Genomic DNA, 49,631 nt, shown 5'->3' with positions numbered 1-49,631 from the left:
GTCGCCAGTCGATGCCTTCGAGCAGCATCGACAGTTGTGCCGCCGACAGATGGATGCATCCCACGTCGGCCTGCGGCCAGATGAAACGGCCTCGCCCCAGGCGCTTGACGTACAGGTTCATTCCATCGCCACTCCACCACAGCAGTTTCACCAGATCGCCCCGGCGACCACGGAAGGCGAGCACGTGGCCCGAGAACGGGTCTTGCTCAAGCGCCACCTGCGCCAGGGCAGCCAGACCATCCATGCCACGGCGCATGTCGGTGACGCCTGCGGCGAGCCAGATGCGGGTGCCGGTCGGCAGCGCGATCATGCCGGCCTCAGGCAATGCAGCACCAGTCGCAGCTGGGCTGGGTCTACCTTCCCGCTCACTCGCACGCGTGCGCCATTGAGCTCGATCTCGATCCCTGAAGTCGCGGCTTCCTGTACGCGCAATGGCAATTGCGCTGTCGGCACCGGTAGCGACGAAACCGCCATCGAATCATCCGGCGACATCGCCACCGGAACGAACATTGCCGTCTCGCTCACCGTCCTGTTGTCCAGCAGACCAGCACGGTACTGCCTGCGCCACTTGAACACCATGTTCGGATTCAGACCGTGCGACTGCGCGAGCTTCGCCACCGAGATGCCCGGCTCGCACGCTGCCATCGCAACTTCACGCCTGAATTCAGGCGCGTAATTCGGCCGCCCCTTGCGACTCCCGGCACAGTCGATCTCTGTCATCAAGGTGGTCCCCACTACTCGAAGTGATGGGCATCACTTTGGACACTCTCAACGTCGATGTCGATACGGCCTTCAAATGACGCTTACCTCAAGATGCTGCAGACGTCCTGATCGCTGACTTCATCGAAGCCCTTCTGAAAGGCACCGTGCAACCCGACGGATCGGATTCAAAAGGGTTGTACTGGTTACCGGTCAGCGCCGGCCAGACAAAAACGATGCTTGACGCGATCCGCACATTCGGCAGTTTTCTGGAGGAGGAGGGATCAGTTGTTACGCTGAGACACGCCACGAAACGCCGAATCAATTGGTTGGGGAAACATTTTTCGCCCGCTATCCGACGCAATCACTCTCTGTTGGCACACCTCTCGCGTGAGGACGAGCAGGAGTCAGACCTATCTGAATCCATACCTCTTGAACGCCAAATCGCGCAGGGGTGCGGAAGAGGCAGACCGATTGCCTTCCCAAAAGCTCTGGAAGTCGAATTCTTCTCAAAAGGACTTCTCTCGCGTCGACAGCGCGATCATGTCAACGGCATCTGCCCTCATACGGTGCGCGACACACTTTACTTTCTTTTGCTGATGTACGGAGGACTTCGAAAGTCGGAGCCGTTGCACGTTTTTCTGTCGGACGTCGCGCCGGACCCCGAACAACCCGGTGCCGCAAGCAGGAAGCATCGGACGAGGAGACCGCGCCGCTCAAGCATCCGAATCCACCGCTGCCCTCCGAACCAGGACGCTTTCGCCAGGTGACCGACGTCGCGTGGGACAAGGTGGGCAACACCTATATCAGCGACGGATACATCAACTCGCGCGTCGCGAAGGTCGATCGCGACGGCAACTGGCTGAAGTCATGGAGCGATCGCGGCACGGGACCGGGGCAGTTCCATACGCCGCATAGCATCGCGGTGGATGCGCACGACCACGTTTATGTGGCCGATCGCAGCAACCGGCGCATCCAGGTGTTCGATACCGAGGGCACGTTCCTGCGCCAGTTCACGATCGACGTACCGGTGCCGCCGGACGCGCGCCCCGCGATCGGCAACATGCCGAGCGAAGCGGACCTCGCCGCGGGCACGTTCGTGCCGGGCTCGCCCTGGGCGATCTGCATCTCGCCGGGACCGAATCAGGTGCTCTATAGCGCCGACGCGTTTCCGGGCCGCATCTACAAGGTGACGCTCGATGGCAAAGTGCTCGGCGTACTAGGCAAAGCGGGCAAACAGCCGAAACAGTTCGGCTGGATTCACGAGATGGCGTGTCCTTCGGAAAACGTATTATTCGTTACCAAGTTGCTGAACTGGCGTATTCAGAAACTGGTTCTGCATGCGTGATGGACGAGGGCCGCCGCATTCGTCTGTGATGCGGACGCGGACCGGCCCTGTCGATGTCAAGCCGTCTCAGTCGTAACGACGATGCTTGTGATGGTGCTTGCCCGATTGGTAGCCGCGGGAGTAGTCGTTGGCATACGAGTTCGAGCGCGAGATGTTGCCGCCGAGCGCCGAACCCGCGCCGCCGCCGAGCGCGGCGCCGACCAGGCCGCCGGTGCGGCCGCCCATCGCGTTGCCGGCCGCGGTGCCCGCCCCGCCACCGAGCGCGCCGCCAATGATCGCGCCGGTACGTTCGCGACGATTCGACGTGACCGCGCCGCCCGCCCCGCCGCCCACCGCGCCGCCGATCACCGCGCCGGTGCTGCCGCCCACCGCGCCGCCGACTGCCGCGCCAGCGACGCCACCGAGCGCGCCACCGAGCATGTTGTTCATATCACCGGCGAGTGCCGGCAACGACGCCGCGGCGCTCAATGCAGCCACGGCAACCATCTGGATGATTTTCTTCGACATATCGGGTCTTTGTTTTAGTGAGACGGCGCCGAGTATAGCGGGGCTTCGGAAAGGGCTTTGTAACCTCGACAGTCCGTGGCGGTAAGACGTGTAACAAAATGAATGGGGCGTTGTTTTTTGCGGTGACCGTGAAAAAACAAGGGCCGCTCGTGACGAGCGGCCCCTGAAAATTGAATACCGATCAGTGAATCAAATCTATCCTTCTACCCGCCCCGCTTCTTCTTCAATTCGATCGTCTCGAACAGATCATATTCCGGTGTCGGCGTCTGATCCGCGCCCGGCGCATGGTAGTAGTTCATCGTGATCGTGGTGTCGCCGCCGGGCTGCCCCGGATCGTAGTCGAACACCGCGATGCCGTAGCCGGTGCCGGTGTCGCGTTGGGCGGACCAGATCGCGTCTTCGACCGCGTCGGCGCTCGCGCGCACGAACGTGCCCGCGGTCGTCGACGGCACCGGGCGATTCGGCTTCGTGAAGATGCGCGCCTGCGGCAGGCCTGTGCCAGCATCGACGCCATACACGTCGAGCGGCGCGCTCGTGCCGCCGCCGCCGAGAATCAGGTGGATCGTGCCGTGGCTCGTATCGAACGTCGATGCACCCGCCGATACCGCCGACATGATCGGCTTGGGCTGCAACGTATCGACCGGGTGCCCCGTCGCGATGTCGGTGCCCTTGTTGTGATTGCAACCGCGCACCGGATAGCTGCGCTCGTAGTCGTGATCGTGACCGCACAGCACGAGGTCCACACCATAGCGATCGAACAGCGGCAGCCACGCTTCGCGAATGCCCTTGTCGGAACCGTTGCCGGTCTTCGACGAGCTGAGTGCGTCCTGATGCATCTGCACGATGATCCAGTCCACGTCGTTATCGTGCGATGCATGCTGCAGCACTTTTTCGAGCCAGCGTGTCTGCTCGCCATCGCTATAGCCGCGCACGTACAGCGACGTGCCCGCCGGAATCGGCGGATTGCCGGTACTCGCGACCGGCGTCAGCGGCGCGGGCCCGGCGACGAAAGCGGCGGCATCCTGATAGACGACGTCGTCCGCATCGAGCGAAATGAACAGCACCGAGCAGACGCGGAAGCTGTACCAGCGGCCCGGGAAACGCGTGTGATTATCGGGCAGCGCGTAGCGCGACAGATACGACGCAAGGCCTTGCTCGCCGTTGTTGAATTCGAGCTCGTGATTGCCTGGACACGGCATCCACGGCCGGTTCGACGCCGACGTCTGCGCGTTGTTGCCGAAGTCGCGCCACACCTCGGGCTGCTGCGTCGGATTCAGATTCGCATAGCAGAGGTCACCGTTCAGCAGGTGGAAGAGCGGCTGAAAGCGCTCGACGGCCGCCACCGCGAAGCGGCTTTGCGGCGACGACAGCACCCAGTTCGTATTCGGCGTCGCGAGATCGCCGTAGCTCGTCCAGCGAAACGGCGCGCGGCCGCGCGGCGCAGTACGAAAACTCGCGGTGAAGGGTTGCGCTGCATTGCCGTCGTTATCGGCCGTCACTTCGTACTGATAGCTCGTGTCGGCCTTCAACTCGCGCACGCGCGCGTGATAGTTGAATACGACCTCGCCGTTGATGCCGTCGGTGTAAGTGCTTTGCACCGCGTGCACCGTATGTTTCGCGTGGTCCCCGTTATTGGCGCCGCTTATGCGCACCTGCGGATTGACCGCGGGCGCGAGCGACGACCACGACACGGTAATTTCGCTCGTCGGGTCGCTGCCCCAGGTCAGATGGATCTGTTCGGGCGTGCCATCGGGTGTGCCGCTATTGGCGCCGCGCGCGGTCGATGCGAGCGCGCCCGCCGCCGTCGCGAGACTCGATGCGCCGGCGAACTTCAGAAAGCCGCGACGCGAGACGATCGATGCGCCGTGCTCATCGGCAGGCGTCGTCTTGACGATTTTTCTGTTCGACATGTCCGGTATGGTTGTTCAGGTGGAAGAATGCCAGCGCAAAACAACGCCCCGCGGGGCGAGCGCGGACGGAAAGTGACGGACGATCGTAGCCGGACGGCGATGACAGCCCGATGAAACATCGGGCGAATAGCGGAAGAAGCGTTCGATATCGAAAGGGTTTATAAAAACAGATTGCCGGTGCAGCGCGTGGTTCGATCGCGCGCATGCAACCGGCAATCCGCTTGACGCCCATTCAGGTCTGGGAGCTTGTATCGTCCGCGGCTTGAGCGTTGTCGGCGTCGTCCTGTTTCTCTTCTTCTTTCTTTTCCACCAGCGCTTCCAGCTTTCCAGCGCCTTCGAAACCGGCGATAGCGGCCACGCCTTTGGTCAGCAGACCCGCTTGTGGATCGACTTTCTCCGCGGCTTCAACGGCGGCAACCGCACCGGCAATCTTGCCCAATTCGTCCAGAAGTCCCATGTCGCACTCCCACAAAAATAAGTGAAATTGCATCGTCTCACGAACTTCGCGGCATGTCCTCAAATGTTAAACCGCTTGACCATGAAGCTTTCGGACTGAAATTTAAGCGGCTGCCTCACGCGCGCGCGGGCGGCTGCGGATTGTTCCCGGGATTCGTGTCGTACCGTGACACGCGAACAATACCGTTCGCGTCGATCAGCTTCGACAAGCCGGCCTCGAGAGCATCGGCGACGTCCTTGTCATACACTTCGTCGCCATTCACATGGAGCGTGAACGACTGCAGGTACTTCGCTTTCTTCTCCGGGTTCTCGATGGTTTGCCGTGTCCATTGATAAAGCGGGTAGTTCTCGATGCCCATTCTCTGCGCTTCGCTCACGTAGTCGGCGAATGCATCGAACTGGCATTTGAGCGTTGCGTGATGCGTTTGCAAAATGGCACGTAGCGCTGGATGCGCGGCGCACGAAGGGTCCGCGCGCAGCGAGTTGGCGAGTTCCGTCGACGCGGTGATTCGCAGTTGAAATTGCAAGGGAGACGACATCACGACCTCGATCGCATCGGTAACGGATATCAAAAGTCCGCAGGCGCAGCCTTGTCGGCGACACGCGCGTCGAGCACCGCTTCGCACTGCTCGATTTCTTCGTTGCACATCGGCTTGCCGAGCAGATAACCCTGCGCATGCGTGCAACCGCATACACGCACGAAATTGAGCTGCTCCTGGGTTTCGATGCCCTCGGCCGTGGTCGGCATGCCGATCTCGCGCGCCAGCGCGACGATGCCGCGCACCACGGCCGCCGATTCGCGCCCATGCACGGACTCGCGGACGAACGAACTGTCGATCTTCAGCTTGTCGAACGAGAAGCGCACGAGCGTGGACATCGTCGAAAAGCCGGTGCCGAAGTCGTCGAGCGCCAGCCCGATACCCAATGCGCGCAATCTGGTGATATTGCGGCGAGTCACTTCGTCGTCGTTCAGCAGTGCCGTTTCCGTAACCTCGAGATTGAGCCGCGTCGGCGGCAGTCTCGTTTTCCGAAGTATTGCCGTCACCGTCGATGCGAACGATTCCTCGCGCAATTGCACCGGCGATACATTGACCGCGACGATCACCTTGTCGCGCCACGCCGACGCCGCCATGCACGATTGCAGCAGCACCCATTCACCCAATGCGAGGATCAGGCCGGTGCGCTCGGCGGTCGGAATGAACGCGGACGGCGACAACTCGCCGCGCGTCGGATGGGCCCAGCGAATCAGCGCCTCGCGGCCCGCTACCGCGCCGGTATGCAGATCGATGATCGGCTGATACTCCATGCGCAAACCATTGAACGACTTCAGCGCGCCTTCGAGGTCGCTGCGCAGCAGGCTCAGGCTTTCGTCGGATACGTGCTTCTCCGCATCGAAAATCGCGAACGCGCTTTTGCCGCTGCGCTTGACGCCGTACAACGCGCGGTCCGCGCAGATCAGCAATTGCGGACCCGTTTTCGCATGTTCGGGATAGAGCGCGATGCCGACGCTCGCGCCGATATGCACGAGCGCTTCGCTCAACACGAACGGCCGCGCCAGCGTTCTGACGATGCGATCGGCCAGCACGCGCACGTCGCGAAGCTGCCCGGCGTCGTCCGAAATCGCGACGAACTCGTCGCCCGCCAGGCGGCCAACGTGGTCGCCGCTCGGCAGCAGATCGCGCAAACGGGAGGCCGCTTCCTGCAGAATCTGGTCGCCGGCGGCATGACCGAGACTGTCGTTGATCGCCTTGAAGCCGTCGAGGTCGATCAGCAGCACCGCGAACGCCTCGCCCTGCCGGGTCGAACTCTCACCGGTGCGTTCGATCAGCAACTCGTTGATACGCGCGCGATTCGGCAAACCGGTCAGGCTATCCTGGCGCGCGAGGCGATGACTGTTTTCCCGCGCGAGCAGCAACGCAACGGTGTCGCGATTACTGCGCAGCGCGACCGTGAAGAAGCCGGCCGCGCAAAACGGAGCCTGAAATAGCAGCACGAGCTTGCCATTGCCCGGCGACATCGCCGCGCCGACACTCAGAAAGCTGAGAATAAAAACGATCTGCAATAACGCAAGCCGCGGCGTGCCCGCATTGCGTCCGGCCAATCCGCCGATCACACCGACCGCACAAACGTTTCCAAGCAGAAAAAGCGTGGGACTTCCGCTGATATTGCACAGGAATGTGCCAAACCCGAATAACGCGCTCCACAACAGACTCGCGAAAACAAACGCGGAAGTCGGCGTGGGCAGCCCAAGGGCTGCCCGCGTGCGGCATAACCAGATCAGCGTGAGCCGCGCGATCAGCAATGCGACGACCGCAATACCCCACGCGGCATATAGAGGAATCGGATAAAGATAATACGCGGTTGCGCAAACGCTGATTTCGCAAATCGACGCGAAGACGATCGATGCGGTTCGCGTAAACAGGTTGGCAAGCAGAATCTGCCGGTTGTCCGGACTCAGGTTCTGGGCCGAGGACACGACCCACTTGAAAAATGGAGACCTTGGTTCGGTAAAAGCCATGACCTGCGCATTCGACGGTGGGTGGGTCCGAATCGGCATGCGAATGGACGGCTCGTGCAGCGATTATATAAACATAAAGTATCAGATTAATGCATGCAATGGCGTGAAATGACCGGCAGCCGTGGATCAAAAGCCCTGCATGAGCGCGAATCCCGACTTGCTCGATGGAGTACGAGCGTTCGGATTACATGTTGTTGCGGTGCAACGGACCGCTCGGTATAGCGCGATTCCGAAGTTGCGGAACGGCAATAAAAGAGAGGAAGAGCGGGGCTCTCCCTCTTTGATGATTGTCGCAGCCTCGGCTTCCCGAGTCGCGATCGCCGGCCTCGCTTAGTCGTACAGCACGGCTGCGATCTTCGGATCGTTCATGTTGGTCTTGTCGTACCAGTAAAAACCGGTGTCGATCTTCTTCGGCAGCTTCTCGCCGTGAAGCGCCTTGACCGCCGAGTCGACCGTGCATTTGCCGATACCGACCGGATTCTGCGTAATCGCGCCGGCCATCAAGCCCGACATGATGTTCTCCTTCTGCTCCTTGCCGGAGTCGAAGCCGATCAGCACGAGTTTCTTGCCCGATTCCTTGACGCCGATCGCCGCGCCTTCCGCGGAACCTTCGTTTGCACCGAAGATACCCTTCAGGTTCGGATTCGCCTGGATCATGGTCTTGGCGATTTCCGCGGACTTCAGGTGATCGCCGGCGCCGTATTGCACGGACACGATCTTGATGTTCGGATGCTTCGACTTGATCTGATTGACGAAACCGTCACGGCGATCGACACCGGTGCGGCTGGTCTGGTCGTGCACGATCACGCCGACTTCGCCGGAATTGCCGATCAGCGCGGCCATCTTGTCGGCGGCGAGCGCGGCGGCGGCGACGTTGTCCGTCGAGCAGGTCGTCAACGGAATATCGCTGTCGACGCCCGAGTCGAATGCAATCACCGGAATCTTTTCGTTCTGGGCGCGCTTGAGCAAGGGGATGGCCGCCTTACTGTCGAGCGCCGCGATGCCGAGCGCCTGCGGCTTCTTCGCGAGCGCGGCCGATAGCATGTCGATCTGCTTATCGACCATCGCTTCCGTTTCCGGTCCCTCGAACGTGATCCTGACGTTGTTCGCTTTCGCGGACTGCTCGGCGCCCGATTTGACGGCTTGCCAGAACTGATGCTGGAAGCCTTTCGAAATAAGCGGAATATACGGCTCGTCCGCATACGCGAGACTACTTCCGCCGACGAGCGCACCGACACCGACCACGATACCGATTAGTCTTCTCTTCAACATGGGGCCTCCTCCAATGGTTGGGCTATCAAGCCGCTATCGAGCTTTCGAGGGAGCCTTCACGTGCCCTCTCTCTCCTGCTCCTGCGTTCCCTGCTTATTTGCTGCTTCTGCTCCTGCCTCAACTTCTCCGGCTGCGCCGCAGGATGTCCGCATACACCGCCAGAATGATGATCAAACCGGTCACGACGATCTGCCACTCCTGCGCGACCGACATGATGCGCAGTCCGTTGGTCAGCACGCTCATGATGAAAGCGCCGATGATGGTGCCGAGTATCGTTCCCGAACCGCCGCTCAACGACGTGCCGCCGATCACGACCGCCGCGATCGCATCGAGCTCGTAGCCTTGACCGAGCGCCGGCTGCGCCGAATTGAGCCGCGACGCGATCAGCAGACCCGCGATGCCGCAGATCGCGCCGCCCACGCCGTAAATCGCGATCTTCCAGCGATCGACATTGACGCCCGAGAGCCGCACCGCTTCTTCATTGCTGCCGAGTGCGAACGTATAGCGGCCGAGCGCGGTGCGATTGAGCGTAATAGAGCTGACGATCGCGAGAAAGAACAGGATCAGTACCGCATTCGGAATCGGCACGCTCGGCAGGAAATAGCCGATCAGCGAATCCTGAGAAATACGGTAGAAGTTCTCGGTATCGGTGAAATAGATCGGCTTGTCCGCCGACACGACGAGTGAAAGACCTTTGAGCAGCATCATCATGCCGAGCGTCGCGATGAATGGCGGGATCTTCATTTTGGCGGTCAGCGTGCCCGATACCGTGCCGCATACCGCGCCCGTCGCGAGTGCCGCGAGCACGCCCATCCACATCGGCAGATGCCAATACGTGAGAAACACTCCGCAAATCACGGCGGTAAATGTCATCAACGTACCGACCGACAGATCGATGCCGCCCGTAATGATCACGAACGTGGCGGCGATCGCCAGCACGCCGTTCACAGCTGTCGCCTGAAAAATGCCGAGGATGTTGTCCATCTGCATGAAGGACGGCGACGCGAAGCTGAAGAACACCAGCAGCAGGATGAGGCTCGCGAACGCGAGCATCTTTTGCACGGCGGTCGGCGCGAAAATTCGGGCTTTCAGCCCGGAAGTGCGCCTTTCGTTGTCGAGCGCCGCCGTATCCGTTCGCAATGTCATGTCGTAGACCTCTTCAGGCTTGTACCGTTTTCAGGGTTTCGCGCAGCGTCGCGAGATGCATGATGCGCTCCTGCGTCGCTTCGCTGGCGGACAGCTCGCCGGTAATGCGGCCTTCGCACATCACGACGATGCGGTCGCTCATGCGCAGAACTTCCGGCAGCTCGGAGGAGATCATCACGATCGCCTTGCCTTGCGCCGCCAGCGAGCGCAGCAGCTTGTAGATTTCGCTTTTCGCGCCGACGTCGATGCCGCGCGTCGGTTCATCGAAGAACAGTACGTCGCAATCGCGCTCGAGCCATTTCGCGATCACGATCTTCTGTTGATTGCCGCCCGACAGGAGCCGCACCTGCTGCGTCGCCGAAGGCGTGCGAATCGCAAGCAGCTTGATGAAGTGCTGCGCTCTTTTGCGAATCTGCCCGCGGCGCAGAAACATATTGATTGACAGGAACTTGCCGAGATCGGCCATCACGATGTTCGATTCGACATCCATTCCCGTAGCGAGACCGAAGCGCTTGCGATCTTCGGACAGGTAGCCGATGCCGCGCTTGACCGCATCACTGGGCCTCTTGATCGACGCCTTCACGCCTTTCACGAGTATCTCGCCCGATTCGACCGGATCGGCGCCGAACACCGCGCGCGCGACCTCCGTGCGGCCCGCGCCCATCAAGCCTGCGAAACCGAGTATTTCGCCCTTGCGCAATTCGAAACTGACGTCGCGCACGAGCGGACCTGCGACGAGATTTCTCACTTCGAGCGCGAGTTCGCCTTTCACCGGCGCGCTCTCGACCGGCGTCACGTCGCCCAGCGTGCGCCCGACCATCATGCCGATGATCGTCTCGACGCCGGTGCCCTCGGTCGGCACGGTGGCCACATACTCACCGTCGCGCATCACGGTCACGCGATCGGTGATCTGCTTCAACTCGTCCATCTTGTGCGAGATATAGACGACGCCGACGCCGCGCTCTCTCAATTGACGGATGATCCGGAACAGCTCGGCGATCTCGGCATCGTTGAGTGCGGACGTGGGTTCGTCCATGATCAGCACGCGCGAATCGAAAGACAGTGCTTTCGCGATCTCGACCATCTGCTGACTCGCGACGGTCAGCGTGCCGACCATCGTGCGCGGATCGAGTTTCACGTGCATGCGGGCGAGGATCTCGCTTGCCTGTGCATTCAGTTTGTCTTCATCGAGAAAGAGACCCAGACCCTTGCACGGCTCACGGCCGATAAAGATGTTCTGCGCGATGCTCAGATGATTCATCAGTTGCAGTTCCTGATGAATGATGCCGATGCCGACAGCTTGCGCGTCGCGCGGACCTTGAAAATCGACGGGTTTGCCGTCGAAGAGAATTTCGCCGGAATCGCGCGTATAGACGCCGGCGAGAATTTTCATCAGCGTCGACTTGCCCGCGCCGTTCTCGCCCATCAGCGCATGGACCTCGCCGGCCATGAGTTCGAACCGGACGTCATGAAGCGCTCTTACGCCCGGAAAGCTCTTGCAAAGATTGCTGACGGAAATGAGTGGGTTCATGTGCTGATCTGTTGACGGCTGCCTATATCACCAACGTTTTTACGGTGGAGCTTTTTACGGCTTGAACAACGGCTTTCATTCCAGCTTTCATTCAAGGCGCGAACAGGTCGGGCCGCTCTTTTGCGGACCGGTGCAATTCGGCGACGACCTGGTCGAGATGATCGTGCATCGCTTTCGCGGCCGCATCGCCGTCGCCGGCGCAAAGGGCCTTGAAGATGCTCTCGTGCTCTTCCAGCGTATACGTGAGCCGTTCTGGACTCGCGAGCAATTGTCTCGCGCGGTCCAGCGCATTGCGCGACACCGCGACGATCTCCTTCACGCGCGGCAGCTTCACCGCGTCGAGCAGGATTTCATGGAAAGCCAGATCGAGCGCGTGAAACGCCAGACGTTCGCCACTTCCAGCCAGACTGCGCTGCTGATCGAGATTGCTTGCCAATGCGTCGAGCGTCGCCGTGTCGTGCATCAGCGCGACCCCACGCACCGTCTCGACTTCCAGTGCGCTGCGGATGAACAGATGCTGGCGGATGTCGTCGAGCGCGATCGGTTTGACGCGCGTGCCGCGTTGCGGCAAAACCTCGACGAGACCCGCATGCGCAAGCCTCGCCAACGCGGATGACACCGGAAAGCGCGACACCCCCATGCGTTCGCACACGGCCATCTTGTCGATCATCATGCCGGGTTCCAACGCCAACGTAACAATCGCTTCTCGCAACGCCGCCTCGACCGCGTCGGTCAAGCTGCCGCGCTCGCCGCCGCCGACTTTTTGCAGTGCGACATACGGGTCCCCGGCGGCATTCTCAAGTTCGGTCGAGGAATTCACGAAGGCCTTGATTTCGAGAAGACATGCTAGCATGCTAGAAAGTGAATGCCGTGTTGTCAACGCGTACAAATGCCTGGAATACTTGGGGATGCCTGGTATCTGGCAACTCCGGGCTTACCCGTATGCGCAGCAGGAACGCGCACACAGAGAACGTGCGCGCGAAACCGATCCGTCTGCGTTCGCAGGCGACAAGCCGATAGCCACAGCCCCGGAGGGTGCGCAGATGACAACGATCACAAGGCTGTCCGTTCGGGACATCCGGTTCCCCACCTCACGTTCGCTGGACGGCTCCGACGCGATGAATGCCGCGCCGGACTACTCCGCCACTTATGTCACGCTCGAAACCGACACGCCGAATCTCACCGGCCACGGCCTCACGTTCACGATTGGCCGCGGCAATGAAATCTGCGTGACCGCCGTGAATGCACTCACGCCGTTGATCGTCGGCAAGAAGCTCGAAGATATCGCCGCGAATATGGGCGCTTTCTGGCGCGCATTTACTTCGGATAGCCAACTGCGCTGGATCGGCCCGGACAAAGGTGCGATTCATCTTGCCACCGCGGCGGTCGTCAACGCGGTGTGGGACCTGTGGGCGAAATCCGTCGGCAAGCCGGTCTGGAGGCTGCTGGTCGACATGAGCCCGGAACAACTCGTGCGCTGCCTCGACTTTCGCTACGTGACTGATGCAATCACGCCGCACGAAGCACTCGCGATGCTGCATCGTCATGCGCAGACCAAGGGCGAGCGTGAAAAGGAAATGCTCGCGCACGGCTATCCGGCCTATACGACATCGGCGGGCTGGCTCGGTTACGACGACGACAAGATTCGCCGTCTCGCGCGCGAAGGCGTCGCGCAGGGATGGACGCATTTCAAGCAGAAGGTCGGCGGCGATCTGCAGGAAGACGTACGGCGCGCGCGCATTCTGCGCGAAGAGATCGGCGAGAACCGGAAGCTGATGATGGACGCGAACCAGGTGTGGGACGTCGATGAGGCGATCGCGAACATGCGCCGTCTCGCCGAGTTCGACCCGTGGTGGATCGAGGAGCCCACGAGTCCCGACGACATCCTCGGTCATGCGGCGATTCGCCGGCGGCTCGGTTCGATTGGCGTCGCAACCGGCGAGCATTGCCACAATCGCGTGATGTTCAAGCAACTGCTGCAGGCGCAAGCCATCGACTTCTGCCAGATCGACAGTTGCCGGCTCGGCGGACTCAACGAAGTGATCGTCGTACTGCTGATGGCCGCGAAGTTCGGTGTGCCGGTGTGCCCGCATGCGGGTGGTGTCGGCTTGTGCGAGTACGTGCAGCATATTTCGCTGTTCGACTATATCTGCGTGTCGGCGTCGCTCGAGAATCGCGTACTCGAATACGTCGATCATTTGCACGAGCATTTCGTGGATCCCGTGGTGATCCGCAACGGGCACTATATGCCGCCGCAAAGGGCCGGGTATAGCATCGAGATGCTGGAAGGGACGCTGGACAGGTACTGGTATCCGGAAGGAGAAGCGTGGCAGGAATGATGCTGGAGGGTAAGGGTCGGTGTCGTCGCGCAGATCGTCGCGGCGACGGGCGACCGGCTCGAGCGCGTGGCACGCATCGTGCGCCTGAACGTGTTCATCGCGAGCACGCCGGCATTCAGTGCTCAAAGCACGGTTGCCAATAGCGCGTCGGACGTGATCGTGCAGATCTTCGGTGACGCCGGCCGTCACGCGCGCAGCGCGGTGGGTGTTGCGTCGCTGCCGGCAGGGGTCGCCGTCGAAGTCGAAGCGGTTGTCGCCTTGAAGAACGTCTGAATTCAACTCATACACTCGGAGCCGCCAATGTCTTCTCCGCTGTCGCCCGCTGTCATCGACGCAATACGTGCCCGCACACCCGGTGTTCGCAGTACCACGCACTTCAATCATGCGGGCGCGTCGCTGCCGTCGGCCGCCACGCTCGAAGCGATTCACGCGCATCTGTTGCGCGAAGCCTCGATGGGACCCATGGAAGCGGGCGCGGCTGCCCGCGAACAGACCGAACGGGCGCGCACGCTCGCCGCGCGACTGCTGAACGCTCAGTCCGCCGAGATCGCGTTGACGACGGGCAACTCGCCGGGCTGGGGCGCTGCTTTCGCGGCATTGGGTCCGTGGCGCGAGGGGCAACGCATCCTCGTTGCGCGGCACGAATGGGGCGGCAATCTCGCGACGATGCGTCTTCTGGCGCAGCGCGCGGGCGCATCGATAGAGACGATTCCTTCCGATGAGAGCGGCAGGGTCGATCCTCGCGCGCTCGAAGCGATGCTCGACGACCGGGTCCGACTGATTGCGCTGACGTGGTTGCCGGCCAATGGCGGACTGATCAATCCGGCCGCCGCGATTGGGCAGATAGCACGCCGTCACGGCATTCCGTATTTCATCGATGCGGCGCAGGCCGTCGGACAGCTTCCGATCGACGTCGACGAAGTCGGCTGCGATGTGCTGGCCGGCGCGGGCCGCAAGGCACTGCGTGGGCCGCGCGGCACCGGGCTGCTATACGTCCGACGGGATTTTCTGCCCCGCTTGACGCCGGCCTTCGTCGACACGTATTCCGCGCCGCTCGACGCCAACGGCGACCCTGTACTGCGCGACGATGCCGTGCGTTTCGAATCGTCGGAAGCGTCGCTTGCACTGCATTGCGGATTGGCGAATGCATTGGACGAAGCGCTGGAAATCGGCATCGACAACATCCGCGTGCAGATCGATCGGACCGCGCAGACATTGCGCGAGCGGTTGGCCGCGATGAAGGGCGTGCGGGTGCTCGACCAGGGTGTCGAACGATCCGGTCTGGTGTCGTTCAACGTCGCCGGACTCGATGCCATGTCGGTGCGAGGCGCGTTGGCGGCACAGGGCATCACGATCGGCTCGAATGGCGTCGCGTACACGCCGTTCGATATGACTAGCAGAGGGCTGACACAGATCGCGCGCGCATCGGTCAGCTATCTGACCACCGACGCCGAAGTTGATAAATTACTGGCTGGGATACGGACGTTGACGCATTGAGCACTCGAGTCAAAGAGAACTTTGCGTCAGTCAAATGAATGGAAACGTGTCTTTCAACTCAATCGCCCGCACACGACCATGAACTCCGCCTCATCGCACCGCCTCGATTTATCAAAGTTTCCGCGCCATGCGCTTCTCGAAGGCCCGACGCCAATTCAGCACCTTGCGCGTCTGAGCGCTCGCCTCGGCGGGGCGGACATCTACGTCAAAAGAGAAGATCTGACGGGACTAGGTGGCGGCGGCAACAAGTTGCGCAAGCTCGAATTCCTGATTGGCGAAGCGCTCGCGCGCGGCGCGGACACCATCGTTACCGTCGGCGCGCGGCAATCGAATCATGCGCGCCTCACGGCGGCCGCGGCGGCTCGCGTCGGACTTCGATGCGAGCTGGTGCTGACGAGAACCGTGCCACGTTTCGACCACGACTACATGGAGAACGGCAACGTGCTGCTCGATGCGCTATTCGATGCGCGCGTGCATGATCTTCCCGGCACGGCCAACGCATTGCAATTCGCGGAGGAACGCGCGAACGAGTTGCGAGCGCAGGGCCGTAACGTCTATGTGTGTCCGTTGGGCGGTTCGAGCCCGGTCGGTTGTCTCGGCTACGCGGACTGCGCAGCTGAAATCGTCGTGCAATCGCAAGCGCAAAACGTGGCCTTCGATCGCGTCGTGGTGCCGAATGGAAGCGGCGGCATGCATGCGGGGCTGGTCGCGGGTTTTGTTGCACTGGGCCTGGATCCGTCGCGTGTTGCCGCATTCACAGTGTATGGGGATGCTGGCCACGCGCGCACGGTTACTTTGGATAAGGCGAATCAGACGGTCCGGCTGATCGATCCAGGCCTAAGCGTGAGTGATGACGCCATCTCGATCGACGAAGCGCAGCTCGGACCCGGCTATGGCATTCCAACCGATAACATGCGCGCGGCTGTTCGGCTGATGGCATCGACGGAAGGTCTGTTGCTCGATCCCGTGTATAGCGGCAAAGCATTTGCGGGTCTTGTGGAAAACGTGAGCAACGGGAAGTACAGTGCCGGACAGAAAATTCTATTCGTGATGAGCGGCGGTCTTCCGGGGCTATTTGCCTATCGGAACGAGTTCTGAGCACAGAAGCGGAGACAACGCGATGGTCTGATACAGCCGCCGTTGTCTGAAGAAAGCGCGAAGCGCTTGAAGATTCGAATCGACGATTCGAAATGGTGCCCAGGGCGGGATTTGAACCCACACGCCTTTCGGCGCTACCCCCTCAAGATAGTGCGTCTACCAATTTCGCCACCTGGGCAGAGGGGCGCCATTGTATCAGCCTGATTATTTTTTTGAAGCCCCTCGCGTGATTTTGTTCTGCAGTTGCAATACCGGTCGAAAAACCGACGAGGCATTCTCCCCGTATCGCTGCCCGGCGACCGATTCGAGCGCGGCCCGGCGCCTCGCAAGAGCTCGTAAGGTCTGACGCTTGTCGCCCGCTACTCGGGTGAATGCGACAAATGGTGGGCCGCTATGCTCGTACGCTGATGCGCCGAAAGAGCGCCCTTCACGCCGAACATATCATGTCACCACGACGCACATCTTCTTCGCGACTTCGGTATCGTCTTTTTCTCGCGTCGCTGCTGACGTCGATAACGCTGCTGCAGGGTTGCGCAACGACGGCGGAGAACCTTGCCGTAGGATTTGGTCTCGGCGCGGTCGGCACCGTGTCGGCGTTAGGCTGCCTGCTCGCCTGCGAGATGGCCAATCCGCACTGATGAAAGGCTGCACGGCGCGCGACGAGCAGCTAGTATTCGAAGCTCGACATCGATGACTAACGAAAACGGAGCCCCTGTGGCACACCCGCCCTTCCACCTCTACACCGACGCCCAATTCACAAGCCCCTACGCGATGTCCGTCTTCGTGACGCTTCGCGAGAAGCGCTTGCCGTTCGACCTTTCGACCGTCGATCTCGCGAACAAGGCGAATCACGCCACCGACTATGCGGCCCGCTCATTGACGCGGCGCGTGCCGAACCTGATACACGAAGACTTTGCGTTATCCGAGTCGTCGGCGATCACCGAGTACCTCGAAGAGACTTTCCCGGACACCCCGGTCTATCCTCAAGATCGGCGTCTGCGCGCGCGAGCGCGCCAGCTGCAGGCCTGGCTGCGCAGCGATCTGCTGCCGGTTCGCCAGGAGCGCTCCACCGAAGTCATTTTCTACGGATCGCGCGGCGGCCCGCTTTCGGCCAGCGCACAAGAAGCGGCACAAAAACTCTTCGCCGCCGCCGATGCATTGCTCCCGGCCAATTCGCCAAATCTGTTCGGCGAGTGGTGCATCGCCGATACGGACCTCGCATTGATGCTCAATCGCCTCGTGCTGAATGGCGATCCCGTTCCGCACAAGCTCAAGGAGTACGCCACGCAACAATGGCAGCGCGCCAGCGTGCAGCAGTGGGTCCAACTGGAGCGTCCACCGCTATAAAGTCGACCGGCGTGGCTGCCGCCACGCCGAAAAGCCATCGATAGAAGTGACAAAGACCAGAAAAATAGCTGAATACGGAAGTATTAAAAGATGCAGAAAACGCGAATATTACATTCGCGTTTTATCAGAGCTTCGCTGCTCCGCCATGGCCCGATTCCGCGCCCGCTCCCTTTGCTGCCTCGCGCGTACGATGCTGACAACGATCAGCACGATCGCAAGCAATGTCAATTCGATCATTGCGGGAATTCGGATGGGATCATGAAACATGGCGGCCTCCGTCACATGATTTCATCATAGTACGCCGGGCAGGTCAGCCTGAAGTATTGCACCGCACCATTGCAATCTTACCGTCGCCATTACACCGGCTTTTATTCCGCCGGCAAACGCCTCGAGTGACAAATTGAAAACATTCTGTCACGCAAAAACTTACAGGATTCAGATAGCTGTCCCTAAACAGTTTATTTGCGCTAGAGTACGTGAGCGATCAGTTGGATCGTGAGCCGTCCCGACAATTCGAAGGCGTTATCTGTCACGCGTTTTCTTGCGTGTACTAAAGAAGCATTTGGACTCGTTGAAGACATCGCCCATGCCATATTTTCCTGTCGCCTACTGTGGTCCCGCGGCTGTCCCTGAAAGCTTGTGGCTGCGCTGGAATACGGATCCGCCATTGCTCGTCGCGCTCGCGGCGCTCGCATGGTTCGTGGCCAGCAACCGCTCGGCGAATGCACGGGCGGGATGGGGCGCCGTCGCATTGATGGCCCTCGTGTTCGTGTCGCCGCTCTGCGCGTTATCCTCGGCATTGTTCTCCGCACGCGTCACCCATCACATCATTCTGATCGCCGCCGTCGCGCCGCTGCTCGCACTCGCGTTTCCGCTGCCGCGCCTCGCGCATCCGCCCCTCGTGCCGGTGGTCGCCGCTCATGCGGTGATCATCTGGCTGTGGCATGCGCCGGGGCCGTATGCATGGGGACTGTCGACCGTACCCGGCTACTGGCTGATGCAGATTACTTTGCTTGGCAGTGCATGGCTCATGTGGCGCAGCATCTTCTCGCCGTCGCTGCCGACCGGCCCCGCGCTGATGGCGCTCGTCGCGACGATCGGCCATATGGGTTTGCTCGGCGCGTTGATCGTGTTCGCGCCGGTGCCGCTCTACGTCGCGCACTTCGCGACCACCGCCGCGTGGGGGCTCACCCCGCTCGCCGACCAGCAACTCGCCGGACTGTTGATGTGGGTACTGGCGATGATCCCTTATCTCGCGGCAGGACTTTCGCTCGTCTGGTCAAGCCTGCGCGTCAGAGAGCCCGCGCTGTGACGACCCTGCTGAAGTTCATTCATCTGGCCGCGATCGCCGTCTGGTCGGGCGGTTTGATCGTGCTGCCGTATCTGTTCTGGCAGCGCCGCGGGCTCGCGGCGGGCACCGAACTCGACCGGCTGCACCGCATCACGCGTCTCGTGTTCGTGGAGTTGACCTCGCCCGCCGCTTTCGTCGCGATTGCGAGCGGCACCGCGCTGATTTTTCTGCAGGCCACCTTCGTCGAATGGTTCACCGCGAAGATGGTGTTCGTCGGCATCATGGCGATGCTGCATGTGCTGGCCGGCCTCGTGCTGCACGATCTGTATCTGCCCGACGGCAGGTTCAGCCGTGCCTCGGCGATCGCGCTGACCATCGCTTATCTGATCGTGATCGTCGCGATCATCTGGATCGTGCTGGCCAAGCCTCACATCGACTCGAACCTGCTGGCCCCGCATCTGTTCGAGCCCGGCGGACTTGGCCGCTGGCTGCATCACTCCTTCGGCGAAACGAGAATTCCGACGCCATGATCGAACACGAGCTTGCCCCCATGCCAGCCGGCGAAGCCCGTCATCACCGAGCTGAGCACCGACAGCACGAGCCCATGCGGCAGGATCTCGTCGGGGTAATAAAGGCGCACGCCCCAGTTCGCACCCGCGAGCGCGACGAGCGTCATCGCGGCGACCGCATGCGACCAGCTCGCTTCCTTCAGGCGGATACCGCGCACCAGCAGCAGCTCCGCGGTACCGACCACGCTCGCAGCCACGCCGCTCCAGAACGCGAAGCCGGCGGCCCACAAGCCGGCGCGAATCCAGAACGGGTCGCCCGTCCACCAGTAGATTACGTCGACGCCCAACGTCGCGACGACGAACGCGATCGGGAAATGCACCATCATCACGTGAATCGGATGACCGACGAGCGCCACCACCGACCCCTTGTCGAGCCGCAACAGCTCGAGCATCACTTCGCTTCGCGTCTCGTTTCCAGCATTGCCTTTGTTTGCCATGATGGTGTGTCCTCGCATCGGGTGCCTGGTGGTGCAAACCATCATAGCTGCTTGCGCCTGGCCGTCCAAGCCGGATCGCTCGCCGCGTTGTCCGGCTGCACCGGGCCGCTCTCGACGCTCGAGCCATCGGGTCCGGCCGCCGCATCGATCGCCGGGCTGTGGTGGGTGATGCTGGCGGGCGCCGCGATCCTGTTCGCGATGGTGCTGGTACTGTTTCTGATGACGGTCTTCCGGCCCGGCTGGGGCTCGCACGTGTCGCCCGCGCGCTGGATCGTGCTCGGCGGTCTCGTGCTGCCGGCAGTGATCCTGATCCCGTTGATCTGCTACGCGCTGTACGCGGGCGAGTTGCTGCTGCCGCTGCGCGCGCATGCGCCCGCGCGCATCGAGGCGATCGCGCAGCAATGGCGCTGGACCTTCCGCTATCCGGAACTCGGCAACGTCGAAACCGGGAACGTGCTGCACCTGCCCGCGGGCACGCCGGTCGATATCGTCGTGACCAGCATGGACGTCGTGCACGCATTCTGGATTCCGCGCTTCGCGGGCAAGATCGACGCGGTCCCTGGCCACCACAACCTGCTGCGTATCCAGGCCGATCAGCCCGGCGAGTACGCCGGACAATGCAACCAGTTTTGCGGCATCGGTCATGCGGGGATGCACTTCACCGTGATCGTCGAGCGTCCGGAAGATTTTCCGGCTGCTGTCAAAAACGCCGCCGCCAACGGGGAGATGAAGAAATGAGTGTGCCCGTCGAGCCGCCATCACAGGGCATCACCGCGCTGCGGCTGCATCGCCAGCTTGCCGCGATCTGGGCCACCGGGCCAGGCGTGCAGAGGCTCGCCGCGGTCAACCATACGGTCCTCGGCTTGCGCATGATGATCACGTCGTTCGTGTTCTTCGCGATCGCCGGGATTCTCGGCATGCTCACGCGCGTGCAGCTCGCGACGCCGCATGCGGCCTTCATGGATGTGGAGACCTATAACCAGGTCTTCACGATGCATGGATCGATGATGCTGTTCCTGTTCGCGATCCCGATGGTGGAGAGCTTCGCGGTCTATCTGACGCCGAAGTTTCTCGGCGCGCGCGACTTCGCGTTTCCGCGCCTGACCGCTTACGGCTACTGGTGCTATCTGTTCGGCGGCACGATCCTGACGGTGTCGCTGATTCTGCACAGCGCGCCCGACGGCGGCTGGTTCATGTACACGCCGCTCAGCTCCAACGTGTACACGCCGGGGTTGAACGCCGACGTGTGGCTGCTCGGCGTCACGTTCGTCGAGATTTCGGCGCTGTCGCTCGCGATGGAAATCGTCGTGTCGATCCTGAAGATGCGCGCGCCGGGCATGTCGCTGGATCGCATGCCGATCTTCGCGTGGTACATCCTCGTCACCGCGATGATGATGATCGTCGCGTTTCCGCCGCTGATTCTCGCCTCGATGCTGCTCGAGGTGGAGCGCGCGTTCAACCTGCCGTTCTTCGATCCGACGCGCGGCGGCGATCCGCTGCTGTGGCAGCATCTGTTCTGGCTATTCGGCCACCCGGACGTGTACATCATCTTCCTGCCGATGGCCGGCGTGCTGTCGACGATGATCCCCGTGTTCGCGCGACGCAAGCTCGTCGGATATCGCACGATCGTCGTCGCGATCATCGCGCTCGCGTTCCTGAGCTTCGGCATCTGGGTGCACCACATGTTTACGGTGGGCATCCCACATCTGGCCCTCGCGTTCTTCTCGGCGGGCTCGGCGATCGTCGCGGTGCCCACCGCGATCCAGTTCTTCGCGTGGCTCGCCACGCTGTCGCACGGCCGCCCGCGCTGGGACGTGCCGATGCTGTACATCTTCGGCTTCTTCTTCGTGTTCACGTGCGGCGGGCTGACCGGCGTGATGCTCGCGATCGTGCCGTTCGACTGGCAGGCGCACGACACCTACTTCGTCGTCGCGCACCTGCACTACGTGGTGGCCGGCGCGCTCGCGTTTCCAATGCTCGCGGCGTTCTATTACTGGTTGCCGCTGCTGACCGGGCGCACCGCCGTGCATAACCTTTCGGTGCCGGCGTTCTGGCTCGTGTTCATCGGCTTCAACATGACGTTCTTCATGATGCACCTGACCGGCCTGCTAGGCATGCCGCGGCGCGTCTTCACCTATAGCGGCGACGAAGGCTGGAACTGGCTCAATCTGCTGTCGTCGGTGGGCAGCTTCGTGATGACGATCGGCTTCGCGCTCGTCGTGATCGACATCGTCGTGCAATTGCGTTTCGGCCAACGCGTGCGACGTAACCCGTGGCAATCGACCACGCTCGAATGGGCGATGCCGATTCCGCCCGCGCCGTACGCATTCGCGTCGATCCCGCACATGGACGCCGAAACCGAAAAGGTGCCCCCGGGCCAGCTAGCGACCTCTCTGGCGCGCGGCGAGGGTTACCTCGGTTTCACGCGCAACGGCTGGCAGGAGACGCTAGGCGTGCATATGACATCGGGCGAGCCCGAACAACTGATCGTGCTGCCGAACTCGACGTATCTGCCGCTCGTCACCGCGCTCATGACCGCCGCCGCGGTGCTCGCGATGCTGTTCAAGTTCTATCTGCTGTCGGTCGCATTCGCCTTCGTGACGTTTGGCCTCTTCATCTACGCGGGCCAGAGCGCGGGGCACGCGCGCGACTACGGCGCGCTGCCGGTCGGCCGAGGCGTCAGCGTGCCGCCGCATACCGAGGTCGCCGGTGCGCCGTCATGGCTTTCGATGATCTGCGCGCTGATCGCGAACAGCACGCTGTTCACCTCGCTGATCTTCGGCACGTTCTACCTGTGGATTGCCGCGCCGAACTGGCCGGCAGCCGTGACGCCGCATCCGAACCGCGGGCTCGCGCTCGTCGCGGCCGTCGCGCTCGCGGTGGCCGCAGCCGCCACGCGTGGCTCGTTGCGCGCGGCCGCCGCCGAGCGCAAACCGCACGGCACGATCGGGCTGAGCGCGATCGCGCTGAGCGTCGCGCTCATCGCCTGCGTGATGCTGATCAACGGCGTGACACCGAATCCGCGCGAGCATGCGCTCGGCGCGACGGCCGCGGCGCTGCTCACGTACATCGCAGTTCACGCGGGCGTCGGGTTGTTGTTCCTCATCAGCAACGTGCTGCGCGTCGGCGCGGGCTTCGTTTCCGCGCGACGCCTGACCGATCTGCGCCTCACCCGCCTGTGGGTCGATTACACGCTGGCGACGGGCATCATCGCGCTTGGACTCGTGCTCGCGCTGCCGAGCCTCGTCGCCGTGCTGGGAGCCAGACCATGAATGCGCGTCCGCTTTCGCCGCGGCGGTTGTGGTGGCTCGCCGTCGGCTTCACGATCTGGTGTCTCGCGTTCGTGATCCTGTATGCGCTGCATGCGATCGGCTGCGCGTTCGCGTGGCCCACCGGCCCGCTGCGCGCGAGTCTCGCGATCATTCTGCTGCTGCATCTGATCGCGATCGGCTGGCTATGGCGCTATCGCGCCGCGACCCGCGACCCTGGTCCCGAACGCATCAGCTCGTTCATGCATACCGTCGTCGTCTGGACCCTGATCGCGGCGCTGGTCGCGACCGTGATCACGTTCGGGCCCGCGCTGCTGCTCACCACCTGCGTCTGAACGCGGACTGAGCACGAGCGGGACCGCCGCACCCGGCATGGAGAAGCACCGATGCAGTCTCGAGATCTCGTGCACAAGGCCGTCTGGTCGGTCATCTATCTACTGTTCATTCTCGCGCCGCTGTTTGCGCTGCTGACCGGCACGCTCCCGCCCGCGCGCAACTTCGGCACCGAATTCTCGGTGGCGCTCGGCTATTCCGGACTCGCGATGATGGGCCTGCAATTCGGCCTCACCGCGCGTTTTCGTCACGTGACCGAGCCGTGGGGCGAGGACGTTATCTATCATTTCCATCGACGCGTGTCGCTGCTCGCGGTCAGCCTGGTCGTCCTGCATCCACTGATCCTGTTCGCGATCCGCTCGGACAAGGTCGCGATGCCCGACTCGCTGCTCGAGGTACCGTGGGGTGCGTGGTTCGCGTTCCTGTCGATCGGCTCGGTGATCGTGCTGGTGATCACCGCGCTATGGCGCAAGCAATTGAGGATTGGTTACGAGCTGTGGCATCTGTCGCATATCGGGCTCGCGCTCATCGCGATCTTCGGCGGCGTGCTGCATATGATCGGCTGGGGCTTCTATCTGACCGATCCGTTCAAGCGCACGCTGTGGATCTGCATGACAGCATTCTGGGTAGCACTGCTGCTGTACGTGCGTCTGTTCAAGCCGCTCTTCATGATCAGGCGTCCGTACCGGATCGCGGAAGTGCGCGCCGAACGCGGCGACACGACGACGCTCGTGATGCAGCCCGACGGCCACGCGGGCTTTCGCTTCAAGCCCGGCCAGTTCGGCTGGCTCAACGTGTGGGGCAGCCCGTTCAGGATCACCGGACATCCTTTTTCGTTCTCGTCGAGCGCCGAGGCCGCGAACGGCCGCGTCGAAATGACGATCCGCAATCTCGGCGATTTCACGAGCCAGGTGAAGACGATCGAGACAGGTCGGCGCGTGTATCTGGACGGACCGTATGGCGCGTTCACGATCGGGCATCCGACCGACATGCACGTGCTGATCGCGGGCGGTATCGGCATCACGCCGATGATGAGCATGATCCGCACGCTCGCCGATCGCGGCGACCAACGTCCGCTCGTGCTACTGTACAGCGGCAAGACCTGGGACTCGCTGACTTTCCGCGAGGAGCTCGATGCGCTGAAAGCGCGGCTCGATCTGCGCATCGTCTATGTGCTGTCGGACCCGCCCGAAGGCTGGAGCGGGGAAGTCGGGCGCATCGACGCCGCGATGTTCCGGCGACATCTACCGCCCGAGTTCGCCGATCACGAGTATTTCATCTGCGGCCCGGAGTCCATGATGGATGCGATCGAAACGGCGCTCGGCGAAATGAAAGTGCCGCGCATCCGCTACCATTCCGAACGCTACAGTTTCGTCTAGGAGACTTGCGATGCGCCGACTGTTGGCCAACCGTCTCGTCGTTGCCACCGGCGTGATCGTCGTGGCGTTGTCGCTTCTATTCGCGTATCTGCGGGTCGGTTCGCTGCATTAGGGCCCGGTTACGCCAATGACGGGCTCGTGGCGCGCTTTTCCTCATGCTCGAAGGTTGAATCGATATGCCCTACTTTTTTGGAATTGGTCTTCACGTTTTCATCGCGATCTTTTTCGCCGTCCACGCGATGCGCAATAACCAGGGCATCTACTGGCTATTCATTCTGTTTGCTTTTCCGCTGCTCGGCAGTGTCGTGTACTTCTTCGCGATCTACCTGCCGGGTCTGCGCCACTCGCGCGGCGCGCGCGTGGCCACGCAGGCGATCACCCAATTCGTCGATCCGAATCGCGCGCTGCGTGAAGCGCGCGCCGCTTTCGACCGCGCGCCGACCGTGCAGCATCGGATGCGGCTCGGCGAGGCCTTGCTCGCGGCCGGCAATCCGCGCGAAGCGCTCGAACATTTCCAGGCCGCGGCGAACGGCCCATTTGCAAACGATCCTGCGCTGCTGCTCGGCCTCGCGCGCTCGCAGTTCGCGCTCGGCGACTACACGGCCGCGGATGCGACGTTGGCGGATCTGTTCTCGGTCAATCCGCGGGCACGCAACCAGGGCGAGCCGGCGCTGCTGAACGCGCGCACGCTGGCCGCGCGGAATGCGCCGGGCGCACGCGCGGCATTCGAACAGGCGCTGACCTGCGCGACCGACGTCGCGCCGCGCTGCCTGTTCGCCGACTGGCTCGCCGCGCAACCGGAAGATGTGGACCGCCGCCGCGCCGGCGCGCTCTATGCGGAAATCGTGCAGGACGCCAAACATTGGCCGCGCCACGCGCGCGAGCATAATCGCGAGTGGCTGCAACGGGCGCAGGCCGCGTTGGCGGCCGGCGCGGCTCGAACGTGAGCAAGCCGAGGAGAACTTCGATGCGACGCACGACCCGGTCTTTTGCTTCGGCGCCGTACGCGGCGATTGCGGCGATGGCTTTCGGTGCCGCCTGCGCTTCGACTTCCGCGCAGGCCGCTGGCATGGAGAAACCGTTCGAATGGCCCGCGTCGTTCGTCGTGCTCGGCGATGGCTATCCGCACTCGGGCGATGCATGCCGGCGGCTCGGCGAGTCGGCCGCGACCGTGAACTATCTCGACCATATGGCGATGCTGATCGGCTGCCCGGGCTCGCGCGACAGCGCCGCCGTGCGCGCGATCGTCGGGCATCAGCGGCACGCGCGCGTGGTCGGCGAAGCGGAAGGCGTGACGCTGATTTCGATTTCGACTGAAAGCGCTCAGGCCGGCTCGCAGAACGGCCACGGGCCCGTGAAGGAATCGCCTATCAGCGCGAGCGGCACGTTGCCGTGCGAGCGCGGCAACGGACAGACCAAAACGATGTGCAAGTTCGGCGTCGTGCATCACAGCGATCGATCGACTACGGTCGTGGTCTACTGGCCCGATGGCGCCACACGGGCGATTTTCTTCGGCGTCGACGGCCGGGTAGTCGGCACGGCCGCGTCCGCGAGCGATCGGCCGATGCCCGGCGACACGCTGACGCGCAAGCATGCCGGCATCAATCTGATTTCAGTTGGCAATGAGCGCTACGAAGTCGAGGACACGGTTCTGTCCGGCGGTTGAATTGCGTTGAAGCACATTCGCGCAAGCCATCCGCGGTCGAACGCCTGATTCGACGCGCGCCACGTTCATTTCTATCCCCAGTAACGATGACGCTGACGGCACCGGCGGGATCGAACAACGCGCAGGTATTCATCGATCCGCCGACGTCGAGCAGCGCAGGCGTGCGCTCGCAGCAGGCCGCGTATCTGAGCGCGACGCACTACTGCCCGAGCCTCGCGATCCTGAGCGGCGCGAAGTCGTAAGCACGGTCAGCGCGACGCAGTTATCGATGATTCGTTGACGCGTCGCGCAATCGAAGGCACACTCGCTCACTATGCAAGCCCTCAAGTACCGCCCGACTGCAAAGCATCATCATGCGCATGCCCGCGTGGGACTGCCTGTGGGGACTCGCATACGCATACGCCGCTAGACATCATTCGCAGCGACATGCGCCAGAAAGCCCCGCCGGCAACGACGGGGCTTTTTGTTTTCCACGACCTTATCCGCTCATCGAACGAAGGATTGCCGCCATGACACAGGAAGCACAGACGCCTGCTGCATCGAAGACCTTTGCGACGCCCATCGATCTATACCGCGTGCTTGCACGCGTATGGGCCGGCGATACGTCGAGCCCCACGCACGCGTGGTCGTCGACGAATCCCGCGCAGAATCATTGCAGCGTTACGTCTCTGATCATGCAGGACTATTTCGGTGGCGAGATTCTGACGACGCGTACGTCGGGGGGCACGCACTTCTACAACCTGATCGACGGCAGCAGATGGGATCTGACGGTCAGCCAGTTTGCCGAGCCGATTCCATTCGACGATACGCGTTCGAGTCGTGAGGCGGCGTTCGCTGATACGTCGCGGGAGAAATACGAACTGCTGAAGTCGAGGCTCGCGCAAAGCCAGCTGAAATAAACGCTCAATCAAACACGCGTGGCCGAACTGCATCGATACGCAGTTGGCCACCCCATGTCACTTCAACCAATCACTTCCTGCTTCCCCGGAATGCCTTGCCCGCGCAACGAACACCCGCGCGTTTCAGGCACGTAGATCAACGCAATCGCCCCCACGACGCACGCGGCCATCATGTAATAAGCGGGCACCAGCGCATTGCCCGTATGCGCGACCAGCCATTCGTTCGCCATCGGTGCCGTGCCGCCGAAAATCGACGTCGACACGTTATACGCAATCGCCATCCCCGCGTAACGGACCTGGGTCGGAAACATCGCGGGGAACATCGCCGAGATGCTGGCCAGTTGCGGCACGTACAACAGCCCGAGCACCGCAAAGCCGATGAACGCGCCCGCCACGCCGAGCTTCATCAACAGGAACATCGGAATCGCCGCGACGAACAGGCCAATCAGCGAAAACCACCAGACGTTCTTGCGTCCCACGCGATCCGAGAACGTGCCCGCGAACGGCAGAAACACCATCATCGCGAGCATGCCGATCAGCGGCACGAGCAGGGACATGTTGTCGCTCATGCCGAGCTGCTTCTGCATGAAAGTCGGCATATAGGCGAGCAGCACGTAGTTGACGACATTCAAAGCAACCACGAGTCCACCGAGTTGGATCAGCGGTTTCCAATAGTCGCGCAGCAATGCCTTCAGCGTGACGCAGCTATGCTGCTCCTTCTGCATCGTTTGTTCGAGCTCGCGAAAGACCGGTGTGTCTTCGAGCCTGGAGCGCAGATAGAAACCGATCAGGCCGAGCGGCGCTGCAATCAGAAACGGCAGACGCCATCCCCACGCATGCATTGCCGTGTTGCCGAGCACGACGGAGCAACCGAGCATCAGAAACGCACCGAGCGAGAAACCCGACAGCGTCGCGAATTCGAGGAAGCTGCCACAAAAGCCGCGCTTATTGTCCGGCGCGTATTCGGCCATGAAAGTCGCCGCGCCGCCATATTCGCCGCCCGTCGAAAAGCCCTGGATCATCCGCAGAACGACGAGGATAACCGGTGCCCACCAGCCGATGCTCGCGTAAGTCGGCACGAGTCCGACCAGCAGCGTTGCGACCGACATCAGGATGATCGTCAACGCGAGTACGTGCTTGCGGCCGAGGCGATCGCCGAGCGGCCCCCAGAACAATCCTCCTAGCGGACGCACGAGAAACGAAATGGCGAACGTCGCGAGCGCGAACAACGTGGCCTGCGCGGTGCTGCCGGGAAACAACGCGGCCGAAATATAGCTCAGGCCGTAGGCGTAAATACCGTAGTCGAACCACTCGGTCGCGTTTCCGAGTGCCGACGCCGCGATTGCGCGTCGCAGCAAGCTGCGCGCCTGCGGTTGCGCGCTCTGCGCGTTCCATGAATGTACGTAGTGCATGTCTTCTCCTGGGGTGTCTCTATGCGACACAGGCAACGTCGCCCGAATCCACAATACCGGCGACCCGCGCCTGCAACGATGTTCTAGGACGATGCAGGCATCGGGGTTTTCCATAAAGCCGGCAGCGGATGCGGTAATCCGTACGCGTGCGTCGGCGACGGGTCGCCCGCGTTCGGGAAAAACAACATGATTGGCGTCGCGCAGCGCTCTCAGCGCATCAGCGACGGCAGCGTCATCAAATGACCCTGCTGTGGCCTCGCCTCGTTCTCGCCGCACAGGTCGAGCACGCTCTTGTGCGGAAACAGATTGAAGTGCTGAAACACCATGCCGATCTTCTCGCGCATCTTCTGCAGATGCCGTTCGTTCGCGGGCACCATCTGGCCGCCGCGCGGCATATGGAACAACTGTTCGCCGTCCACTTCGATATGGCCGCAGTCGATCGTTTCCAGCGTCATCAGGATGCGCAGGATCGTCGTCTTGCCCGATCCCGACGGACCGATCAGCGCGAGCTTCTCGCCGGGCATCACGTCGAGCGACAGTTCGTCGAGCACGGTCAGCGCGCCATATCGTTTCGTGATCCGGTCGAGCCGGATCAATGGCTTGCTCGCCGGGCTTTCGTCTCGGCGCGCCGGTGTGCTTGCGGGGGCGACCGCGCGCTCCTCGGAGGAAAGACTTGCCGGGGCGATGCCTGAAGCGCTCAACAGATCGGTGACTCGCGCGGTGTTCATATCGATTCGATCCCGTTCGTCGTACATGTAGTGCGAACCAGAATACGCAGCCATATTTGCGATCCAGATTGCTCTAGAACAATTCTTTTTACGCGCGGACAAGGGCGGCGCAGCGTGCACTGCAACAAACATCCACTGTCCGTCGATAACGTCACGAACATTGAACTAGCACATTCAGCGGCGTTTTTTCGCGGCATTAGACTGCGGCGAGAGATACACGTGGACGCCCCGTTCACTTGCACCGGGCGCCACTTTCCGCAACGACGTCACGCTCAGAGAGAGGGGAAGATGTCAGATACGACGCAACACGAATCGCGAATCGCGGCGCCCGTCGTGCGCCTGCCGTTCGAACGCGACGAGTACGCCGCGCGTCTTGCCAAGACGCGCAAGGCCATGCAAGCGGCCGGCATCGAACTATTGATCGTGTCGGACCCGACCAATATTGCCTGGCTCACCGGCTATGACGGCTGGTCGTTTTACGTGCATCAGTGCGTGCTGCTCGCGCTGGATGGCGAGCCGGTCTGGTTCGGGCGCGGTCAGGACGCGAACGGTGCCAAGCGCACCGTCTTTATGCAGCACGATCAGATCGTCGGCTATCCGGATCATTACGTGCAATCCACCGCGCGTCATCCGATGGACTACCTCGCGCGCGACGTGATCGCCGCACGCGGCTGGGCCAACGCGAAGATCGGCGTCGAAATGGACAACTACTATTTCAGCGCCGCCGCTTATCGCTCGCTCGTCGCGCATCTGCCGGACGCGAAATGGCAGGACGCAACCGGCCTCGTCAACTGGCAACGCGCGGTCAAATCCGCGCGCGAGATCGAGTACATGCGCGTGGCCGCGCGCATCGTCGAGAAGATGCACGCGCACATCGTCGAGCGAATCGAGCCGGGCATGCGCAAGAACGACCTCGTCGCGGAGATCTACTCCGCAGGCATTACCGGCATCGACGGTTATGGCGGCGACTATCCGGCGATCGTGCCGCTGCTGCCGACCGGCGCCGACGCAGCCGCGCCGCATTTGACCTGGGACGACACGCCGTTTGCGAAGGACGCCGGCACGTTCTTCGAAATTGCCGGCTGCTTCAAGCGTTATCACTGCCCGCAGTCGCGCACCGTGTACCTCGGCAAGCCGCCGAAGCATTTCATCGAGGGCGAGCGTGCGGTGGTCGAAGGGATCGAGGCCGGGCTCGCCGCGGCGAAACCCGGCAATACCTGCGAGGACATCGCCAATGCATTTTTCGCGGTGCTGCATAAATACGGCATCGAGAAGAACAGCCGCTGCGGCTATCCGATCGGCGCGAGCTATCCGCCGGACTGGGGCGAGCGCACGATGAGCCTGCGCCCTGGGGACAAGACCGTCCTCGAACCCGGCATGACGTTTCACTTCATGCCGGGCCTGTGGCTCGACGACTGGGGCCTAGAAATCACCGAGAGCATTCTGATTACGCGGACCGGCGTCGAGCCCTTTTGCAGGACGCCACGCAAGCTGTTCGTCAAACCGTGATTGCGCGGGCGTCGTGCCCGCGTGAACTCGCTAAGCACGACGCCCGTATCAACGAAAGGGGAAACATGCTTCCGAAAACGATGAAGGCCGTCGTGCTGACCGCGCACCGTGGCCTCGACAAACCGGTCTATCGCGACGACGTGCCGGTGCCCTCGTGCGCGGCTGGCGAGGTACTGATCGACGTCACCGCATGCGGTCTCAACAATACCGACGTGTGGGTCCGCCAGGGCGCCTACGGCACCGACGACGATCCGCAAGCGGTGTCGACGTGGCGACGCGGCCGCTCGACGCTGACGTTTCCGCGCATTCAGGGCGCGGATATCGTCGGACGCGTGGTCGCGGTGGGTCGCGGCGTCAGCGACGCGCGTATCGGCGAGCGAGTGATCGTCGACGCGTCGATCTACAACCGCGACGACGACAGCCTCGCCGATATCGACTACATCGGCCACGGCCGCGACGGCGGCTACGCCGAATACACGGCCGTGCCCGCGGAAAACGCGCATCGGGTCGACTGCACCTATTCCGACGCCGAACTCGCTACGTTCTGGTGCGCTTATCACACCGGCGAGCAGATGATCGAACGCGCGGCCGTCAAGCGCGGCGAAGCGGTGCTGATTACCGGCGCGTCCGGCGGCGTCGGCTCGGCCATCATCCAGCTGTGCCGCGCGCGCGGCGCGATTCCGTATGCGGTGGTCAGCAAGGGTAAGGAAGAGGCCGTGCTAGCGCTCGGCGCGCAAGGGGTGATGCTGCGCGACAGCGGCGATTTCGTCGGGGACGTCGAACGGATGACCGAGGGGCGGGCCGTCGATGTAGTCGCCGATCTTGTCGGCGGGGCGCTGTTCGGCAAGCTGTTGAACGTGTTGCGGCCTGAGGGACGATATACGACCGCGGGCGCGATCGCGGGGCCGGTCGTGCAGCTCGATCTGCGCACGATGTATCTGAAGCAGTTGCAGTTGAATGGATCGTCGCAGGGCACGCGTGGCGCGTTCAAACGCGTGCTCGACTATATTCAGAACGGTACGATCCGGCCGGTTCTGGCGGCGACTTATCCGCTGTCGAAGTTTCACGACGCGCAGACGCGGTTCATGGAGAAGCGCTTTGTGGGGAATATCGTTGTGATTCCGGATCGGCATTATGGCGAGGAGGCCGCGGATTAGTTTTCGGTAACTCCCGGTGCAATCGGAACATGCGAGCCCGCCCAGCAAGGCGGGCTTTTTTTTTCGCGCTTGGCAAGTACTGGAATTGTGAAAACCTGTCAAAGCGGCTTTATCTCAATTTAAAACCGTTGACCTTGTCGTGATTTTGATGGTTAATTCCTCGACTGTGTTCTGAACAATCAGCAGAGGTCAAATGGAACAACGGAAACAGGATGAAACCGGGGACAAGGAAGAGTGCCAGCTTTGCCGCATCACCTATTCAATCTACTCAAACTTCCCGACAATGCCGTCGGCAATGGCGCTGAACGCCGAAACCGGCGAGTGATTTCCGTTCGATAGTCTGAAGTCCTGTGCAACCGGTTACGAGATGGCCGAAGCCCTGGGTTACGCATGGGCATGCGATTGTCGCGGACGCGCCCCTGATGCCGTGCAGAAAAAAGGCCCGATATCGCTCGACGGCGCAACGCCCCGGTCGGTGCTTCCGCAGTCGTCCATCTGTCTCGAATGCATGATCCACGCTGCCGGGCAAGGCGCGATGACCCTGGAGCGCTGATGATCCCCGCCTCGGTCAATGAACAGCTTCGCAAGAACGGGGAACGGCACTTCAGTGGCCACGTGCTGGCGCTGGTGGACGGTATCCAGTACCAGCAGCATACCGGCCAGCAACTGATGCCCGAAAACGATAGGACGGTTTCGCTGTTCGCGGGCACGAGCGACATGGCACTCGCACACGCGGGGCCGTGGCTGTTTGATCCGAAGACGACGCCCGATCATCTTGCGGAGCTGCGCGAACTCGAACAGGCCCGCCCTGGCGTGATCTGGCTGATCACCTCAGAGACCCTGGAAAGGCAGGCCGCAAAGCTGCGCCCACACCTGAGTATCCGAATACCGGACGGACGATCCGCCCTGCTGCGCTTCTGGGACCCCAGGGTGTTGCATGCGCTCAATGTGGTATGCCACGGTAAGAGCGAGCGCGAGCTTTTCAGGTCTGCCGACGCGTGGCACTACCTCAACGAAGGACGACGGTTCACCATCAACGACAATGGAATTTACTGAAGGACAATGGGCGCTTCTGAAAGACTACGAAGACCGTAACTATGTGGACTTTATCCGTGGTCATATCGTGCGAGACTATCCCGCGCTGGCCAATGATCCGACCTTGCGCGACCAGCTTAATGCGGCCTTCGCGCAAACCAAGGTACTCCGCTTTACGCGTGACGTGCCGATAGTCGATTTCCTGTATGCGGAAGCCACCACGCCGGGGTTTTACTCGCTTCCGGCGGTCACGGCATGGCTGCACAAATCAGGCGTTCCGGCTGAACAGCAATTCGAAATGCTGCTACAGGCGACGGGTAAAAGACAACAGGAAATGAAGGAGAAACGCTGATGGGTATTCCATTCCCGGCGACGCTCGCACGCGCAGCAAACGCAATGGCGCAGGCAATGCCTATGCCTGTTCCGGTCCCCACCACCGGACCGTCTGCTGGTCCTGCGGGCAGCAGCGGCACTGGCGCGGGTGCAGACGGCGGATGGGGCGAACTGCCGCGTGACCGGAGCCGCGAACGAGAAAGACCGTGCAAGTGCCCGCCTGAAAAGAGCGGTGAAAAAGTGCGGCGAAACCACAATATGAATCCCAAGCCGCGACGTTACCAGGCCCGCATAACAGCGTTTGAGTATGGGATAGTCGCGGACGGAAATGGCAAGGAGACCAGCCAGGGCTGGAGCATGGAGTGGAGTTGGCTCGGCACAGACTTCGATGGGTTTCAGCCCTCCCAATGTCTCTTGCAGGAAGCCAAGGGGAACTATGACCAATTTATCGGAGGGAATGATAAGCCAAAGCCGTTTTTCGCGGGCTTCAAGAAAATGGCGGACCAGATAATAGACCAAGGGGCTAAAGTGCGCGCCAATCCTCCGGCAAGGCTAATGTGGTATTTCCAGACCCCAAAGACGAGGCAATATATGCTTTCAACGCTTCGGATCGCCGGAGTGCCGTCTGTCAATCAACCTTGATTTAATCATGAATCTATTCGCACAACATCGTGATAGCGGCGCCGTTTCCTCTTCGGCCTTTGAATTTCACATTCGCCGGCTGCGACTTCTTGTTGATTTAATCTCACAAAAAGACAGCACCTTGGCTAATTGGTATATTCAAGCTGATACGATCGTGGAGGCGTTGCAGTGCAACGTCTACGAGAACAATGAGCCATCTAAGGCCGCGATTCTCGCATTGTCCAATGAATACAAAAATGTAAGTCAGAGCGCGACAAAATCGATCGGAATTTGGAATGGCACCGAATCAGAGGAAGAAGGAGCCACCGCTTACGTTTCGTTCGATGGCGGGGGGGAAATTTCCCAAATGATTGATCTGGAGATGAGTGAGAAAAATTGTCGCTCATCTAGATTGGGCGATTACAAATCCGTTGCTGAAGTTATAGCGAGAACGGTAGGAATTTATGAGTCGCTTTATGTGACGTTTGGACCGCGTAAGTACGCTACTGAAGCTGTTTTCGACGACCGCCCAGGCGTAAGCTGGATGCTCTACCTGCCGCACGTTCTCACGCTGGCCCAGGTGCCAGAAGCGCGCGCCCTGATTCAGGTCGTGCGCGACGGAGGACAACAAGGCACGATCATCGTCAGCGTGACGGATGAAGTCTTTGACGTGAACAACCGGGAGCATGTCAAGGCGGCAAACGATATCGAAATCCGCCTCGCCGATCAGAACCTGTTGCCGCGTTTCGTTGATCTCTGAGTCCGGCTTGCTACCCCGATGGTTTCCGCAGGATCGGCTTCGGTCGTATTCGACCGGTTACGCAATGGCCAAAGCCCTGGGTTACGCATGGGCGTGCGATTGTCGCGGGCGCGCGCAACAAGCGGACGACGTTAGCATGGCACGCTCGCAATATGGCAGCAGCCCGCCCATACCGCAGAATCTGGGCAATGCCCAGTCGTTCGAGTATTCTGACACTTCGACAGGCGGAGATGTGACGATCCTTGGTGCACGCGGTGTGAGCGAACGACAAGAGATCGAGTGCGAGATGGAATATGAGCGCAATGTGATCGCGTGCAAGATGCTGTCAAAAACATACGGCGGCGATTTGAGAACTCGCTTTGCGTGCGAGCAACGTGCTTTTGAAACATACAACCAGTGCAGAGGCTATTGATGGTCCGAGACCTTGCTGTCGTCTTTATCTACGACGACGACACGAATACGCTCAAAATGAGCAACGTGTCGCGTCGTGCTATTCAATCAACCCTGGATCGGGCGATGTTCCTCGATATTCCGGAAGCACCGGAAACTCCATTGGATGACGAATCGGCCCGCAAGCTTGGAGCGCTGGCACTTCGATGTCTAGGCGAAGCGCATCCGGATCTGGCCGCGCGACTGAATCTTTCAGCGCCAAAGTAGCTGTTCTTGCGATCTCAGGTCGCGCTATTTTTCGGCCTTTTCGTTCTGTCGATCCATTATGTCCACCCATACACCTATCCGTGGACGGAAAGCGAGGCGCTCGCATGGTGGCGTGCTTCGGATTCTATATTTCGTAGTGTGGGTGACTATTGAATTGATCGTGGCAGAGCTTGCCTATGTGGCCATCATGAAGCTATGGCGGCACTACCGCACGAAGTAAATAAAAACCCCGACCGCATGACATGACAGCGGCCGAGGCTCTCCTTCACCTCACGTGATCAAAGCGAAGCAGCCGGCGCAAAAACCTGCGACGCCACCTCATCCACCGCCTCGCGCGTCAGCTTCACGATCTCGTCCACGTCGCCGCGCGACGTCACCAGCGGCGGCGCGAAGCCGAGAATGTCGCCGTGGGGCATCGCCCGCGCGATCAGTCCGCGCTGCATCGCGGCAGCCGACACACGCGGCCCGACCTTCAGCGCCGCATCGAACGGCGTGCGGACATCCTTGTCGGCCATGAACTCCAGCGCGGCCAGCATGCCCACGCCGCGCACTTCGCCAACGAGCGGATGCGAGTCGAACGCCGCCTGCAATTGCTCCAGCAGATAAGCGCCGGTTTGCGCCGCATTCTGCGTGAGGTTCTCGCGTTCGAGAATATCGAGGTTGGCGAGCGCCGCCGCCGCGCAGATCGGATGGCCCGAATAGGTCCAGCCATGCCCCAACGCACCCGATTCCTGCGATGCCTTATCGATCACGTCCCAGACGCCTTCGCTGACGATCACGCCGGACAGCGGCGCGTAAGCACTCGTCAAACCCTTCGCGACAGTGATCAGATCGGGTTGAATGCCGTAGTGCTGCGCACCCATCTTCGAGCCGAGCCGGCCGAAACCGCACACCACTTCGTCGCAGATCAACAGGATGTCGTGCTTCTTCAGCACCTGCTGGATCGCGGGCCAGTAACCGGCCGGCGGCGGTACGATGCCGCCCGTGCCCATCACCGGTTCGCCGATGAAGGCCGCGATCGTATCGGCGCCTTCGCGCGCGATCAGTTTTTCGAGTTCGTCGACACAGTACGCGACGAACTGCGTTTCGTTCATGCCGGCCGGCGCGCGACGATACCAGTGCGGGCACACGGTATGCTTGACGCGCTCGATCGGCAGATCGAAGAACTGGTGGAAGCTCGGCAATCCCGTGAGACTGCCGGTGACGATGCCCGAGCCGTGATAGCCGCGCTCGCGCGAAATGATCTTCTTCTTGTTCGGGCGGCCCTTCACATTGTTGTAGTACCAGACGAGCTTGATCTGCGTTTCGTTCGCGTCCGAACCGGACATGCCGTAGTACACCTTCTTCATACCCTGCGGCGACCAGTCGATGATGCGCGACGACAGCTCGATGATCGTATCGGTGGAATGGCCGACATACGTGTGGTAATACGCGAGCTTCTTTGCCTGCTCGTAAATCGCTTCGGCCACTTCGGTGCGGCCATAGCCGATGTTCACGCAGTAAAGACCGGCAAATGCATCGATAAAAGACCTGCCTTGATGGTCTTCGATACGGATGCCTTTCGCGCCGGTCACGATCCGGCCCGGCAGCGCGCCGCTCGCGTGATCGTGCGCGTGCGTCGACGGATGCATGAAGTGCGCGCGATCGGCGCTCAGCAGTTGATCGAATTGAGTCATGGGTCGCTCCTTCGTGTGATGTCTGGATGAATGAATCGGTAGGTTCAAGCCGTTGCGTCCGTCGCCATCGCATGTGCAGCGGCACGAGCGGGGACGCTGTCGCTGACCGGCAAGCCAAGCTGGCCAAGGCAGAAATAACGTGTCTCGACGAACGGCTCGAAGCCTTCGACGCCGCCTTCGCGTCCAAGCCCCGACGACTTGATGCCGCCGAACGGAATCGGTGCGCCGGTGAATTTCGCGCCGTTGATGGACACCATCGCGAAGTCGAGTCGGCGGATCAGTTGAAACACGGTGTTCAGATCTTTCGCGCACACGTAGGCGGCGAGTCCATACTCGGTGTCGTTTGCGCGTTCGACCACTTCGTCGAGCGAATCGAACGGCGTGACCGCGGAGATCGGCGCGAAATTTTCTTCGTCGTAAATGCGCATGCCGGGCGCCGCATCGGCGACCACGGTCGGCTCGAAGAACCAGCCGCCGCGCTCGTGCGCCGCGCCGCCTACCGTGACGCGCGCACCCTTCTCACGCGCGTCGGCGACGCGCAGCACGGTCGTGTCGAACGCGGCCTGGTGCATCAGCGGGCCGACGTCCACGTTCGGGTCGAATGCGCCGCCCACTTTCAACGCCTTCACGGCATCGCTATATCGCGCGACGAACGCTTCATACAACGAACGCGCGACGAAGATCCGGTTCGCCGCGCAGCAGTCCTGGCCCGAGGTCTGGAACTTCGCCGCGACCGCGACGCGCACGGCGTGTTCGAGGTCCGCATCTTCGGTCACGATGAAAGGCGCGTTGCCGCCCAGTTCGAGTGCGGTCTTCTTGATGCCTGCCCGTGCGGCCGTTTGCATCACTAGCGCGCCGACACGCGTCGAGCCGGTGAAGCTGACCGAGCGCACGCGGCTATCTGAAACCAGCGTTTCCATCGCCATTTGCGGCTCGCCGAGCACGACGTTGAACACGCCGGCCGGAAAGCCCGCTTCTTCGGCGAGTTGCGCGAGCGCGAGCGCGGAGAACGGCGTCTCGTGTGCGGGCTTCGCGACCACCGTGCAACCGGCGGCGAGCGCGGCGGCGGCCTTGCGGGTGAGCATCGCGCACGGGAAATTCCATGGCGTGATCAGCGCGGCCACGCCGACCGGCTCGATGATCGTGCCCAGATGAGCGCCATCGATATGCGTCGGAATCGTGCGCCCATTCAGGCGCCGCACCTCATGCGCGAACCATTCGACGAAGCTCGCGCCATACGCAATTTCGCCGCGCGCTTCAGCAAGCGGCTTGCCCTGTTCGAGCGACAGAATCGCGGCGAGATCCTGCTGATGACGCAGAATCAGTTCATGCCAGCGCAACAGCAACGCCGAACGTTTGGCGACCGGCACCCAGCGCCACGTGTCGAACGCGCGCTGCGCGGCATCGACCGCGGCGGTGATCTGCGCCGCGTCGAGCATCGGCACATGGCCGAGCACTTCCTGATTCGCGGGATTCTGCACCGCGACGCTCGCGGCGCTCGCGCTATGAACCCAGCGTCCATCCACGTAGCACAGCGATTTGAATAAGACCGGATGACCCAGCAACATGACGACCTCCTGTGTGCGATGTCTGCTATCACTGTAGGTCCGGCGGCACTGCGGTTTTTTTTGTTGTCGCTTGTCGAAGGCTACGTTTTTTCTGCAATTCGCCACATGGTTATCGTTTTTTCGGGTGGGGCTTTTCGTCGTACGTCGACCGCAAGTAGCGCGCCACTCAGCCGTTCTCGCCAAACGATTGTTCCGCCCATTCGGGCAAGCCTTCGGCCCCGCTTTTCACCACCTTCGTGACGATATAGGAGAAGTACTTTTCGATGCCCAATTCGTCGGTGAGCAACGTATCGATGAAGCGCTGATAGTGGTCGATATCGCGCGACAGCACCTGCATCACATAGTCGACACCGCCACCCGTCGCGAGGCATTGCACGACTTCGGGCGCGGCCACGATGCGCTCCTCGAAGCGCCTCATGTCCGGCGCCGTATGACGCGCGAGCGTGACCTCGACCACCACGCGGCTGCCTTTGAACGCGCGCACCCAATCGATATCCGCGCGATACCCGCGAATCACGCCCTCTTCTTCGAGGCGCTTCACGCGCTCCCATGCCGGCGAAATCGACAGATTGATTTCTTCGGCGAGGCGCGACTTCGTGATGCGTCCATCGCTCGCGAGAATGCGCAAAATCGCGAGATCGTAGCGGTCGAATTTCATCGCGCGTTCAGACCGTTACCGGTATGCCTCGTTCGAGCACGTCGGCGACCACCGCAACCGTGTCGCCGCTCTGCACGAGCCCCGGAAAATGCCGCGCGGCCAGCATGCCGCCGCGTCGCGCGCAATATTCGATCGGCGCGGCGCCGGTGCGCTTCGCGTCGTAAATCCGCGCGATCACCTCGCCGCCGTCGACCATGTCGCCGAGGTCCTTGCACAGTTCGAGCAGGCCGTCGTGCTCGCTCGTCGTGTAGCAGGTGCTGTCGGGCATATCGAGCAGCGTCGTCGTGCGCGGCGCGCTCGCCCTTGAGTGACCCATTGCTTCGTCTTGCCTGATGATTCCCGCATGTTGCAGAAAGCCGCGCACACCACGCTCCGTAATCGTCACGCTGTGCACGGTCGCCGTGCCGCCACCCCCGAGTTCGGTCGACACGAACACCTTGCCCGCTTCCTCGACGGCCGTGTCGTAAAGGCCGACGCTATCGAGTTCGAGCATCCGCATCGAGTACGGCGCGCCGAATGCGCGCATCGCTGCCTCGCAGCGCGCCTGCTGCGTCGCGTCGGGCAGCACGTGAATCGCGGCGAACGGCACGAAGTCGAGCGTGCGGCCACCCGCGTGCAGATCGAGCACATAGTCGGCGAGCGGCAGCAGATAGCGCTGAAAATAATCGGCGATCTTCTCGGTCACGGTGCCGTCCGGCTTGCCCGGAAAGCTGCGATTCAGATTGCCGCGATCGATCGGCGACGTGCGCGTGCCCGCGCGAAACGCCGGAAAATTCATGAACGGCACGATGATCACGCGCCCGCGTACGTCACTCGCCTTCAACGTGGCGGCGAGCTTCGACAGCGCAATCGGCCCTTCGTATTCGTCACCGTGATTGCCGCCCGTTAGCAGCGCGGTCTGTCCCTCGCCGTTGCGGATCACGGTGATGGGGATCATCTCCGCGCCCCATGCGGAGACGTCGTGCGAATGAGGCAGCTTCAGGAAACCATGCTGTTCGCCGTCGGCGTTGAAATCGACCGTCGGTTGAATCGGGGATGCCCGCATCTGTGCTACTCCTTCGTGAGCCGCTTGCGCGGCGTATTGCCGTTCATCGCGTGTCATTTAAGCGGCGCGTCGTTGCCAAATGTGGTTCCCGCCTTCGCGGCGCGCGCGCGCTGCAATGCGAGCGCGGCGATAGCGGTGTCCTGCGCGCCGGTTCCGGTCAGATCGCAGATCGTCACGTCGGCGTCGCTCGTGCGGCCCGCGGCCTGTTTCGCGATCACCTGGCCCAATTCGACGATCGCCGCATCGTCACGCATCGTGCCCGCGGCGAGCGCGTGATGCAGTTCGCCGAGCACGCGCGTTTGCTGCGCGCGGTCGCACACGTAGCGCGCCGCCGCCAGCGCGGCCGGCGCGATTTCGTTCTTGTGCTCGGCGTCGGAACCCATCGCGGTGATGTGCAGGCCCGGATGCAGATCGGCGGCTTCGATCAGCGGCGTGCGGCTCGGCGTGGTGGTAATCGCGACGTCCGCTTCGGCGAGCGCGTCACGAACGCTGGCCGCGACATCGCATCGCACGCCGGGCGTGTCGTTCACTTCCGCGGAGAAACGCAGCGCGCTCGCCGCGTCGCGCGCCCAGACGCGTACGTGTTCGACGCGGCGCACCAACATCAAGGCGCGCAGTTGCAGATGCGCCTGCTCGCCCGCGCCGATCACCGCGACCTGCGGCGTGTGCGCTTTCGCGAGCCAGCGCGCCGCGACCGCGCCGGCGGCCGCCGTGCGTATCGCGGTCAGATAGCCGTTGTCGAGCAGCACCGCTTCGGTCAGCCCGGTCTTCGCCGACAACACCAGCATCAGACCATTCAGGCTCGGCAGACCGAGCGACGGGTTGTCGAAGAAGCCTGGACTGACCTTGATCGCGAAGCTGTCGAGGCGCGGCAGCCACGCGGTCTTCACGTCGACTTCGCCGTTGTGCGCGGGCAGATCGAGCCGCAGGATAGGCGGCATCGCGACCGCCTCGGTCGCGAGCGCGACAAAGGCGGCTTCGATCTGATCGATGGCCGCGAGATCGAGCGGCACGAGTTTGCGAAGCTCGGCTTCGCCAAGGAGCGTGATCGAGGTCATGATGCGGTGTGTGAGTTCGGTGACGGCGCGGCTTCCGAGGTTCCGGTGCCGATGATCCGCCGATGCAGATTCATATCGATGTTCGCGCCCGTCACGACGAGCACGAGCGGCCCACGCGCGATGCGTTCAGCGGGCAGCGCGTGATCGAGCACCGCGGCAATCCCCACCGCCGCCGCGCCTTCGACGACGAGCCGTTCCTGCCGATACGCATGCGCGATGCCGCGCGCGATCGACGCCTCGTCGAGCAGCACGGTCTCGTCGATCAGATCGCGCGTCAGCGCATACGTATAGCGGTTTTCGAGTCCGATGCCACCGCCGAGCGAATCGGCGAGCGTGTCGACTTCCTCGACCAGCACCGGCTGACCGGCGGCGAGACTCGCATGCATCGCGGCGCCGCGCGCCATCGTGACGCCTGTCAAGCCAATCGTGGGATTGGTGCTTTTCGCCGCGAGCGCGACGCCGGCAAACAGCCCGCCGCCCGACAACGGCACGACGATGTTCGCGACATCGGGCAAGGCCTCGACGATTTCGAGTCCGATCGTGCCCTGTCCGGCGATCACGCGCGGATCGTCGAATGGCGGCACGTACGCATAGCCTTCTTCGCGCGCGAGCCGCAATGCTTCGTGCTCGGCCTCGTCCTGACTTTGGCCGGTAATGCGCACGTGCGCGCCGAGCGCCCGTACCGCGTCGACCTTGTTGGCGGGCACGAGGCGCGACAGACACACGGTCGCGTCCATACCGAGCGCGCGCGCCGCATGCGCGAGCGCGCGGCCATGATTGCCGGTCGATGCGGTCACCACGCGAGTGCAGCCCTGCTCGGCCAACTGCGCGAGCGCATTGGTCGCGCCGCGCAGCTTGAAGCTGCCGGTCGGCTGCACGGTTTCGAGCTTCAGATAAACCGGCGTGCCCGCGTGCGCCGACAGGCTCAGCGATTCGACGAGCGGCGTTCGGCATACGCGAGCGTCGATACGGCTGCGCGCGCGGTAAATGTCGGCTAACGAAAGATTGGCTAACGATGGAACGGACATGCACCAGGCCCTGCATCAAAGAGGTCGATTCGCTATTCGATGCGGGCACGGCTATTGCAGATAAACGCAGTGACTCGCGACCGCATCGCTTTCCATGCAGCCCAGTCTAGTGTTCTAAAAAAGGATTTTTATTGTCCTAGTTCATTTCGGTCAGCGTTACGCAATTCGCGCACCGGCGCGATCAGGTGAAATCGTGCACCTGCGGGTACTGCTCGAACACGTCGCGCATCGTTTCGAGCGCGGCTTTATAGGCGTCTTCGCTGACCTCGGCGCCGACGCAAACCCGCACCGCGTTGGGCCGGTCGGCGCCGCGCACGAGAAACGGATCGGGCGACGTGACTGCGATGTCGCGGTTGCGCAGTTCGCGCACCAGCCGATCGGTGCGCCAGTGATCGGGCACCCGCAGCCACGCCGATAGCGCCTGCGGATGCGCGCCCAGGACATATTTACCGAGCGTCTGCTGCAATTGCGATTGACGCCGCCCGAGCCGCTCGCGCTGAATTTCGACGAGCCGCGCGGCCGTGCCGTCGACGACCCAGCGCGTGGCGATCTCGGCCATCGGCGGCGTCGCCATCCAACTGCTCACGCGCAGCACGCTCTCGGCGCGCAGCGCGAGCCGGCGCGGCGTCGTCATATAACCGATGCGCAACCCGGCCATCACCGACTTCGTAAAACTCGTGCAGTAGAACGAAAGATCCGGAATCAGGCTCGAAATGGGCGTGGAATGTTTGGCCGGCAACGGCCCGTACACGTCGTCCTCGATCACGTATACGCCATAGCGTTCGGCGATTTTCGCAATCGCGCGACGCCGCGAATCGGGCATCAACGCGACGGTCGGATTGTTCAGCGTCGGTGTGCAGACGAGCGCCGAGATGCGCTCGCTGTCGCACATCTCCTCGAAATGCTCGGGGTGAATGCCGTACTCGTCGATCTCGAGGCCCTTCAGCGTGAAGCCGAGCACGTTGGCCGAACCTATCACGCCGTGATCCGTCAGGCTTTCGCACAGCACGGTGTCGCCCGGCCCCACCAGCGAAGCGAGCGCGAGAAAAATGCCGTGGGCGGCCCCGTTCGTGACGAGCAGCGTATCGGCCGAAGCCGGCATGCCGAGCGACGCGAGCCATGCAATACCCGCCTGGCGATGATGCTCGAAGCCCGCGATCGGCCGGAACGCGCGAATCCACGGCTGATCGTCGAGCGTCGACAGCGTCGCGCAGACCTTGCGCCACATCGCGTCATGCTCGGACGTGTGAATGATGCGCGCGATCGAAAAGTCGACCACCGAACGCTCGGCCGTATCGAGCATGTAGCTCGACATCGTTTCGGTGACGCGAGCCGCGACGAAGCTGCCGCGCCCGACCTGGCAGCGGATCAGGCCTTGCCGCTCCAGTTCCTTGTACGCGTTGGTCACGGTTTGCACGCTGATCGCGAGTTCGGCGGCGACGTCGCGCTGCGGCGGCAGGCGCGCGCCCGGCGGCAGCGACGTGTTCTCGATGTCGCCGGCAATCGCCTTGACCAGCCGCTTGTATTTCGATTCCACGCCGTGCACCGCGCGCACGGCCTCGCGCCACTGCTCGATCACCGCTGCTCCTCCGTTGTGGCGGGCGCTGGCTCCATATGGAGTCGCGTCGTCTTGCTCGATCTCCATAGTGAGGCCAAAACGGGGCGGAAAAATATTGTCCTAGAGCAATTCGCGGAAAATTCCGCTGATAGGAGTGCTTCGAAGTGATTCCCCGCGTCCCGCGTTGAGCGGAGTCGATCCCGCCTGACATGCTTTCCGTCGAGACAGCGTTCGCAACACGCCTACTTACATTTCCTGAGCATTCGCCATTCGCGAATATGCGCCAAACTCGATCTTCGAAGCCAATATGAAAGAAAGCCTCACTATCGTTTAGGTATGAGCAAGACGCGAGGTTGCGATGAGAAGGCCAGCGAGTCGTGTCGCACTCGGAATGAAAAGCTGCACTCTTTTTATTGTCGAGTGCCCGCAACGGTATTTTGTTCCGATCGGCGTCGCGCATGGGTCCGTTGCAATGCCTGACGTTTCGATGCATCAGGACGGCACTGCAAGGGTGGTGACATGACCCCGCGTGGACGCGCCGGGAGATGTTGCACGCAACCGCTCTAGCCGTGGCGGCGGCGGTATAATTCTTTGTCCGCCAGATCGTAGTCCCTAGCGGACATTTCTTGCGCTCGATTTTTGATGGCCTAGGATTAACCTCACGTTTTGCTAGCAATATTTCCAAGAGGTGGCTACATGAATAACGCACACAACGTTATCGACGCTTCTCGACTCGTTGCAGCTTTGATCCTCGCCGGCATGGCGGCCTCGGGCGCACAAGCGCAAAGTTCGAACGCGGCACCGGCTGCGGCATCCGCGCCGGGTCTTGCAATAGCCGCTCAGGCGTCGTCAAACGCACTGAACCCATTCCCTCATGGCACGCACCCGTCTGGCGTCGGACCGAAAGTGCCGCCAGCCTTCGCCCTCGATGGATCGGACGTAGACAAACAGAACGGCGGAGACAAGATCAATCCGGATAAATTCCGCGACGATACCGGGCCGGCGGTGGATACGCCGTACCAAGCTCCCGAAGCAGCGACTAAAGCTACATTGAGCCGGACACCAGGGGCCGTCGCCGCGCCAACCTTTACGACGACCGACTGGCCGACGTATGGCATGAACAGGCAGCGGACTGGGTATAACTCAGTCGAGACGGTGCTCACCGAGACCAACGTGACGGAGAGGACGTTGAAAGAGCACTGGAAGTCACCTATCTTGGACGGTGCCATCCTGACTCAGCCGGTACTGGCTACCGGGGTGACAATCAAAGGGGTGCCAACCGATATCGTCTATGTTGCGACAGAGGGGAACACTACATGGGCACTGAATGCCGCGACAGGGGAGGTCATTTGGCAAAGCGCCCCTATCCCTCAAGCTATCTTGACGTCGAACTGCACCGGGCTGTTCCAAGGCAAGATCGGGGTGCAGGGCACGCCCGTCATCGACCATGCCAACAACCGGATTTTCGTTGTGAGCGGGCGAGGCTACCTGCATGCGTACGACCTCCAGACCGGCGTGGATCTCCCGGGCTTCAACCTGCCACTTCTAGACGCAGCCAACGCTTCTCCAAGAACGATGGTCTATGGCGGCTTGACGCTCAGTCCCGATAGTTCGTCGATATACGTGGCGACAGCCGGCGACCCCTGCGATACGGAGCCGTACCATGGACAGGTCGTCCGCGCGTCCACCACCAACCCAGCTGCGATTCTGCAACGCTGGTACCCAGACGGCGCAAGCGGGCCAGACGGGGGCGGTATATGGGGTGCGGGAGGCGTATCGATTCCGCCTGATGGGACGGTCGTCTATGCACTCACGGGCAACGCATTCGCCAATCCGGAAAATGCCGCGTTCGCGGAGCACGTCGTGAAGCTCACGCCGACCCTGGCGGTAGCCGCGTCGAACTCGCCGCTTTCTCCGCCCAGCACGGACTCCGACTTCGGCGCTACAGCATTGCTCTTCCAGCGTCCCACCTGCCCGACGATGCTCGCGGCCTACAACAAGTCCGGCAACCTCTTCATTTATAACCGAGCCACTATTCAGCAGCAGGGCCCCATTGAAAAGTTGACGATTTCCCTCAGTTCAGTCGAGGGCAGCAACATAGGCCTTCCTGTATTCGACCCGGTGCTAAATCGGCTTTACGTCGTGTCCCCTGGCGGTTCGGGGAGCAACAACTTATACAAACACGGGGTCATTGCACTGTCGATCGACAGCAACTGTACTGTGAACCCCAAACCCGTGTGGCAGGCGCAAGTCGGCTTGAACAGATCCTCGTTCAACCCGGCTATCCCGCCCGTCGCCGCAAATGGTGTGGTGTATTACGCAGACGGTTTGGGCAACGACTTTTACGCATTGGATGCAGCGGACGGGACCATACTCTTCCACCGCCAATACACGCCAGTTCAAACCGGCGAGGGTAACTTCGCGTCGCCGATGGTCGTGAACGGGCAAGTCTTCGTCGCTGGTAGCGACCACGTGGTTCATGCCTATGGCCTCTGACTGCTAAATTCGTTAGGAATACGGTACCTTTTTCGCAAGAGTAACCACTCTGCCCTTATTGCGCGCAGTGATTCGCAGTATCGCGCCGCTGCGCGCGTCCTGCGGACACATCGCAATTCGATGTCGTCGACGCAGGCATTGCCGCGAGCGCTTCACGACATCGCGAATCTTTTTTAATAGTTGACAGCAGCGCGTTCCTTCGCGCTCGGGTCCTTTATTCACAGTGCCCTGACATCGAGTTCGACGAGCCTATCGTCTTAGCTCACTTTGTGGCTGCCATGAAAATGGAAGAAATATTTCGATGTACGAATAACAGCGTCGCAGATTTGACTGCACTCCTTAAAAATCAGATTGAAAAGATAATTTTTCCAACCGATACCGGTGGGACCAGCACGTTCGTTCCCCAGCCGACAGAAGGGATCAAGCTACTGAATTTCGTTTATCGAGAGCCCACGCTGGAAAACGTCAAACGCATGATGAATGTGTTTGTTTATGATCCTTCGGCACTGACAGATGACCTGCTGCAACAGCGTGTCAATAACTTGCAAGCCAACAAGCACCACGTCGAAAACTGGGTGGCGAGTATGGCAGCAAACCCCAGGCAGTTCACAGACTACCAACTGCGACTGTCGGAGATCAAGGCGCCGACACTGATCGTCTGGGGTAGAGAAGATCGATTTTTGCCCTTTGACATCGGGTTGCGTCTGCTATCCGGATTGCAGGAGGGGTCGCCGGCCCGAAGCGTGGGTAGCATCACGGGTAGGAGGCGGTCGGGAACGGTTGAGGTGGCACATGGCGACGCTTTCCGGGCGGCAGTCGGCGTTTGCTGCCATCTGCCATGATGGTTTGGCGGATTTTAGCGCACTGAAATGTCCGATAATTCATAAAACGTCCTCCCCGCAGTTGATTGGCTTAGAACAGCGACGCGCTATGGAATACGGCTTCACTTCATCTTCGCTTGTACTATGATGAACCGGTGTGTTCCGTCCTGTCTCTTGAGTAGTCGCGATCGGTGCTGCGACCGGAGGCACGGTTATTAGCATCGGCACCGTTGGTGTTGGCATATTCGTGATGCACGTGATGCCAGGTTCGGTGCCTTCCGATATTCGCATGTATGTTCCTTGGGCAATGTGCTCGTCGCTACCTACGAAGGAGTAGCATGACTGCATCCGGTTCTAACGTGGCATCGAGGCGAGTCGCCATTCTGGTCCTGCTCTGTCGCGACTACGCAGCGCTCGAACTCACCCTCGCCAGTCACATGGCGTACCGGCCAACAGGCGTCGAGTTCATCCTGCTTCAGAACTGCCGGGGCGGCTATGACGCGGAACGCACGCTTGCCGTCGCGCGGCGCTACGCAAGACTTTTTCCGGGCATCGTTCGGGTCGTCGACGACATTCCGCCTGGCCCACCCTATCGCACGATCAAAAAACTACTCTCGCAACCGGCGCTCGCCGAAATCGACTTGATCTGCAAGGTGGACGACGACGCGTTCCCGATCGCCGGCGAGTGGCTCGACAAGATGCTCGCCACGTACGACGCGGCGGAAAATGAAAGCGCGAACGAGCTTGCCTACGTCACCCCGCTGATCAACAACAACAACTGGGGCTTCCCTGAGGTGATGCGTGTGATGAACCTGGAGCGCGAGTACTTCACGAGCCAGGCGCATCCCCATTTCGTCGGAGCCGACGGGGACCAGCGCTTTCCGATGCGAATCATCCCTGCGGAGCAGATCGAGATCGGCACCAATGGCACGATATGGGGCTATCCGCACATCGCGCGCTGGCTGCATGAACGGACCACGCTTCAGCCTGATGCTTTCATCGCTGCCACGCGGGACCTCGAACCTTGCGAAGTGCCGTCAGAATCGCGCTATTCGATCGGCTGCATTCTTTTTCGCAAGCGGTTATGGGACATGATCGACGACGGTGGGCTCGATGACGAGCACATGATGCATGTCTACTGTGCGCGGAACCGGTTGCGAATCGTCTGTGCGCGCAGCGTGCCATTCGTGCACATCGCGTACTTCTCCCAGCGCGAGGAGAACCGCGACATCGTCGATGCCGCTCGCGCGCTTTACGACGCGAGGCTTGGCCATCCCTTCCCGATTGCACTCTACGCGGACCGTGAACGCGATATCGAAGCACGGCTGCGCTGGCTCGAAGATCACCCGCCGCAGGCCACCAAGGGGACGCTTGAAGCGTCGAAGCGTGTGAGCCGCGCGATCTATCGGCGAGTGGGCGCGCTGTGGAAAAACGGTTGCCGAGCGTGGTATGTCGTGACTGGCAAGCGCGATGCGACGAGCGGCCGACGCTCTCCGTCGCCATGACGATGCGCAAGATCCATCCCCGGATCTTCTGTTGCTTCGTGAGAAGCCTCAATAGCCGCTGACCCTGCGAAATGCGCCATCTGGCACATAACGCAGAGCGCGCTGCTATCTATCGAATCGAGTAGTGTTGCACGAAGTGGATCCGCAGCATGCGCTCCAGACCAATTGGCGGGCGGCCATTGCCGCGCTTCGGATAATGCGGCTCGATCACCGCGCATAACTGCGGCCATGGCACGATCGCATTCATCGTGTCGAGAAACTCGTCGCGCCGCGTGCGTTTGCGGTGCGTCTCGAAACCCGCTCCTTGATCGGCTGCCATCGCCAGCGTCTGCTGCTTCATCCTGTTTCGCCTTCCTCGTTCAATCCGGGTTATAACGCTTGAGGTGCCGGATCGGTGGACTTACTAACTAGTGCATAAATAAGCGAACATAAATCGACGCCATGGTCTAAGCTTTAAGGGGCTTAGGGAGAGGCGAGATGCGCGAGGACGACGGC

The 49,631-nt window shown here is 61.6% G+C and carries 47 protein-coding genes, 1 tRNA gene and 5 pseudogenes; 30 read left to right on the top strand and 23 right to left on the bottom strand.

The genetic code is table 11. From position 1 onward, the window contains the following. Both tnpB and tnpA read right to left on the bottom strand, forming a co-directional pair. Positions 1-310 (bottom strand): IS66 family insertion sequence element accessory protein TnpB (gene tnpB, locus HDG33_RS34395; RefSeq protein ID WP_184040134.1); only part of this gene is annotated, 310 nt, incomplete at its 3' end. After that, positions 307-720, bottom strand: a complete 414-nt coding sequence (gene tnpA / locus HDG33_RS34390) for an IS66-like element accessory protein TnpA (protein ID WP_184040131.1) — start codon at positions 718-720, stop codon at positions 307-309. The genes tnpA and tnpB, both read right to left, overlap by 4 nt. Before the next feature lie 745 nt (positions 721-1,465). Between tnpA and HDG33_RS34385 the strand changes: the two genes are divergently transcribed. Beyond that, positions 1,466-2,047 carry a 6-bladed beta-propeller gene (locus tag HDG33_RS34385; protein WP_311548417.1) on the top strand — a complete coding sequence of 194 codons (582 nt, stop codon included), beginning with the start codon at positions 1,466-1,468 and terminating at the stop codon, positions 2,045-2,047. Positions 2,048-2,113: 66 nt separating this feature from the next. Here HDG33_RS34385 and HDG33_RS34380 read toward each other — a convergent pair whose 3' ends face one another. The 9 genes from HDG33_RS34380 to HDG33_RS34340 form a co-directional block, all read right to left on the bottom strand. Beyond that, a complete protein-coding gene (locus tag HDG33_RS34380) occupies positions 2,114-2,554 on the bottom strand; it encodes a hypothetical protein (protein WP_184040128.1) in 441 nt (146 codons plus the stop codon). 203 nt (positions 2,555-2,757) lie between these two features. After that, positions 2,758-4,464: a fibronectin type III domain-containing protein gene (locus HDG33_RS34375; protein WP_184040125.1), complete on the bottom strand. Its 1,707-nt coding sequence runs from the start codon at positions 4,462-4,464 to the stop codon at positions 2,758-2,760. A gap of 232 nt (positions 4,465-4,696) precedes the next feature. Further along, positions 4,697-4,921, bottom strand: a complete 225-nt coding sequence (locus HDG33_RS34370; RefSeq protein WP_184040121.1) for a hypothetical protein — start codon at positions 4,919-4,921, stop codon at positions 4,697-4,699. 115 nt (positions 4,922-5,036) lie between these two features. Next, positions 5,037-5,459: a hypothetical protein gene (locus HDG33_RS34365; RefSeq protein ID WP_184040118.1), complete on the bottom strand. Its 423-nt coding sequence runs from the start codon at positions 5,457-5,459 to the stop codon at positions 5,037-5,039. A gap of 29 nt (positions 5,460-5,488) precedes the next feature. Continuing rightward, on the bottom strand, positions 5,489-7,438 hold the full coding sequence (locus tag HDG33_RS34360) for a bifunctional diguanylate cyclase/phosphodiesterase (RefSeq protein ID WP_184040115.1): 1,950 nt from the start codon (positions 7,436-7,438) through the stop codon (positions 5,489-5,491). Positions 7,439-7,768: 330 nt separating this feature from the next. Continuing rightward, a complete protein-coding gene (locus HDG33_RS34355) occupies positions 7,769-8,710 on the bottom strand; it encodes an ABC transporter substrate-binding protein (protein WP_090807654.1) in 942 nt (313 codons plus the stop codon). A 117-nt stretch (positions 8,711-8,827) separates the two neighbouring features. Further along, positions 8,828-9,856: an ABC transporter permease gene (locus tag HDG33_RS34350; protein WP_184040112.1), complete on the bottom strand. Its 1,029-nt coding sequence runs from the start codon at positions 9,854-9,856 to the stop codon at positions 8,828-8,830. 13 nt (positions 9,857-9,869) lie between these two features. Beyond that, positions 9,870-11,387, bottom strand: coding sequence for a sugar ABC transporter ATP-binding protein (locus tag HDG33_RS34345; protein ID WP_184040109.1), 1,518 nt, complete (start codon positions 11,385-11,387; stop codon positions 9,870-9,872). Positions 11,388-11,478: 91 nt separating this feature from the next. Next, positions 11,479-12,240: a GntR family transcriptional regulator gene (locus tag HDG33_RS34340; RefSeq protein WP_184040106.1), complete on the bottom strand. Its 762-nt coding sequence runs from the start codon at positions 12,238-12,240 to the stop codon at positions 11,479-11,481. 190 nt (positions 12,241-12,430) lie between these two features. Between HDG33_RS34340 and HDG33_RS34335 the strand changes: the two genes are divergently transcribed. The 4 genes and pseudogenes from HDG33_RS34335 (at position 12,431) to HDG33_RS34320 (ending at position 16,321) form a co-directional block, all read left to right on the top strand. Beyond that, positions 12,431-13,726: an L-fuconate dehydratase gene (locus tag HDG33_RS34335; RefSeq protein WP_184040103.1), complete on the top strand. Its 1,296-nt coding sequence runs from the start codon at positions 12,431-12,433 to the stop codon at positions 13,724-13,726. A 15-nt stretch (positions 13,727-13,741) separates the two neighbouring features. Continuing rightward, a pseudogene (locus HDG33_RS34330) lies at positions 13,742-13,999 on the top strand (RidA family protein); the annotation flags it as partial. A 27-nt stretch (positions 14,000-14,026) separates the two neighbouring features. Next, complete coding sequence (locus HDG33_RS34325) at positions 14,027-15,223, top strand: aminotransferase class V-fold PLP-dependent enzyme (protein WP_184040100.1); 1,197 nt, start codon at positions 14,027-14,029, stop codon at positions 15,221-15,223. Between the two features lie 78 nt (positions 15,224-15,301). Next, positions 15,302-16,321, top strand: coding sequence for a D-cysteine desulfhydrase family protein (locus tag HDG33_RS34320; RefSeq protein WP_184040097.1), 1,020 nt, complete (start codon positions 15,302-15,304; stop codon positions 16,319-16,321). 93 nt (positions 16,322-16,414) lie between these two features. On the opposite strand, the gene HDG33_RS34315 is transcribed toward HDG33_RS34320, so the two are convergent. Beyond that, positions 16,415-16,499 (bottom strand) — tRNA-Leu (locus tag HDG33_RS34315). A 265-nt stretch (positions 16,500-16,764) separates the two neighbouring features. Between HDG33_RS34315 and HDG33_RS34310 the strand changes: the two genes are divergently transcribed. From HDG33_RS34310 to HDG33_RS34295, 4 genes are all read left to right on the top strand, one after another. Further along, entirely contained in the window at positions 16,765-16,959 is a 195-nt protein-coding gene (locus HDG33_RS34310) for a hypothetical protein (protein ID WP_184040094.1), read from the top strand. Positions 16,960-17,011: 52 nt separating this feature from the next. Then, positions 17,012-17,668, top strand: coding sequence for a glutathione transferase (gene yfcF / locus HDG33_RS34305; RefSeq protein WP_184040091.1), 657 nt, complete (start codon positions 17,012-17,014; stop codon positions 17,666-17,668). 586 nt (positions 17,669-18,254) lie between these two features. Next, complete coding sequence (locus tag HDG33_RS34300; RefSeq protein ID WP_260330684.1) at positions 18,255-18,980, top strand: cytochrome c oxidase assembly protein; 726 nt, start codon at positions 18,255-18,257, stop codon at positions 18,978-18,980. Continuing rightward, on the top strand, positions 18,977-19,489 hold the full coding sequence (locus HDG33_RS34295; RefSeq protein ID WP_184040088.1) for a CopD family protein: 513 nt from the start codon (positions 18,977-18,979) through the stop codon (positions 19,487-19,489). Before HDG33_RS34300 ends, HDG33_RS34295 begins: the two co-directional genes overlap by 4 nt. On the opposite strand, the gene HDG33_RS34290 is transcribed toward HDG33_RS34295, so the two are convergent. Continuing rightward, the gene (locus tag HDG33_RS34290) at positions 19,453-19,965 is read right to left on the bottom strand and encodes a DUF2231 domain-containing protein (protein WP_184040085.1); all 513 of its coding nucleotides are present in this window, start codon (positions 19,963-19,965) and stop codon (positions 19,453-19,455) included. The two genes, HDG33_RS34295 and HDG33_RS34290, sit on opposite strands and share 37 nt — an antisense overlap. A gap of 51 nt (positions 19,966-20,016) precedes the next feature. On the opposite strand from HDG33_RS34290, the gene coxB reads away from it, so the two are divergent. The 8 genes from coxB (at position 20,017) to HDG33_RS34250 (ending at position 27,511) form a co-directional block, all read left to right on the top strand. After that, positions 20,017-20,703, top strand: coding sequence for a cytochrome c oxidase subunit II (gene coxB, locus HDG33_RS34285; RefSeq protein ID WP_184040082.1), 687 nt, complete (start codon positions 20,017-20,019; stop codon positions 20,701-20,703). Continuing rightward, a complete protein-coding gene (ctaD, locus tag HDG33_RS34280) occupies positions 20,700-23,237 on the top strand; it encodes a cytochrome c oxidase subunit I (RefSeq protein WP_184040079.1) in 2,538 nt (845 codons plus the stop codon). The genes coxB and ctaD overlap by 4 nt, the downstream gene beginning before the upstream one ends. After that, the gene (locus HDG33_RS34275; protein ID WP_018423781.1) at positions 23,234-23,569 is read left to right on the top strand and encodes a hypothetical protein; all 336 of its coding nucleotides are present in this window, start codon (positions 23,234-23,236) and stop codon (positions 23,567-23,569) included. The genes ctaD and HDG33_RS34275 overlap by 4 nt, the downstream gene beginning before the upstream one ends. Before the next feature lie 51 nt (positions 23,570-23,620). After that, positions 23,621-24,946 (top strand): ferric reductase-like transmembrane domain-containing protein, encoded by a 1,326-nt coding sequence (locus HDG33_RS34270; RefSeq protein ID WP_184040075.1) that lies wholly within the window; start codon positions 23,621-23,623, stop codon positions 24,944-24,946. Positions 24,947-25,122: 176 nt separating this feature from the next. Then, positions 25,123-25,893: a tetratricopeptide repeat protein gene (locus HDG33_RS34265; RefSeq protein WP_184040058.1), complete on the top strand. Its 771-nt coding sequence runs from the start codon at positions 25,123-25,125 to the stop codon at positions 25,891-25,893. Between the two features lie 20 nt (positions 25,894-25,913). Next, positions 25,914-26,612 (top strand): hypothetical protein, encoded by a 699-nt coding sequence (locus tag HDG33_RS34260; RefSeq protein WP_184040055.1) that lies wholly within the window; start codon positions 25,914-25,916, stop codon positions 26,610-26,612. An 86-nt stretch (positions 26,613-26,698) separates the two neighbouring features. Then, positions 26,699-26,854 (top strand): hypothetical protein, encoded by a 156-nt coding sequence (locus tag HDG33_RS34255; RefSeq protein ID WP_167368682.1) that lies wholly within the window; start codon positions 26,699-26,701, stop codon positions 26,852-26,854. A gap of 267 nt (positions 26,855-27,121) precedes the next feature. Further along, positions 27,122-27,511, top strand: a complete 390-nt coding sequence (locus HDG33_RS34250) for a hypothetical protein (RefSeq protein ID WP_184040052.1) — start codon at positions 27,122-27,124, stop codon at positions 27,509-27,511. A gap of 62 nt (positions 27,512-27,573) precedes the next feature. On the opposite strand, the gene HDG33_RS34245 is transcribed toward HDG33_RS34250, so the two are convergent. After that, complete coding sequence (locus HDG33_RS34245; protein WP_184040049.1) at positions 27,574-28,923, bottom strand: MFS transporter; 1,350 nt, start codon at positions 28,921-28,923, stop codon at positions 27,574-27,576. Between the two features lie 209 nt (positions 28,924-29,132). Continuing rightward, positions 29,133-29,705, bottom strand: a complete 573-nt coding sequence (locus tag HDG33_RS34240) for an ATP-binding cassette domain-containing protein (protein WP_409259123.1) — start codon at positions 29,703-29,705, stop codon at positions 29,133-29,135. Positions 29,706-29,939: 234 nt separating this feature from the next. Here HDG33_RS34240 and doeA point away from each other — a divergent pair, with 234 nt between their 5' ends. The 10 genes and pseudogenes from doeA to HDG33_RS37855 all read left to right on the top strand — a co-directional run bounded on the left by doeA (position 29,940) and on the right by HDG33_RS37855 (position 35,943). Next, positions 29,940-31,160 (top strand): ectoine hydrolase DoeA, encoded by a 1,221-nt coding sequence (doeA, locus tag HDG33_RS34235; protein WP_184040046.1) that lies wholly within the window; start codon positions 29,940-29,942, stop codon positions 31,158-31,160. 65 nt (positions 31,161-31,225) lie between these two features. Next, on the top strand, positions 31,226-32,317 hold the full coding sequence (locus HDG33_RS34230) for an alcohol dehydrogenase family protein (RefSeq protein WP_184040043.1): 1,092 nt from the start codon (positions 31,226-31,228) through the stop codon (positions 32,315-32,317). 193 nt (positions 32,318-32,510) lie between these two features. Further along, positions 32,511-32,735, top strand: a pseudogene (locus HDG33_RS34225) (hypothetical protein); the annotation flags it as partial. Positions 32,736-32,869: 134 nt separating this feature from the next. Further along, entirely contained in the window at positions 32,870-33,373 is a 504-nt protein-coding gene (locus HDG33_RS34220) for a DUF4123 domain-containing protein (protein ID WP_184040040.1), read from the top strand. Beyond that, positions 33,360-33,704 (top strand): hypothetical protein, encoded by a 345-nt coding sequence (locus HDG33_RS34215; protein ID WP_184040037.1) that lies wholly within the window; start codon positions 33,360-33,362, stop codon positions 33,702-33,704. The genes HDG33_RS34220 and HDG33_RS34215 overlap by 14 nt, the downstream gene beginning before the upstream one ends. Further along, positions 33,704-34,327 (top strand): restriction endonuclease fold toxin 5 domain-containing protein, encoded by a 624-nt coding sequence (locus HDG33_RS34210; protein ID WP_260330683.1) that lies wholly within the window; start codon positions 33,704-33,706, stop codon positions 34,325-34,327. The genes HDG33_RS34215 and HDG33_RS34210 overlap by 1 nt, the downstream gene beginning before the upstream one ends. Before the next feature lie 7 nt (positions 34,328-34,334). Further along, complete coding sequence (locus tag HDG33_RS34205) at positions 34,335-35,066, top strand: immunity 52 family protein (RefSeq protein WP_184040034.1); 732 nt, start codon at positions 34,335-34,337, stop codon at positions 35,064-35,066. Positions 35,067-35,202: 136 nt separating this feature from the next. Beyond that, positions 35,203-35,478, top strand: coding sequence for a hypothetical protein (locus HDG33_RS34200; protein ID WP_184040030.1), 276 nt, complete (start codon positions 35,203-35,205; stop codon positions 35,476-35,478). Further along, positions 35,478-35,723 carry a hypothetical protein gene (locus HDG33_RS34195; protein ID WP_184040027.1) on the top strand — a complete coding sequence of 82 codons (246 nt, stop codon included), beginning with the start codon at positions 35,478-35,480 and terminating at the stop codon, positions 35,721-35,723. Before HDG33_RS34200 ends, HDG33_RS34195 begins: the two co-directional genes overlap by 1 nt. Continuing rightward, positions 35,724-35,943 (top strand): annotated as a pseudogene (locus tag HDG33_RS37855) (hypothetical protein). Positions 35,944-36,001: 58 nt separating this feature from the next. Here HDG33_RS37855 and HDG33_RS34190 read toward each other — a convergent pair. The 7 genes from HDG33_RS34190 to HDG33_RS34160 form a co-directional block, all read right to left on the bottom strand. Next, positions 36,002-37,399 (bottom strand): aspartate aminotransferase family protein, encoded by a 1,398-nt coding sequence (locus tag HDG33_RS34190; protein WP_184040024.1) that lies wholly within the window; start codon positions 37,397-37,399, stop codon positions 36,002-36,004. A 44-nt stretch (positions 37,400-37,443) separates the two neighbouring features. Next, positions 37,444-38,967: an NAD-dependent succinate-semialdehyde dehydrogenase gene (locus HDG33_RS34185; protein ID WP_184040021.1), complete on the bottom strand. Its 1,524-nt coding sequence runs from the start codon at positions 38,965-38,967 to the stop codon at positions 37,444-37,446. Between the two features lie 166 nt (positions 38,968-39,133). Then, complete coding sequence (locus HDG33_RS34180; protein ID WP_184040018.1) at positions 39,134-39,625, bottom strand: Lrp/AsnC family transcriptional regulator; 492 nt, start codon at positions 39,623-39,625, stop codon at positions 39,134-39,136. 7 nt (positions 39,626-39,632) lie between these two features. Beyond that, complete coding sequence (doeB, locus tag HDG33_RS34175) at positions 39,633-40,670, bottom strand: N(2)-acetyl-L-2,4-diaminobutanoate deacetylase DoeB (protein WP_184040015.1); 1,038 nt, start codon at positions 40,668-40,670, stop codon at positions 39,633-39,635. 53 nt (positions 40,671-40,723) lie between these two features. Then, a complete protein-coding gene (locus HDG33_RS34170; protein ID WP_184040012.1) occupies positions 40,724-41,728 on the bottom strand; it encodes a cyclodeaminase in 1,005 nt (334 codons plus the stop codon). Beyond that, positions 41,725-42,756 (bottom strand): hydroxyectoine utilization dehydratase EutB, encoded by a 1,032-nt coding sequence (gene eutB, locus HDG33_RS34165; protein ID WP_184040009.1) that lies wholly within the window; start codon positions 42,754-42,756, stop codon positions 41,725-41,727. Before eutB ends, HDG33_RS34170 begins: the two co-directional genes overlap by 4 nt. Before the next feature lie 181 nt (positions 42,757-42,937). Further along, positions 42,938-44,335, bottom strand: coding sequence for a PLP-dependent aminotransferase family protein (locus HDG33_RS34160; protein WP_184040007.1), 1,398 nt, complete (start codon positions 44,333-44,335; stop codon positions 42,938-42,940). A gap of 675 nt (positions 44,336-45,010) precedes the next feature. Between HDG33_RS34160 and HDG33_RS34155 the strand changes: the two genes are divergently transcribed. From HDG33_RS34155 to HDG33_RS34145, 3 genes and pseudogenes are all read left to right on the top strand, one after another. Further along, a complete protein-coding gene (locus tag HDG33_RS34155; protein WP_184040004.1) occupies positions 45,011-46,810 on the top strand; it encodes a PQQ-binding-like beta-propeller repeat protein in 1,800 nt (599 codons plus the stop codon). A gap of 377 nt (positions 46,811-47,187) precedes the next feature. Continuing rightward, positions 47,188-47,529, top strand: a pseudogene (locus tag HDG33_RS34150) (alpha/beta fold hydrolase); the annotation flags it as partial. A 440-nt stretch (positions 47,530-47,969) separates the two neighbouring features. After that, positions 47,970-49,136 (top strand): hypothetical protein, encoded by a 1,167-nt coding sequence (locus HDG33_RS34145; protein WP_184040001.1) that lies wholly within the window; start codon positions 47,970-47,972, stop codon positions 49,134-49,136. A 121-nt stretch (positions 49,137-49,257) separates the two neighbouring features. Here HDG33_RS34145 and HDG33_RS34140 read toward each other — a convergent pair. Next, a pseudogene (locus tag HDG33_RS34140) lies at positions 49,258-49,476 on the bottom strand (IS5/IS1182 family transposase); the annotation flags it as partial. Positions 49,477-49,631 lie beyond the last annotated feature (155 nt).

Source organism: Paraburkholderia sp. Cpub6 (genome assembly GCF_014201065.1).
In the GTDB taxonomy this organism is placed as follows: domain Bacteria; phylum Pseudomonadota; class Gammaproteobacteria; order Burkholderiales; family Burkholderiaceae; genus Paraburkholderia; species Paraburkholderia tuberum.
Note: the sequence above shows the minus strand (reverse complement) of the source record. Positions and strands in the feature narration are given on the sequence as shown.

Bases quoted from the DNA above. Each gene is read 5' to 3' on its own strand.
- tnpA (WP_184040131.1), bottom strand. From the start codon at position 720: ATGACAGAGATCGACTGTGCCGGGAGTCGCAAGGGGCGGCCGAATTAC.
- HDG33_RS34380 (WP_184040128.1), bottom strand. From the start codon at position 2,554: ATGTCGAAGAAAATCATCCAGATGGTTGCCGTGGCTGCATTGAGCGCC.
- HDG33_RS34375 (WP_184040125.1), bottom strand. From the start codon at position 4,464: ATGTCGAACAGAAAAATCGTCAAGACGACGCCTGCCGATGAGCACGGC.
- HDG33_RS34370 (WP_184040121.1), bottom strand. From the start codon at position 4,921: ATGGGACTTCTGGACGAATTGGGCAAGATTGCCGGTGCGGTTGCCGCC.
- HDG33_RS34365 (WP_184040118.1), bottom strand. From the start codon at position 5,459: ATGTCGTCTCCCTTGCAATTTCAACTGCGAATCACCGCGTCGACGGAA.
- HDG33_RS34360 (WP_184040115.1), bottom strand. From the start codon at position 7,438: ATGGCTTTTACCGAACCAAGGTCTCCATTTTTCAAGTGGGTCGTGTCC.
- HDG33_RS34355 (WP_090807654.1), bottom strand. From the start codon at position 8,710: ATGTTGAAGAGAAGACTAATCGGTATCGTGGTCGGTGTCGGTGCGCTC.
- HDG33_RS34350 (WP_184040112.1), bottom strand. From the start codon at position 9,856: ATGACATTGCGAACGGATACGGCGGCGCTCGACAACGAAAGGCGCACT.
- HDG33_RS34345 (WP_184040109.1), bottom strand. From the start codon at position 11,387: ATGAACCCACTCATTTCCGTCAGCAATCTTTGCAAGAGCTTTCCGGGC.
- HDG33_RS34340 (WP_184040106.1), bottom strand. From the start codon at position 12,240: ATGCTAGCATGTCTTCTCGAAATCAAGGCCTTCGTGAATTCCTCGACC.
- HDG33_RS34335 (WP_184040103.1), top strand. From the start codon at position 12,431: ATGACAACGATCACAAGGCTGTCCGTTCGGGACATCCGGTTCCCCACC.
- HDG33_RS34325 (WP_184040100.1), top strand. From the start codon at position 14,027: ATGTCTTCTCCGCTGTCGCCCGCTGTCATCGACGCAATACGTGCCCGC.
- HDG33_RS34320 (WP_184040097.1), top strand. From the start codon at position 15,302: ATGAACTCCGCCTCATCGCACCGCCTCGATTTATCAAAGTTTCCGCGC.
- HDG33_RS34310 (WP_184040094.1), top strand. From the start codon at position 16,765: ATGTCACCACGACGCACATCTTCTTCGCGACTTCGGTATCGTCTTTTT.
- yfcF (WP_184040091.1), top strand. From the start codon at position 17,012: ATGACTAACGAAAACGGAGCCCCTGTGGCACACCCGCCCTTCCACCTC.
- HDG33_RS34300 (WP_260330684.1), top strand. From the start codon at position 18,255: ATGCCATATTTTCCTGTCGCCTACTGTGGTCCCGCGGCTGTCCCTGAA.
- HDG33_RS34290 (WP_184040085.1), bottom strand. From the start codon at position 19,965: ATGGCAAACAAAGGCAATGCTGGAAACGAGACGCGAAGCGAAGTGATG.
- ctaD (WP_184040079.1), top strand. From the start codon at position 20,700: ATGAGTGTGCCCGTCGAGCCGCCATCACAGGGCATCACCGCGCTGCGG.
- HDG33_RS34275 (WP_018423781.1), top strand. From the start codon at position 23,234: ATGAATGCGCGTCCGCTTTCGCCGCGGCGGTTGTGGTGGCTCGCCGTC.
- HDG33_RS34270 (WP_184040075.1), top strand. From the start codon at position 23,621: ATGCAGTCTCGAGATCTCGTGCACAAGGCCGTCTGGTCGGTCATCTAT.
- HDG33_RS34265 (WP_184040058.1), top strand. From the start codon at position 25,123: ATGCCCTACTTTTTTGGAATTGGTCTTCACGTTTTCATCGCGATCTTT.
- HDG33_RS34260 (WP_184040055.1), top strand. From the start codon at position 25,914: ATGCGACGCACGACCCGGTCTTTTGCTTCGGCGCCGTACGCGGCGATT.
- HDG33_RS34255 (WP_167368682.1), top strand. From the start codon at position 26,699: ATGACGCTGACGGCACCGGCGGGATCGAACAACGCGCAGGTATTCATC.
- HDG33_RS34250 (WP_184040052.1), top strand. From the start codon at position 27,122: ATGACACAGGAAGCACAGACGCCTGCTGCATCGAAGACCTTTGCGACG.
- HDG33_RS34245 (WP_184040049.1), bottom strand. From the start codon at position 28,923: ATGCACTACGTACATTCATGGAACGCGCAGAGCGCGCAACCGCAGGCG.
- HDG33_RS34240 (WP_409259123.1), bottom strand. From the start codon at position 29,705: ATGGCTGCGTATTCTGGTTCGCACTACATGTACGACGAACGGGATCGA.
- doeA (WP_184040046.1), top strand. From the start codon at position 29,940: ATGTCAGATACGACGCAACACGAATCGCGAATCGCGGCGCCCGTCGTG.
- HDG33_RS34230 (WP_184040043.1), top strand. From the start codon at position 31,226: ATGCTTCCGAAAACGATGAAGGCCGTCGTGCTGACCGCGCACCGTGGC.
- HDG33_RS34220 (WP_184040040.1), top strand. From the start codon at position 32,870: ATGATCCCCGCCTCGGTCAATGAACAGCTTCGCAAGAACGGGGAACGG.
- HDG33_RS34215 (WP_184040037.1), top strand. From the start codon at position 33,360: ATGGAATTTACTGAAGGACAATGGGCGCTTCTGAAAGACTACGAAGAC.
- HDG33_RS34210 (WP_260330683.1), top strand. From the start codon at position 33,704: ATGGGTATTCCATTCCCGGCGACGCTCGCACGCGCAGCAAACGCAATG.
- HDG33_RS34205 (WP_184040034.1), top strand. From the start codon at position 34,335: ATGAATCTATTCGCACAACATCGTGATAGCGGCGCCGTTTCCTCTTCG.
- HDG33_RS34200 (WP_184040030.1), top strand. From the start codon at position 35,203: ATGGCACGCTCGCAATATGGCAGCAGCCCGCCCATACCGCAGAATCTG.
- HDG33_RS34195 (WP_184040027.1), top strand. From the start codon at position 35,478: ATGGTCCGAGACCTTGCTGTCGTCTTTATCTACGACGACGACACGAAT.
- HDG33_RS34190 (WP_184040024.1), bottom strand. From the start codon at position 37,399: ATGACTCAATTCGATCAACTGCTGAGCGCCGATCGCGCGCACTTCATG.
- HDG33_RS34185 (WP_184040021.1), bottom strand. From the start codon at position 38,967: ATGTTGCTGGGTCATCCGGTCTTATTCAAATCGCTGTGCTACGTGGAT.
- HDG33_RS34180 (WP_184040018.1), bottom strand. From the start codon at position 39,625: ATGAAATTCGACCGCTACGATCTCGCGATTTTGCGCATTCTCGCGAGC.
- doeB (WP_184040015.1), bottom strand. From the start codon at position 40,670: ATGCGGGCATCCCCGATTCAACCGACGGTCGATTTCAACGCCGACGGC.
- HDG33_RS34170 (WP_184040012.1), bottom strand. From the start codon at position 41,728: ATGACCTCGATCACGCTCCTTGGCGAAGCCGAGCTTCGCAAACTCGTG.
- eutB (WP_184040009.1), bottom strand. From the start codon at position 42,756: ATGTCCGTTCCATCGTTAGCCAATCTTTCGTTAGCCGACATTTACCGC.
- HDG33_RS34155 (WP_184040004.1), top strand. From the start codon at position 45,011: ATGAATAACGCACACAACGTTATCGACGCTTCTCGACTCGTTGCAGCT.
- HDG33_RS34145 (WP_184040001.1), top strand. From the start codon at position 47,970: ATGACTGCATCCGGTTCTAACGTGGCATCGAGGCGAGTCGCCATTCTG.